42 protein-coding genes and 3 pseudogenes (1 of these 45 running past the window's edge) are annotated in these 53148 nt (G+C 66.0%); 27 read left to right on the top strand and 18 right to left on the bottom strand.

Going from position 1 to position 53148, the window contains the following annotated elements; translation table 11 throughout:
- A partial coding sequence (locus ABWW33_RS27765; protein ID WP_353404676.1) for a diguanylate cyclase domain-containing protein occupies window positions 1-1531 on the top strand: 1531 nt, incomplete at its 5' end.
- A gap of 25 nt (window positions 1532-1556) precedes the next feature.
- On the opposite strand, the gene ABWW33_RS27760 is transcribed toward ABWW33_RS27765, so the two are convergent.
- Both ABWW33_RS27760 and ABWW33_RS27755 read right to left on the bottom strand, forming a co-directional pair.
- Window positions 1557-2765, bottom strand: a complete 1209-nt coding sequence (locus tag ABWW33_RS27760; protein WP_353404674.1) for an acetate/propionate family kinase — start codon at window positions 2763-2765, stop codon at window positions 1557-1559.
- Entirely contained in the window at window positions 2762-4165 is a 1404-nt protein-coding gene (locus ABWW33_RS27755) for a bifunctional enoyl-CoA hydratase/phosphate acetyltransferase (protein ID WP_353404673.1), read from the bottom strand. The genes ABWW33_RS27760 and ABWW33_RS27755 overlap by 4 nt, the downstream gene beginning before the upstream one ends.
- Window positions 4166-4323: 158 nt before the next feature.
- Here ABWW33_RS27755 and ABWW33_RS27750 point away from each other — a divergent pair, with 158 nt between their 5' ends.
- From ABWW33_RS27750 to ABWW33_RS27715, 8 genes are all read left to right on the top strand, one after another.
- A complete protein-coding gene (locus ABWW33_RS27750) occupies window positions 4324-4725 on the top strand; it encodes a bacteriohemerythrin (protein WP_176651539.1) in 402 nt (133 codons plus the stop codon).
- 23 nt (window positions 4726-4748) lie between these two features.
- Window positions 4749-5576, top strand: a complete 828-nt coding sequence (locus ABWW33_RS27745; RefSeq protein WP_353404672.1) for a universal stress protein — start codon at window positions 4749-4751, stop codon at window positions 5574-5576.
- A gap of 245 nt (window positions 5577-5821) precedes the next feature.
- Entirely contained in the window at window positions 5822-8320 is a 2499-nt protein-coding gene (locus tag ABWW33_RS27740; protein ID WP_353404671.1) for a PAS domain S-box protein, read from the top strand.
- 155 nt (window positions 8321-8475) lie between these two features.
- Window positions 8476-9249, top strand: a complete 774-nt coding sequence (locus tag ABWW33_RS27735; protein WP_353404670.1) for a COG4705 family protein — start codon at window positions 8476-8478, stop codon at window positions 9247-9249.
- A gap of 30 nt (window positions 9250-9279) precedes the next feature.
- A complete protein-coding gene (locus ABWW33_RS27730; RefSeq protein ID WP_176652111.1) occupies window positions 9280-9942 on the top strand; it encodes a response regulator in 663 nt (220 codons plus the stop codon).
- Window positions 9939-11255 carry an ATP-binding protein gene (locus tag ABWW33_RS27725; protein WP_353404669.1) on the top strand — a complete coding sequence of 439 codons (1317 nt, stop codon included), beginning with the start codon at window positions 9939-9941 and terminating at the stop codon, window positions 11253-11255. Before ABWW33_RS27730 ends, ABWW33_RS27725 begins: the two co-directional genes overlap by 4 nt.
- 158 nt (window positions 11256-11413) lie before the next feature.
- A complete protein-coding gene (locus ABWW33_RS27720) occupies window positions 11414-13621 on the top strand; it encodes a TonB-dependent receptor (RefSeq protein ID WP_353404667.1) in 2208 nt (735 codons plus the stop codon).
- 9 nt (window positions 13622-13630) lie between these two features.
- The gene (locus ABWW33_RS27715) at window positions 13631-14740 is read left to right on the top strand and encodes a metallophosphoesterase family protein (protein ID WP_353404666.1); all 1110 of its coding nucleotides are present in this window, start codon (window positions 13631-13633) and stop codon (window positions 14738-14740) included.
- Between the two features lie 4 nt (window positions 14741-14744).
- On the opposite strand, the gene ABWW33_RS27710 is transcribed toward ABWW33_RS27715, so the two are convergent.
- The gene (locus ABWW33_RS27710; protein WP_353404665.1) at window positions 14745-15296 is read right to left on the bottom strand and encodes a TetR/AcrR family transcriptional regulator; all 552 of its coding nucleotides are present in this window, start codon (window positions 15294-15296) and stop codon (window positions 14745-14747) included.
- A 130-nt stretch (window positions 15297-15426) separates the two neighbouring features.
- Between ABWW33_RS27710 and ABWW33_RS27705 the strand changes: the two genes are divergently transcribed.
- Both ABWW33_RS27705 and ABWW33_RS27700 read left to right on the top strand, forming a co-directional pair.
- A complete protein-coding gene (locus ABWW33_RS27705) occupies window positions 15427-16146 on the top strand; it encodes a hypothetical protein (RefSeq protein ID WP_353404663.1) in 720 nt (239 codons plus the stop codon).
- Between the two features lie 59 nt (window positions 16147-16205).
- Window positions 16206-16373, top strand: a pseudogene (locus tag ABWW33_RS27700) (chemotaxis protein CheB); the annotation flags it as partial.
- Between the two features lie 135 nt (window positions 16374-16508).
- Here ABWW33_RS27700 and ABWW33_RS27695 read toward each other — a convergent pair.
- On the bottom strand, window positions 16509-18740 hold the full coding sequence (locus tag ABWW33_RS27695; RefSeq protein WP_176651530.1) for an NADP-dependent isocitrate dehydrogenase: 2232 nt from the start codon (window positions 18738-18740) through the stop codon (window positions 16509-16511).
- Between the two features lie 234 nt (window positions 18741-18974).
- On the opposite strand from ABWW33_RS27695, the gene ABWW33_RS27690 reads away from it, so the two are divergent.
- Window positions 18975-19307, top strand: coding sequence for a hypothetical protein (locus tag ABWW33_RS27690; RefSeq protein ID WP_353404662.1), 333 nt, complete (start codon window positions 18975-18977; stop codon window positions 19305-19307).
- A gap of 9 nt (window positions 19308-19316) precedes the next feature.
- Here the strand turns inward: ABWW33_RS27690 and ABWW33_RS27685 are convergent, their stop codons facing one another.
- Window positions 19317-21245, bottom strand: a complete 1929-nt coding sequence (locus tag ABWW33_RS27685; protein ID WP_353404661.1) for a TOL_0244 family TonB-dependent receptor — start codon at window positions 21243-21245, stop codon at window positions 19317-19319.
- A 216-nt stretch (window positions 21246-21461) separates the two neighbouring features.
- Between ABWW33_RS27685 and ABWW33_RS27680 the strand changes: the two genes are divergently transcribed.
- The 3 genes from ABWW33_RS27680 (at window position 21462) to ABWW33_RS27670 (ending at window position 26064) form a co-directional block, all read left to right on the top strand.
- Window positions 21462-22997 carry a PAS domain-containing hybrid sensor histidine kinase/response regulator family protein gene (locus ABWW33_RS27680; RefSeq protein WP_353404660.1) on the top strand — a complete coding sequence of 512 codons (1536 nt, stop codon included), beginning with the start codon at window positions 21462-21464 and terminating at the stop codon, window positions 22995-22997.
- Between the two features lie 74 nt (window positions 22998-23071).
- Complete coding sequence (locus ABWW33_RS27675; protein WP_353404659.1) at window positions 23072-23590, top strand: CPBP family intramembrane glutamic endopeptidase; 519 nt, start codon at window positions 23072-23074, stop codon at window positions 23588-23590.
- A 125-nt stretch (window positions 23591-23715) separates the two neighbouring features.
- Window positions 23716-26064 (top strand): glycoside hydrolase family 31 protein, encoded by a 2349-nt coding sequence (locus ABWW33_RS27670; protein WP_176651525.1) that lies wholly within the window; start codon window positions 23716-23718, stop codon window positions 26062-26064.
- Window positions 26065-26069: 5 nt separating this feature from the next.
- Here the strand turns inward: ABWW33_RS27670 and ABWW33_RS27665 are convergent, their stop codons facing one another.
- A complete protein-coding gene (locus ABWW33_RS27665; protein ID WP_353404658.1) occupies window positions 26070-26702 on the bottom strand; it encodes a response regulator in 633 nt (210 codons plus the stop codon).
- A gap of 109 nt (window positions 26703-26811) precedes the next feature.
- Here ABWW33_RS27665 and ABWW33_RS27660 point away from each other — a divergent pair, with 109 nt between their 5' ends.
- On the top strand, window positions 26812-27498 hold the full coding sequence (locus ABWW33_RS27660) for a hydrolase (RefSeq protein WP_176651523.1): 687 nt from the start codon (window positions 26812-26814) through the stop codon (window positions 27496-27498).
- Window positions 27499-27503: 5 nt separating this feature from the next.
- On the opposite strand, the gene ABWW33_RS27655 is transcribed toward ABWW33_RS27660, so the two are convergent.
- The 4 genes from ABWW33_RS27655 to ABWW33_RS27640 all read right to left on the bottom strand — a co-directional run bounded on the left by ABWW33_RS27655 (window position 27504) and on the right by ABWW33_RS27640 (window position 30946).
- Entirely contained in the window at window positions 27504-28127 is a 624-nt protein-coding gene (locus ABWW33_RS27655; RefSeq protein ID WP_353404656.1) for a response regulator, read from the bottom strand.
- Entirely contained in the window at window positions 28069-28923 is an 855-nt protein-coding gene (locus tag ABWW33_RS27650) for a sensor histidine kinase (RefSeq protein ID WP_353404655.1), read from the bottom strand. The genes ABWW33_RS27655 and ABWW33_RS27650 overlap by 59 nt, the downstream gene beginning before the upstream one ends.
- Window positions 28924-29041: 118 nt before the next feature.
- The gene (locus ABWW33_RS27645) at window positions 29042-29905 is read right to left on the bottom strand and encodes an alpha/beta fold hydrolase (protein ID WP_218087772.1); all 864 of its coding nucleotides are present in this window, start codon (window positions 29903-29905) and stop codon (window positions 29042-29044) included.
- 72 nt (window positions 29906-29977) lie between these two features.
- The gene (locus tag ABWW33_RS27640) at window positions 29978-30946 is read right to left on the bottom strand and encodes an MBL fold metallo-hydrolase (protein ID WP_353404654.1); all 969 of its coding nucleotides are present in this window, start codon (window positions 30944-30946) and stop codon (window positions 29978-29980) included.
- Between the two features lie 306 nt (window positions 30947-31252).
- On the opposite strand from ABWW33_RS27640, the gene ABWW33_RS27635 reads away from it, so the two are divergent.
- The 5 genes from ABWW33_RS27635 to ABWW33_RS27615 all read left to right on the top strand — a co-directional run bounded on the left by ABWW33_RS27635 (window position 31253) and on the right by ABWW33_RS27615 (window position 40190).
- A complete protein-coding gene (locus tag ABWW33_RS27635) occupies window positions 31253-31759 on the top strand; it encodes a gluconokinase (RefSeq protein ID WP_353404653.1) in 507 nt (168 codons plus the stop codon).
- A gap of 120 nt (window positions 31760-31879) precedes the next feature.
- A complete protein-coding gene (locus tag ABWW33_RS27630; protein WP_353404652.1) occupies window positions 31880-34867 on the top strand; it encodes a TonB-dependent receptor domain-containing protein in 2988 nt (995 codons plus the stop codon).
- Between the two features lie 12 nt (window positions 34868-34879).
- Window positions 34880-36250, top strand: coding sequence for a gluconate:H+ symporter (locus tag ABWW33_RS27625; RefSeq protein WP_353404651.1), 1371 nt, complete (start codon window positions 34880-34882; stop codon window positions 36248-36250).
- A 3-nt stretch (window positions 36251-36253) separates the two neighbouring features.
- On the top strand, window positions 36254-39316 hold the full coding sequence (locus ABWW33_RS27620; protein ID WP_353404649.1) for a glycosyl hydrolase family 28-related protein: 3063 nt from the start codon (window positions 36254-36256) through the stop codon (window positions 39314-39316).
- On the top strand, window positions 39306-40190 hold the full coding sequence (locus ABWW33_RS27615; protein WP_353404648.1) for an alpha/beta hydrolase: 885 nt from the start codon (window positions 39306-39308) through the stop codon (window positions 40188-40190). Before ABWW33_RS27620 ends, ABWW33_RS27615 begins: the two co-directional genes overlap by 11 nt.
- Here ABWW33_RS27615 and ABWW33_RS27610 read toward each other — a convergent pair whose 3' ends face one another.
- The gene (locus tag ABWW33_RS27610) at window positions 40191-40367 is read right to left on the bottom strand and encodes a DUF3606 domain-containing protein (protein ID WP_176651518.1); all 177 of its coding nucleotides are present in this window, start codon (window positions 40365-40367) and stop codon (window positions 40191-40193) included.
- 177 nt (window positions 40368-40544) lie between these two features.
- On the opposite strand from ABWW33_RS27610, the gene ABWW33_RS27605 reads away from it, so the two are divergent.
- Complete coding sequence (locus tag ABWW33_RS27605; protein WP_176651517.1) at window positions 40545-40787, top strand: hypothetical protein; 243 nt, start codon at window positions 40545-40547, stop codon at window positions 40785-40787.
- Here ABWW33_RS27605 and ABWW33_RS27600 read toward each other — a convergent pair.
- Together ABWW33_RS27600 and ABWW33_RS27595 are read right to left on the bottom strand one after the other, a co-directional pair.
- Window positions 40777-41664 carry an amidohydrolase family protein gene (locus tag ABWW33_RS27600; RefSeq protein ID WP_353404647.1) on the bottom strand — a complete coding sequence of 296 codons (888 nt, stop codon included), beginning with the start codon at window positions 41662-41664 and terminating at the stop codon, window positions 40777-40779. The two genes, ABWW33_RS27605 and ABWW33_RS27600, sit on opposite strands and share 11 nt — an antisense overlap.
- Before the next feature lie 10 nt (window positions 41665-41674).
- On the bottom strand, window positions 41675-42907 hold the full coding sequence (locus tag ABWW33_RS27595) for an MFS transporter (protein WP_176651516.1): 1233 nt from the start codon (window positions 42905-42907) through the stop codon (window positions 41675-41677).
- 133 nt (window positions 42908-43040) lie between these two features.
- On the opposite strand from ABWW33_RS27595, the gene ABWW33_RS27590 reads away from it, so the two are divergent.
- Window positions 43041-43778, top strand: coding sequence for a GntR family transcriptional regulator (locus tag ABWW33_RS27590; protein ID WP_353404646.1), 738 nt, complete (start codon window positions 43041-43043; stop codon window positions 43776-43778).
- Window positions 43779-43979: 201 nt separating this feature from the next.
- Window positions 43980-44681, top strand: coding sequence for a Crp/Fnr family transcriptional regulator (locus ABWW33_RS27585; protein WP_353404678.1), 702 nt, complete (start codon window positions 43980-43982; stop codon window positions 44679-44681).
- Here ABWW33_RS27585 and ABWW33_RS27580 read toward each other — a convergent pair.
- Window positions 44678-44875, bottom strand: coding sequence for a hypothetical protein (locus ABWW33_RS27580; protein ID WP_353404645.1), 198 nt, complete (start codon window positions 44873-44875; stop codon window positions 44678-44680). The two genes, ABWW33_RS27585 and ABWW33_RS27580, sit on opposite strands and share 4 nt — an antisense overlap.
- 81 nt (window positions 44876-44956) lie before the next feature.
- Window positions 44957-45133: pseudogene (locus tag ABWW33_RS27575) on the bottom strand (aliphatic sulfonate ABC transporter substrate-binding protein); the annotation flags it as partial.
- Window positions 45134-45137: 4 nt separating this feature from the next.
- Here ABWW33_RS27575 and ABWW33_RS27570 point away from each other — a divergent pair.
- From ABWW33_RS27570 to ABWW33_RS27560, 3 genes and pseudogenes are all read left to right on the top strand, one after another.
- Window positions 45138-45303, top strand: a pseudogene (locus ABWW33_RS27570) (rhodanese-like domain-containing protein); the annotation flags it as partial.
- Window positions 45304-45463: 160 nt separating this feature from the next.
- Window positions 45464-47176: a methyl-accepting chemotaxis protein gene (locus ABWW33_RS27565; RefSeq protein WP_353404644.1), complete on the top strand. Its 1713-nt coding sequence runs from the start codon at window positions 45464-45466 to the stop codon at window positions 47174-47176.
- A gap of 105 nt (window positions 47177-47281) precedes the next feature.
- A complete protein-coding gene (locus tag ABWW33_RS27560; protein WP_353404643.1) occupies window positions 47282-48304 on the top strand; it encodes an aldo/keto reductase in 1023 nt (340 codons plus the stop codon).
- Here ABWW33_RS27560 and ABWW33_RS27555 read toward each other — a convergent pair.
- The 3 genes in view from ABWW33_RS27555 to ABWW33_RS27545 are tightly spaced (at most 11 nt apart) and all read right to left on the bottom strand, a layout consistent with a single transcriptional unit that may run on beyond the window.
- Complete coding sequence (locus tag ABWW33_RS27555) at window positions 48301-50379, bottom strand: TonB-dependent receptor (RefSeq protein ID WP_353404642.1); 2079 nt, start codon at window positions 50377-50379, stop codon at window positions 48301-48303. The two genes, ABWW33_RS27560 and ABWW33_RS27555, sit on opposite strands and share 4 nt — an antisense overlap.
- Window positions 50321-50800, bottom strand: coding sequence for a DUF6702 family protein (locus tag ABWW33_RS27550; RefSeq protein ID WP_353404641.1), 480 nt, complete (start codon window positions 50798-50800; stop codon window positions 50321-50323). The genes ABWW33_RS27555 and ABWW33_RS27550 overlap by 59 nt, the downstream gene beginning before the upstream one ends.
- An 11-nt stretch (window positions 50801-50811) precedes the next feature.
- Window positions 50812-53148, bottom strand: the 3' portion of a protein-coding gene (locus ABWW33_RS27545) for a M1 family metallopeptidase (protein WP_353404639.1). It continues 45 nt past the right edge of the window; only the last 2337 of its 2382 coding nucleotides appear in the window; its start codon lies beyond the right edge, outside the window — the gene reads right to left on this strand; it ends in the stop codon at window positions 50812-50814.

Here is a 53148-nt window from a genome sequence, read left to right as displayed (position 1 = left end):
GCTGGGCCCCGGCGCCGCGCCGGCCAGCGCCTGCGTGCCGGCGGCCGTGCCGCAGGTGGCGGTCGCGGTGGCGCTGACGACGACCGGCGGCGGTCCGGCCGGCGTGCTGGTGTACCAGGAGGCGGCGGCGCCGCTGTTTGCCGCCGCCGTGCGCGACCAGCTGGCCGACGGCTGGATCGGCGCCTGGATCGCGCCCGGCGGCGTGCTGGTGGGACGCTCGACGGCCGCCGCGCGCTATGTCGGCCACCCCGCCATCGCCGACCTGCTCACCGCCATGCAGACCAGCGCCGAAGGCATGTTCGTCAGCGCGACGCTGGAGGGAACGCCGTCGTTCGTCGGCTACAGCCGTTCGGCCGTCAGCGGCTGCACGGTGGCCGTGTTCATTCCACGCGATCTGCTGCGCCAGAAAGTGGGCGAGCGCCTGCGCCTGATCGGCGGCCAGATCGCCGCCGCCATGTTGCTGGCCTGCCTGCTGGCGTGGGCGCTGCTGCATCGCGCGCTGGCGTCGCTGCGCAGCCTGCGCCGGGCCACCGCGCTGGCGGCGGCGGGCGCGCCGGGCGCCCGCGCCACGCCGGAGGGACCGGCGGAGATCCGGCTGCTGGCGCGCCAGTTCAACCGGCTGCAGCAGGCGCGCGAAAGGGCCGACGCTAGGGTGGCGCTGGCGGCCAGCGTGTTCGGCGCCATCGCCGACGGCATCCTCATCGTCGGCCCCGACCACGCCATCATCGAGGTCAACCGGGCGTTCGAGACCATGAGCGGCTATACGCGGGAGCAGCTGATCGGCCAGAATCCGCGGCTGCTCAAGTCCGGCAAGCACGATGCCGCGTTCTACCAGGGCATCTGGCGCAGCCTGGACGCGCGCGGCCACTGGCACGGCCAGATCTGGGACCGGCGCCGCGACGGCAGCCTGTTCGCCGCGCAGTTGTCGCTCAGCGCGGTGACCGGCGCGGACGGCACGCTGCTCCACTACATCGCCTTCTTCAGCGACATCACCGAGCAGCGGCTGCGCCAGGACCAGGTCGAGCAGCTGGCCTACCTGGATCCGCTGACCCATTTGCCGAACCGGCGCCTGCTGCGCGACCGCCTGACCCAGGGGCTGGCCGTCGCCGCGCGCAGCGGTCATCTGCTGGCGGTCTGCTCGATCGACCTCGACGGTTTCAAGGCCGTCAACGACAGTTGCGGCCATGAGGCCGGCGACGCCGTGCTGGTCGCGGTGGCGGCCCGGCTGCTGCAGGCGGTGCGCGCCAACGACACGGTGGCGCGGCTGGGTGGCGACGAGTTCGTGCTGGTGCTGGCCGAGCTGGGCGCCGAGCACGAGGCGGTGGCCGTGGTCGAGCGCGCGCTGGATTCGGTGCGCGCGCCGATCCGGCTGGCCAGCGGCCGTCACGTGGGAGTGTCGGCCAGCATCGGACTGGCCTTCTTCCCGCGCGACGGCGCCACCCCCGAGCAATTGCTGGGGCTTAGCGACGACGCCATGTATGCGGCCAAGCACGCCGGCCGCGACTGCTACCGCGAGGCCGGCGTCGGCTAGGCCGCCGGCGTGCGCCGTGCGCGCGTCAACGGCCGCCGTCCACCAGCGCGGCCGCGTCGGCCGCGGCGACGCGGCCTTCGTCGGTGGGCACCACCCACACCTCGACCGCGCTGCCGGCCGCATGGATGGGCAGGGCGGCGCGGCCGTCGGCCGCCAGGTTGCGGGCCGGATCGAGCACCACGCCCAGGTGGCGCAAACGGGCGCAGGCGTCCCGGCGCAGGGCGGCGTCGTGCTCGCCGATGCCGCCGGTGAAGGCCAGCAGGTCGAGGCCTTCCAGCGACGCCGTCAGCGCGCCGCAGGCCTGCACCAGCCGGTGTTCGAACAGCGCGATGGCCTGGCGCGCGGCCGCCGTGCCGCTGGCGCGCAGCGTGCGCATGTCGGCCGACAGGCCGGACACGCCCAGCAGACCGGACTCGCGGTACAGCAGGTTCTCGATGCGTTGCGGCGTCCAGCCCTGGCGCAGCAGGTACAGCAGCACGCCGGGATCGACGGCGCCGCTGCGGGTGCCCATCATCAGGCCGTCCAGCGCGGAAAAGCCCATGCTGGTGGCGATGCTGCGGCCGGCGCGCATCGCGCACACGCTGGCGCCGTTGCCCAGGTGCGCCATCAGCACGCGTCCGCCGGCGCGCCGCGTCAGCGTCGCCAGGCGGGCGGCCAGGTAGCGGTAGGACAGGCCGTGAAAGCCGTAGCGGCGGATGCCCTCGGCGCGCAACGCCTGCGGCAGCGCGAACAGCTGTTCCTCGGCCGGCAGGCTGGCGTGGAAGCCGGTGTCGAAGCAGCCGATCTGCGGCACGTCGGGATAGGCGCGGCGGCAGGCCCGCACCGCCGCCAGGTTGTGCGGCTGGTGCAGCGGCGCCAGCGGCGCCAGCGTGTCGAGGTAGGCCAGCGCGTCGTCGTCGAGGCGGATCGAGGCGGCGTGGCGCTCGCCGCCGTGCACGATGCGGTGCGCCACCGCCGCCAGCCGCGCCGGCCCGGCGTGCTCGTCGAGCAGCGTGCGCAGCCGCCGCAGCGCCCGTTCGAACGGGTCGCCGTCGCCGGACGCCAGCGGCGCCGGCTGCGCGTCCGAGGCCGGCGCGTGCAGGCTGACCTGCGGCTGGCCGCCGGGCTCCAGGCCTTCCGCCACGCCGCTCAGGATGGCCGCCTGGGTGTGCCCGCCACGGCAAGGGTAGAGCGCGAACTTGAGCGAAGAGGAGCCGGCGTTGACCGCCAGCACCACGCGGCGGTAGTCGCTCATGGCCGCTGCTGCCGGTAACTGTGCGCCAGCAGCAGCGCCAGCGCGGCCGAGGCGGTGCGGGCGGCGGCGCCGTCGGCGCGGCTGGTCAGGGCGATCGGCACGCGCGCCCCCAGCACCACGCCGCAGACGGCGGCGCCGGCCAGGTATTCGAGCTGCTTGGCCAGCAGGTTGCCGGCCTCCAGGTCGGGCGCGATCAGGATGTCGGCGTGGCCGGCCACCGTCGAGACGATGCCCTTGGCGCGCGCGGCCGCCGGCGAGATGGCGTTGTCGAAGGCCAGCGGGCCGTCGAGCAGCGCGCCGTGGATCTGGCCGCGCTCGGCCATCTTGCACAGGGCGGCCGCGTCCAATGTCGACGGCATCTTCGGCGTCACCGTCTCGACCGCCGACAGGATGGCGACCCGCGGCTCGGCGATGCCCAGCACGTGCGCCAGGTCGACGGCGTTCTGCACGATGTCGACCTTGTCGAGCAGCGTAGGCTGGATGTTCAGCGCGCCGTCGGAAATGAGCAGCACCTTGTCGTACAGCGGCACCTCGGTATGGAACACATGGGTCAGCCGGCGCGCGGTGCGCAGCGCCGGCTCGGCCAGCACGGCGGCGATCAGCTCGTCGGTATGCAGGCTGCCCTTCATCATCATGTCGACCTCGCCGGCGGCGGCCATCGCGGCCCCGCGCGCGGCGGCCGCGTGGCTGTGCGGAACGTCGACCAGCGTGACGCCTTCCAGCGAACGGCCGGCGGCCTCGGCCACTGAGCGCAGCCGCTCCCGCGGCCCGATCAGCAGCGGCACGATCAGGCCGTGCTGCGCCGCGTCCAGCGCGCCGCACAGCGATGGGCCGTCGCACGGGTGGACCACGGCGCAGCGCAGCGGCGCCAGCGGGGCGGCCCTGGCCAGCAGGCCGGCGTAGTGGGTGTGCGCCTGCGACAGGTTCAGCTGGGGCAGCTGGGCGCGCGGCCGGCGCACCTTCTCGCCGGGGGCGATGACGGTGGCCACGCCGGTCAGCACCACCGCGCCGGTCTGGTTCTTGATTTCGCAATCGAGCAGCACATGCTTGTTGACGTCATCCTTGGCCGTCACCGTGGCGGTGATGCGCAGCTCGTCGCCGATGCGCACCGGCTTCAGGAACTGCAGCGTCTGCGCCAGGTAGATCGTGCCGGGGCCGGGCAGGGCCGTGCCCAGCAGGCGCGAGATCAGCGCCGCGCCCCACATGCCGTGCGCGATGACGCCATGGAACAGCGTGTGATCGGCGTATTCCGGATCGACGTGGGCGGGGTTGACGTCGCCCGAGACCGCGGCGAAGGCGAGGATGTCTTCCTTGGTCAGGCGGCGGCTCAGGCGGGCGTTCTGGCCGACGCTTAACTCGTCGTAGGTGATGTTTTGTATGGTGTCGTCGGATTCATTCATGGGATGCCCGCAAAGGTGCGCTGCCGGAACGGAAGGCTTGCGAGGCAGTGTAGTGAGCGGGATAGCCGAAGTATTTGATCTGGATCAAATACAGCCGGAACCCCGGCCAACCATAATCGTTGCATCGACCACCAAGGATCGCGATTGTGGAGGACATCATGGAAACGACAGGCTGGAGCGCCGACATGGCGCTGGGGATCCCGCTGTTCGACGAGGCGCACCAGGCCCTGGCCGAGCAGGTCAAGCAGCTGCTGGACGGGCCGGACGAGCAATTCGAGGCCGGCATGGCGCGGCTGACCGACGCGCTGGAGGAGGATTTCCGGCTGGAGGAGTCGCTGATGGAGGCGATCGATTATCCGGCGATCTGCTCGCACCGCGAACAGCACGCCCGGGTGCTGGCCACGCTGCACGGGCTGGAGCCGGGCGACATCGCCGCCGGACGCAAGGCCGCCGGCCTGATCCTGCCGTGGTTCGAACTGCACCTGGCCACCGCCGATACCGCGCTGGCCATCGCGCTGCAGGCGATGGGGCAGGCCGCGCCGGCGGGCGCCGCGTCGTAGCGATCACACACCGAGGAGCAAATATGTCATACAAGACGATATTGGTGCACGCCGGAGCGTCGGCGCGCGCCGGCCACATAGCCGCTTGCGCCAGCCGCATCGCCATCGCCGAACAGGCCCATCTGGTCGGCCTGGCCAGCACGGGCATCAACCCGCTGATGTATGAGTGCAATGCGGCGGCGGCCGGCATCCCGCTGCTGCCGCAAGACTTGAGCGGGCTGATCGAGCCGGCCCGGCAGGCGCTGGACCAGTTCACCGCCACGGCCAGCGGGCTGGGCGTGGCGTCGTCTGAAGTGCGCCTGAGCGACGACAGCATGATCGACAGCCTGGTGCTGCAGTCGCGCTATTGCGATCTGGTCGTCGTCGGCCAGGCCGGCCACGGCTACCCTGCGGACGATACCTTGCCGCAGGAGCTGATCCTGCATTGCCCGCGGCCGGTGCTGGTGATCCCCCGCGAGGGCAGCTTCGAGCGCCTCGGCGAGCGGCCGCTGCTGGCCTGGGACGGCGGCATGGCGGCCAGCCGCGCCATCGCCGCCGCGCTGCCGCTGCTGCGGAAGGCGGCGCTGGTGACGCTGGCGGTGTTCAATCCGCAACAGGTGTACGGCGCGCACGGCCAGCAGCCCGGGGCCGACCTGGCCGCTTATCTGGCGCGTCACGGCGTCAAGCTCGACGTGGTGGTGCGCCAGGCCGACGACGTCGGCGAGGGCCTGCTGTCGCTGGCGGCCGAGGTCGATGCCGACCTGCTGGTGATGGGCTGCTACGGGCACACGCGCTTCCGCGAACTGCTGCTGGGCGGCGCCACGCGCAGCATACTGAACCGCATGACGCTGCCGGTGCTGATGACGCGCTGACTGTCGGCGGCAAACCACTTCACGACTCGGAGCCCACACTGTGCTATTGTGGGCACAAGTTACAGGTTTTATCTCCATACTTCGCGACGTCCCATCATTCAGCCCGCATGCGCACTGCGGGTTGCCTCGGCCTCCACCGCCTAGTTGTTGCTCATAACGCACTTCTTTCACGACCTCCGCCCCGCGCCGCCATGCGCAACGGATGCTCGTGCCAATTCCATTATGTGACACCGGGGAGAAATATCTTGATCGTCGACCGCTCGCTGTACGATGGGCAACTGCTATTGAAGGCGGGGGCGCTGCAGGACGCCATTTTCAACAGCGCCAATTTCTCCAGCATCGCCACCGACGCCCAGGGCGTGATCCAGATTTTCAATGTCGGCGCCGAGCGCATGCTGGGCTACAAGGCCGCCGACGTGATGGACAAGATCACCCCGGCCGACATTTCCGATCCGCGCGAGCTGATCGCGCGCGCCGCCGCGCTCAGCCTGGAACTGGGCACGCGGATCACGCCGGGCTTCGAGGCGCTGGTGTTCAAGGCCTCGCGCGGCATCGAGGATATCTACGAACTGACCTATATCCGCCAGGACGGCAGCCGCTTCCCGGCCATGGTGTCGGTGACGGCGCTGCGCGACGACCAGGAAACCATCATCGGCTATCTGCTGATCGGCACCGACAACACCGCGCGCAAGCGCGCCGAGGAGGCGTTGCAGAAGGCCGGCGCGCTGCAAAACGCGATCTTCAACAGCGCCAACTTCTCCAGCATCGCCACCGATGCGCAGGGCGTGATCCAGATTTTCAACGTCGGCGCCGAGCGCATGCTGGGCTACAAGGCCGCCGACGTGATGAACAAGATCACCCCGGCCGATATTTCCGATCCGCTGGAGGTGATCGCGCGCGCCCATACGCTGAGCATCGAGCTGGGCACGCCGATCACGCCGGGCTTCGAGGCGCTGGTGTTCAAGGCATCGCGCGGCATCGAGGATATCTACGAGCTGACCTATATCCGCCAGGATGGCAGCCGCTTCCCGGCCATGGTGTCGGTGACGGCGCTGCGCGACGACCAGGGCGACATTATCGGCTACCTGCTGATCGGCACCGACAACACCGTGCGCAAGCAGGTCGAAGCCGAGCAGGCGCTGCTCGACCAGCGGCTGCGCGACCAGCAGTTCTACACCCGCTCGCTGATCGAGTCGAACATCGACGCGCTGATGGCGACCGACCCGCGCGGCATCATCACCGACGTCAACCAGCAGATGGAGTCGCTGACCGGCTGCACCCGCGATGAACTGATCGGCGCGCCGTTCAAGAACTACTTCACCGATCCGGCACTGGCCCAGGCGGGCATCTCGCGCGTGCTGCGCGAGGGCAAGCTGACCAATTACGAGCTGACCGCGCTGTCGCGCGAAGGCCTGGAAACGGTGGTGTCGTTCAACGCCTCCACCTTCCACGACCGCGACCGCAAGCTGCAGGGCGTGTTCGCGGCGGCGCGCGACGTCACCGACCGCAAGCATTTCGAGCACAAGCTGCAGGAAAACAATGTCGAACTGGCAAGCGCGAAGGCGGCGGCGGAAAAAGCCAACCTGGCCAAGTCCGAGTTCCTGTCGAGCATGAGCCATGAGTTGCGCACGCCGCTCAACGCCGTGCTCGGCTTTGCGCAGCTGATGGCCTCCGATACGCCGCCGCCGTCCATCGAGCAGAAAATCTCGATCGACCAGATATTGCAGGCCGGCTGGTATTTGCTGCGCCTGATTAACGAAATCCTCGACCTGGCGATGATCGAATCGGGCAAGGTCGGCCTGTCCAAGGAGGCGATGTCGCTGACCGAGGTGCTGCTCGACTGCAAGGCCATGATGGCGCCGCAGGCCGAGCAGCGTGGCATCGAGCTGCGCTTCCCGAGCTTCGAGAGCCTGTTCTTCGTGCACGCGGACCGGACCCGGGTCAAGCAGGTGATCGTCAACCTGCTGTCGAACGCCATCAAATACAACCGCGCCGGCGGCACCGTGACCGTGGGCTGCGAGCACGACGCCGACGGCCACATCCGCGTCAGCGTGACGGATACCGGCGCCGGCCTGCAGCCGGACAAGCTGGCGCACCTGTTCCAGCCGTTTAACCGGCTTGGCCAGGAAGCCGGCGCCGAGGAGGGCACCGGCATAGGCCTGGTGGTGACCAAGAAGCTGATCGAGCTGATGGGCGGCACCATCGGCGTCGACAGCACCGTCGGCGTGGGCAGCGAATTCTGGTTCGAACTGCTGGCGTCGGAGCTGCCCGGACTGGAAGCGGAAATCCCGGGCGTCGCGCCGGCCCACGGCGACGGCCTGGCCACCGAGGGGGAAAGCGACCGCCCCCGCACGCTGCTGTACGTGGAGGACAACCCGGCCAACCTGGCGCTGGTGGAGCAGTTGATCGCGCGGCGCGACGATCTGCTGCTGCTGACCGCGGTGACGGGACATCTCGGCATCTTGCTGGCCAAGCAAAACCGGCCGGACGTGATCCTGATGGATATCAACCTGCCGGGCCTGAGCGGCTACGGCGCGCTGCAAATGCTGCGCGACGATCCGGCCACCTCGCACATCCCGGTGATCGCCTTGTCAGCCAACGCCATGCCGCGCGACATAGAAAAAGGCATCGACGCCGGCTTCTTCAATTACCTGACCAAGCCCATCATGGTGCGCGAGTTCATGGATGCGCTGGACGTGGCGCTGCAACACGCCGCCCGGCTGAGCGTTGTCCAGCCAGGATGAAGTCGACGAAGGCGCGCAGCGGCGCCGGCAGGTGGCGCTGCATGCAATGTAGTGCGGCCGATAGCGTTGTATTTTTAACGTTGTCTCGTTGTTAACTCAGCTTTAACTGTCGCTGCGGTGTAATGGCGCCTTTGCACCGACCCCGGAGCCACCGCATGCATCCCGTTCCTGACAGCCCCAGCCGGCAACTGCTCAACAAGGTGCCGCGCGTAAGCCTGGTTTTCTGGCTGATCCAGATCCTGTCGACCACGGTGGGCGAGACCGGCGCCGACTATCTGGCCGTGCCCGCGGGGCTGGGCACGGCGCCTGCCGCCGCGCTGATGATTGCGCTGCTGGCGGCGGCATTGCTGTATCAATTGCGCCAGCCGCGCTACGTGCCGTGGGCGTACTGGCTGACCGTGGTCCTGCTCAGCGTGGTCGGCACGCAGATCACCGATGCGCTCACCGATGGCCTCGGCGTCAGCCTGTACGCCAGCACGGCGGGCTTCAGCATCATGCTCGGCGTCGTGTTCAACCTGTGGCATGGCAGCGAGCACACGCTGGCGATCCAGACCATCGTCACGCGGCGCCGGGAATTGTTTTACTGGGCCGCGATCCTGTTGACCTTTGCGCTCGGCACGGCCGCCGGCAATCTGGCGACCCAGGCGCTGGGCCTGGACTTCCGCCTGGGCGTGGTGACCTTCGGCGCGCTGATCCTGGTCATTTTTGGGGCGGGCAAGCAGGGCATCCATCCATTGCTGACGTTCTGGCTGGCGTATATCCTCACCCGTCCGCTCGGGGCATCGCTGGGCGACTTGCTGTCGCAGTCGCCCGATTACGGCGGCGCGGGCTGGGGCACGGTGAACACCAGCATGGCGTTCCTGGCGATCATCGCAACGCTGGTGGCCACTTCAGGAAATCGATCCGCCGCATCGCACAAGGTAAGATGACGGTATTTTCGATGGCATGGGAGTGGCGTGGTGCGTTTGCTGCTGGTGGAAGACGATCCGATGATCGGTGAGAGCATCGAGGACGGCCTGCGCGGCGAAAGCTACGCCGTGGACTGGGTGCGCGACGGCCGCGATGCCGAGCTGGCGCTGGCCGGCATGGCCTACGACCTGATGCTGCTCGACCTGGGCTTGCCGGGCAAGCGGGGCATGGACGTGCTGCGCGCCGCCCGTGCGCGCGGCGCCGACTTGCCGGTGCTGATCATCACCGCGCGCGACGGCACGCCGGCCCGCGTCGAGGGACTGGACGCCGGCGCCGACGACTACCTGGTCAAGCCCTTCGACCTGGACGAGCTGCTGGCGCGCGTCCGCGCGCTGCTGCGCCGGCGCGTCAGCCGCACCCGTTCCGTCGTCGAGCACGGCGCGCTGACGCTGAACCTGGCCAGCCATGAGGCGACCTTCGAAGGCCAGCAGGTCAAGCTGTCGGCGCGCGAGTTTTCCGTGCTGCGCGCCTTGCTGGACAATCCCGGCAGCGTGGTCTCCAAGGCCCAGCTGGAGGACAAGCTGTACGGCTGGAACGCCGAGGTGGAAAGCAACACCGTCGATGTCTACGTCCATCACCTGCGCAAGAAGTTCGGCGCGGACTTCATCAAGAACGTCCGCGGCGTCGGCTACAAGATCCCGGCGACGCCGTGACGACCATCCGCCGCCAGTTGCTGATAGGCCTGCTGGGCGCCACGCTGCTGTGCGTGGCGGGCGCCGGCGCGTCGCTGTACCGCTCGCTGCTGCAGGAAACCAACGAGCTGGCCGACCTGCAGCTGCGCCAGCTGGCTACCGCCCTGCCGCACGAGTTCGCGCCGGATACCGGCCTGCCGGCGCCGGAAGATCCTGAAGAAGAGTTTGTGCTGCAAGGCTGGGACCGGGACGGCAGGCTGCTGCACGTATCGCCGGGCATGCGGCAGCTGCCGCGCTATGCGATCCAGGGCTTTTCGGCTGCCACGGTGGATGGCCAGCGCTGGCGCCTGTACGGCGACAGCCGGCACGACCGCTACGTGCAGGTGGCGCAGCCGATGGCGGCGCGCGACCGGCTGGCGGCGCACATGGCCTTGCGCGCCGGCGCGCCGCTGCTGGCGTTTGCGCTGGTCCTCGCGCTGCTGATCGTGGCGGTGGTGGGGCGGGCGCTGAAGCCCATGCACCGGCTGGCGCACGCGGTGGCGGTGCGTTCCCCGGCCACGCTGACGCCGCTGATGGTGGACGACATGCCGCCCGAGCTGCGTCCGGTGGTGCTGGCGCTGAATGGCTTGATGCACAAGTTCGACCAGGCGCTGACGGCGCAGCGCACCTTTGTCGCCGATGCGGCGCACGAACTGCGTTCGCCGCTGACGGCGCTCAAGCTGCAGCTGCAACTGGCGGAGCGTGCCGACAGCGACGAGGCGCGCGACGCGGCGCTGGCCAGGCTGCACGAGCGGCTGGACCGCGGCACCCATCTGGTGCGCCAGCTGCTGAGCCTTGCCCGCCACGAGACGGCGCTGGCGGCGACCCAATTGCTGCCGGTCGACCTGGGACGATTGCTGGAAGCGGCGGTGGCCGATCATTCCGCGCTGGCCGACAGCCGCGGCATCGACCTGGGCGTGGAGACGCCGGCGCAGGTGCTGATCGAGGCCGATGCCGACGGCCTGCGGGTGCTGCTGAATAACCTGGTCGACAACGCGCTGCGCTATACCCAGCAGGGCGGCCGGGTGGACCTGCAGGCGGTGCATGAAGACGGCTTGCCGCTGCTGCGGGTGCGCGACAACGGTCCCGGCGTGCCGGAGCAATATCGCGCGCGGCTGTTCGACCGCTTCTTCCGCCCGGACGGCCAGGACGCCTGGGGCTGCGGCCTTGGCCTGTCCATCGTGCGCAACATCGCCGACCACCACAAGGCCGAGATCCGGCTGGCCGACAGTTCGGCCGGACGCGGCCTCAGCGTGACGGTGCTGTTCCCGCGACAGGCTTTAATTCAGCGTTAACAATCGCTCTGCTAGGCTGGCCGCCACCGCGTTTTTGATTGCTGAAAATCGAGGGAAGCCTGTTGTATCAAGGTGTATATTGTTTAAACGATTCATCAGCTTGTCATATTCACTTTTTAGACTTGCCGGTTTTTACCCCACCAAAACTGGAAAGTCACATGAAGAACAACAAGCAGCAGCTGGTCCTCTCCGCGATGTCCGCGCACGTGTTGATGGCGCTGGCCTTGATGTCCGGCGACGCCGACGCGCAAAACTCCACCGATATCGTGCCCGAATCGAATACCGCGCTGGACGCGGAGGCGATCAAAAGCCGCGTGGTGGTTACCGGTTCGAATATCGCCAACCGCGCGCCGGTGCAGGCCTCGCTGCAGGCCACGCAACCGCAGTCGGTCATCACCGCGACCTTCATCGAGCAGGCGGTGACGCCGCTGGCCGACTTCAACGCGGTCGCGCGCATCGCGCCGAGCATCGGTTCCGGGATTTCCGCCAACGGCCCGGGCCTGGGCGAATCGAAGGTCACGCTGCGCGGCTTCCAGGACGGCGAATACAACATCACCTACGACGGCATTCCGTTCGGCGACACCAACAACCCCACCCACCACTCGACGTCCTACTTCCCGGCCCGCATCATCGGCGGCATGGTGATCGAGCGCGGCCCGGGCAACGCCAGCAACCTGGGGCAGGCCACCTTCGGCGGCTCGATCAACCTGTACTCCAAGGAGCTGGCGCAGGACTTCCGCTTCAGCCCTTACGCCACCTACGGTTCCTGGAACACCAGGATCCTGGGCGCGGAAGTCGACAGCGGCGCGCTGGCCGGCTTCCACGATGCGCGCATGATGTTCAACGCGTCGCGCCTGACCAGCGACGGCTACCAGACCTACAGCGGCGTCACGGAGGACAATTACCAGTTCAAGTTCCAGGTGCCGCTGGCGCCGGAAACCACGCTGACGCTGTTCTCGACCTATAACAAGATCCACAGCTACGTGCCGGACAAGGCCGGCGTGACGCTCAGCCAGGTGGCGCAGTTCGGCAAGAACTATTCGCTGAATAACGATCCGGCCAGCCAGAACTACTACGCCTACAACTACAACGACAAGCGTACCGACTTTGAATACATCCGCCTGCAGTCCAAGCTGGGCGGCGGCTGGGCGCTGGACAACACGCTCTACACCTACGCCTACGACAACAACACCTTCTCCGGCCAGGACGCCAGCGGCGCCACGGCCAACGGCACCAAGGCCGCCGCCGCTGGCAACAAGGACGTCCCCGGCTACAACAAGCTCAATTCCTACCGCGTCAACGGCGACATCGTCAAGCTCACCAACCGCCTGCAGGCCGGCCTGCTGCGCGCCGGCCTGTGGCTGGAAACCTCCAACACCAACCGCCATATCTATGACCTGGACTGGACGCTGAACGCGCCCAACCCCAAGGAGGCGAGCGCGCCGAAGAACGTTTCGTACGAACAGAAGTCGTCGTGGACGCAGTACCAGCCGTTCGTCGAGTTTGAATGGGCGGTGGCGCCCGCGTGGACCGTCACGCCCGGCGTCAAGTACGTCAACTTCAAGCGCTCGCTGGACGCCGCCGTCAACCAGGGCACGCGCATCGCGACCAACGCCGACCAGACCTACAACACCACGCTGCCTTTCCTGACCGCGAACTACGCCATCAACGGCAACTGGTCCGCGTACGCCCAGACCGCGCGCGGCTTCCTGGTGCCGGACCTGTCGATGTTCTATGTGAATAACCCGAACCTGAGCACGCCCAAGCCGCAGACCTCGACCAACTACCAGCTGGGCACCGTGCACCAGTCGCAGAACCTGACGCTGGACGCCGACATCTACTACATCGACTTCAACAACAAGATCGCCTCCACCGGCACCGGCAATGACCTGGTCTATTACAACCAGGGCGGCGTGGTGTACAAGGGAATCGAAGCGTCGGCCACCTGGTACCTGGGCCACGGCTACTCGCTGCACGCCAACGGCTCGCTCAACAAGGCCGAGGCCAAGGACACCGGCCTGCAGATTTCCAAGGTGCCGAAGTCGACTTCCGCCCTCGGCCTGCTGTACAAGGATCACGGCCTGTATGGCTCGCTGATCGCCAAGAACGTCGGCAGCCAGTACGCCAAGGACGGCGAGCCGGCCGCCTACCAGCTCGGCGCCTACACGGTGGCCGACTTCACGCTGGGCTACCGCTGGCGCCTGAACGGCCCGGTCAAGGCGGTCAAGGCGCAGGTCGGCGTCAACAACCTGTTCGACAAGCAGGATGCGACCTCGATCTCGCCGAACAGCAAGGGCGCGGCGTTCGACCAGTACACCTTTGTGCCGGAGCGCAGCTGGACGCTGTCGCTGAGCGCCGATTTCTAAGGCGCCGGCATGAGACCCCGTATCTCCCGCTACCTCCCTCTGTACCGCCTGCCGGCAGGCGCCGCGCTGCTGTTGGCGCTGGGCCTGGCGCAGGCGGCCAGGCCTGCCGATCCGGTCGTGATGTCGTTCGCCACGGTGGGCGACTCGCGCGCCGATCCCGACAGCGCGGCAACCCGCCAGGACCAGGCCTACCTGCAGAACACCCGGGCCCTGGCGCGCATCCTGCGCGAGATCCAGGCCGCCAGGCCCAAGGCGCTGTTCTTCAACGGCGACATGATCATGGGTTACACCGACGACAAGCCGACCTTGTACCGCCAGTACGCCTACTGGCGCGGCATGGTGGCCGGCCTGATGGAGGCCGGCACCTACGTGGTGCCGGTCAGCGGCAACCACGAGATGCAGCACAAGGGCAAGGATGGCGGCGGCAAGACCGTCAAGATCGCCCGTCCCGAAAACGAGCAGCTGTGGCGCGAGAACATGGGCGACCTGATACTCGATACCGCGCGCTGGAAGGAAGTCACCGGCATCGAGGCCACGGCCTTCGATCCGGCCAACGCGCCCGCCGTCGGCGGCCCGGACCAGATCCAAAGCAGCCAGTCGCAGCTCAGCTATTCCTTCGACGCCGGCGGCAGCCACTTCGCCGTCATCAACACGGACCCGGTCGGCAACGACGGCCACGGCCCGGCCAACTGGCTGGCGGAGGACTTCCGCCAGGCCAGGGCGCGCGGCGCCAGGCGCTTCTTCGCCTTCGGCCACAAGCCGGCCTACACCTACTTCTTCAAGGACGGCGTGAAGGCGGACGGCATGGATATCTATCCCGACAACGCCAAGGCGTTCTGGGATGTGATGGAGCAGTTCGGCGCGACGTATTTCTGCGGCCACCAGCACATCTTCAACGCGCAGCAGCCGGCCAGGGCCGGCGGCGGCAGCGCATGGCAGGTGATGGTCGGCTCGGGCGGTTCGCCGTTCAGCGCCAAGCCGGGCGACGGCGCTCCCCGGGACCGGATGTACGCCTGGGCCGTGGCGCGCATCCACGCCAGCGGCAAGGTGCATGTCGACGTCTATGGCTTCGACGAGCACTACGGCAAGACCGCCCGCCTGAAGTCGCTGGATTTTTGAACCGTCAGCGGCCGCCGGCGAAAACGCCGACCAGCGCGTCGCTGCCGCGCTTCAGCGCCTGCGCGACGCCGTCGATCTCGCATGCGGGGCGGCCCAGCACCCAACTCTCCAGCAGCGCCAGCTGAGCGTCGGCGATCTGCCGGGCCGCCACCTCCATCGGGATCAACGGCTCGCTGCAGGGCATGCGCGCCAGCCGCGTCGCGATCAGGCCGGACAGCGTCTGGCTCAGCATGGGCCTGACCGGCCAGCCCAACAGCACCCGGCCCACGCCGTGGTTTTCCCGAAAGTGCCGCAACAGCGCGGGCAGCCGTCCGCTGGCCGGGCCGGGTTCGACCAGGTCGGCCAGGATGGAAAACGGCTGCCTTATGCTCGCCAGCAGAAGGTCGTGCTTGGTCCGGTAGTGCTCATAGAAAGTCGAACGGCCGACGTTCGCGCGTTGCGTGACATGGCCGATTTTCAGCGTCTCGTAACCTTGTTCCAGCAACAAGCTCAGAAAGGCGGCGCGCAGCGCGGAGCGGGTTTTTTGCTGGCGGCGGTCGAGGTCTTGCGCGTTCATATGGTCTCTCTGCCGGACAAAGGCGTGGTTTTGTCCGCTAGCGGATGGAAGGGGGCAGGTGGCGGCCAAATGCGGCGGCGCAGCTGATATTAATGTGGCTCCACGATAAAAGTAAAGGAATCACATGAACTTGCAGAAAAATCCACCGCTCTCCCTGCCGCGCCGCCGCGCCGCGCTGGCCATCGCCGCGACCACGGGGCTGGCGCTGGTGGCGCTGTCCCACCATCCGGTCGCCATCCAGCAGAATTCGGTCCAGGAAACCCTGGCCCAGATCGTTGCCCTGCAGGGCATGGATGGCCTCGTCCATGGCATGCTCATCGCGATGCTGGCCATCTTGACCGCGGGCTTCGCCGTGTTCGGCGCGCTGCTGGGCAGCCGCCGGCCGCCGGTGTTGTTCGCCCTCTGCGCGTACGGGCTGGGCTGCTGTATCGTGGTGGCGGCGATGCTGCTCGACGGTTTCGCCATCCCGCAACTGGCGCGGCAATTTGTCACGGCGCCGCAGGCCGATGCCGACAGCGCGCGGGTGCTTATCCGCGCCGTGGGCGTGGTGATCCAGGTGCTGACCAAGGCCGGCTTGCTGGCCATGTGCGCGGCGCTGCCGGCCTGGTCGTATGCCTTGTGTTCCGGCGTGAAGGTCTCGCGCTGGGCATTCGGCTGCGCCGCCGTGGGCGTCGTCGCCGGCTTGCTGCCTGCGGTGTTCATCCTGTTTGCCGATGTGAGGCTGGCGCCGGCCAGCCTCATGGCCATCTTCGCCTTTCATGCCGTCTGGAACCTTGCGGTAGCCGCCGTGCTCTACGATGGACAGGGCGCGCAACCGTCTGCGGCCTCTGCTGAATGTGGAGTAGAGTAGGGCTGCGCATCTTCAGCGAGCTTGTATGACATCCACGTCCGCAGCCGGGCCCGGCAAGAAAAAAACGACCGCCCAGGCCGGCCATCGATCCGCTGTTCCGATCTGCCGCGGTGGCTTATGGAAACCGGGTGATCGCGGTCGTGCTGAGCGGCTATCTGGACGACGGCACGGCCGGCATGGAGGCGCTGGGAACGCTGGTGCCGTTCAATTGCCCGGGCTGCGGCGGCGTGTTGTGGAGCAAGATGCCGGGCCGGCCGCCAGGCCGCGCACCAGGAAAAAATAAGCAGATCCCTTCCCCGGCGATGAAAAAAAGGGCGGCCAGTTGGCCGCCCTTCCGCTGACGAGAACGCCAGGCGTCTGCGTTAGATGGTGTCCAGCGCCGCGTTGAAGCTGCTGCTTGGACGCATGACCGCCGCGGTTTTCGCCGGATCAGGGTAGTAGTAGCCGCCGATGTCCATCGGCTTGCCCTGCACATCCTTGAGCTCGCCGATGATCTTGCCTTCGTTCTCGGCCAGCGCCTTGGCCAGCGGCGCGAAGTGCGCCTTCAGCTCGGCGTCGTCGTTTTGCGCGGCCAGCGCCTGCGCCCAGTACAGCGACAGGTAGAAGTGGCTGCCACGGTTGTCCAGCTCGCCCGTGCGCGGCGATGGCGACTGGTTGTTGTCCAGCAGCTTGCCGGTGGCTTCGTCCAGCGTCTTGGCCAGGATCTTGGCCTTGGCGTTGCCGGTCTTGATGCCCATGTCTTCCAGCGACACGGCCAAGGCCAGGAACTCGCCCAGCGAATCCCAGCGCAGGTGGTTTTCTTCCACCAGCTGCTTGACGTGCTTGGGTGCCGAACCGCCGGCGCCGGTCTCGTACATGCCGCCGCCGGCCATCAGCGGCACGATCGACAGCATCTTGGCGCTGGTGCCCAGCTCCAGGATCGGGAACAGGTCGGTCAGGTAGTCGCGCAGGATGTTGCCGGTCACCGAGATGGTGTCCAGGCCGCGGAAGGCGCGTTCCAGCGTGTAGCGCATGGCGCGGGTCTGCGACATGATCTGGATGTCCAGGCCCTTGGTGTCGTGGTCCTTCAGGTAGACCTGGACCTTCTTGATCACTTCGTTCTCGTGCGGACGATAGCTGTCCAGCCAGAACACGGCAGGCATGCCGGAGTTGCGGGCGCGGGTGACGGCCAGCTTGACCCAGTCGCGGATAGGCGCGTCCTTGACCTGGCACATGCGCCAGATATCGCCTTCTTCAACCGTCTGCGTCAGCAGCACTTCGCCGGTGGCCAGGTCGGTGATGTTGGCGATGCCGCCTTCGGACACTTCGAAGGTCTTGTCGTGCGAGCCGTATTCCTCGGCTTGCTGGGCCATCAGGCCGACGTTGGGCACGGTGCCCATGGTCTTCGGATCGAAGTTGCCATGCCATTTGCAGAAGCCGATCATCTCCTGGTAAATGCGGGCGAAGGTCGATTCAGGCATGACCGCCTTGACGTCCTTCGGACGGCCGTCGGCGCCCCACATCTTGCCGCCGATGCGGATCATGGCCGGCATCGACGCGTCGACGATGATGTCGTTCGGCGAGTGGAAGTTGGTGATGCCTTTGGCCGAGTCGACCATGGCCAGTTCCGGACGGTTGGCGTGGCAGGCGTGCAGGTCCTTCAGGATTTCTTCCTTCTGCGACGCCGGCAGCTTTTCGATCTTCTCGTACAGGTTGGCCATGCCGTTGTTGACGTTGACGCCCAGTTCATCGAACAGCGCGGCGTGCTTGGCGAACGCTTCCTTGTAGAAGATGCGCACGCAGTGGCCGAACACGATAGGGTGGGACACCTTCATCATGGTCGCCTTGACGTGCAGCGAGAACATCACGCCGGTCTTGAACGCGTCGTCGATTTCCTTCTCGTAGAACTCCAGCAGCGCCTTCTTGCTCATGAACATGCTGTCGATGATCTCGCCGGCCTGCAGCGAAACCTTCGGCTTCAGCACGATGGTCTTGCCGGACGTGGTCAGCAGTTCCATCTTGACGTCGCGGGCCTGGGTCAAGGTCAGCGATTTTTCGCCGTGGTAGAAGTCGCCATGGTGCATGTGCGAGACGTGGGTGCGCGAAGCCTGGCTCCATTCGCCCATCGAGTGCGGGTTCTTGCGGGCGAACTCTTTGACCGCCTTCGGTGCGCGGCGGTCGGAGTTACCTTCGCGCAGCACCGGATTGACCGAGCTGCCGATGCACTTGCCGTAGCGGGCTTTGAGCGCCTTGTCGGCGTCGGTCTTGGCATCTTCCGGATAGTCCGGCAGCTTGTAGCCGCGGCTTTGCAGCTCGCGCACGCAGGCCACCAGCTGGGAAACGGAGGCGCTGATGTTCGGCAGCTTGATGATGTTGGTGTCCGCCAGCTGGGTCAGTGCGCCCAGTTCGGCCAGGGTGTTCGGTACTTTTTGTTCGTCGGTCAGGAATTCCGGGAATTCGGCCAGCACGCGGGCCGCCACGGAAATATCGCTGGCAACCACGTCGACGCCTGCCGGCGCGGTGAACTTTTTGATAATTGGTAGCAGGGAATAAGTCGCCAGCAGGGGCGCCTCATCAGTCAGTGTGTAGATGATTTTTGATTTCTGTGTTGCCATGCTGATTCCCTCTTATGCGGTCGTTGCCTGATGGTTAACTGGTGTGTGTCGGCGTTGCCGCCTTCTTTGCCCAAGTGCATATTTTAGACTGTTCCGCCTAATTGTGGTGGAATCCGCTACACCTAGGGCCGTTTGCACCGCTTTGGCGCGCGGCGCAGGCGCTGTCACACGCTTGTAATTTCTCGGTGGCAATATAGTTGCATCGATGTCAAAGAGTTTTACAGGGGAAAGAGTATGCAGACCGCAGAAGTGGTGTTTTCGCGTCGTGACGGCGTGTTGCACATGACGCTCAGCGCCGGCGGCAACGTGCTTGCCGAGAGTTCAAGCCAGGAGTCCATCGCGCGCGAACTGCAAATCCGCGGCCTGCGGATGCTGGCGATAGACGGCCTGTTCACCACCGAACTGCCGACCCGGGAAAAGACCCTGGCCCAGGCCATGGAGGTGGGGTTCGCCGAGAAGATGGCGGCGCTCAAGCTGATTGCCGCCTGCGCGGCGTGGGGCGAAGTGGTGGCGTTCCCGTTCCCCGAACGCCGCTCGCGGCCGCGCACGCCGGTCCCGGAGCAATAGCGGCGGCGCTCAGAAGCGCTTGCTCAGCTTGAGCAGCACGGTACGCTCGAAGACACTGCGGTTGACGTCGCCATATTCCACATGGCTGGGATGCAGCAGGTCCTGGCCGATCAGCGCGACGTCGATGTCGGCGCGCGGACGCCACAGCAGCTGCATGTTCAGCTCGGTATAGGCGGGCACCGACGGTTTCGGCAGGCTGCTGTTGTGGCGCAGGTGCAGGTCCAGCGTCAGGCGCTCGCTCAGGTCGAGCGACGACCCCAGCAGCCAATGGCGGGCCGGATCGGTGGTGGCCAGGCCATCGTTGCCGCCGGCGTCCTTGCTGCCGGGCAGCAGGCTGGTGTGCACACGCTGCAGCACCAGGCCGGCGTTGGCGCGCCAGGTGGGCAGCGGTTGCCAGACGCCCCAGGCTTCCACGCCGCTGACGGTGCCCTGGCCCATGTTGCTGAACCGCGCCCCCGCGCCGCTGCCGGCCGGCTGCGGCTCCATCGTGCGCAGGCGCGTGTAGTCGGTGTGGTAGGCGGTCGCCGAGTACGACCATTCGGGGCTCGGCTGCGCCCGGTAGCCCAGCTCGGCCGTCCTGGCCACTTCCGACTGGAAGGCGGGGCCGCCGCCGAGGATGAAGAAGGGCTTGCCGGCGACGATCAGCGGCGTGCTCGGTATGTACAGGTCGCGGTCGAAGCGCGACGGCGCCCGCACGCTGCGCGTCAGGCCGCTCCACAGCAGGCTGTCCGGCGCCGGATTCCAGGCCAGCCGCAGGCTGGGCAGGTAGTCGCCGCCGCTGTAGCTGTCATGCTCGTACTTGACGCCGCCGGTCAGCTTGAGCCCCGGCGCCAACGTGACTTCATCCTGGACGAACACATTGCCCCAGTGCAGATTGAGGTTGCCCGGCAGGAAGCCGTACTTGAAGTTGGCCACCGTGTCCCACGCATAGCGGTAGCCGCCGCCCCACACCAGCATGTGGCTGTCGCCGATGCGGGTGCCGTGCTGCAGCTCCAGGTCCACCGTGTCGAGGTGATCCTCGTAGGCGTTCGGCTGGTTGCGTTCGGTATGGTCGAGGGTCAGCGTCAGGCGCAGGTTGGCGTCGCCGTCGAGCTTGCGGGTGACGCTGCCCTGCAGGTTGGCGCCGGCGATCCGTATGTTCGGCGTGCCGAGCTGGCCCAGCTGGCCGTGGTAGACGTCGCCCGAGGCGGTCGCGCCGGTGTCGCCGCGCTGCCAGTCGGCGCGGAAGCCGGCCTGCGCGCGATGCCAGCCGGTGACGGTGTTGACGCCCTTGGCGTTGTAGGTGTCGTCGGCCTGCATGCTCTTGCCGTAGACACGGTAGTGGCCGTCCTCGCCCAGTGCGCCGCCGTAGCGCAGCGCGCCGTCGCGCTGGTGCTCGCCGGCGGCGGCGCTGGCCAGTCCGCCGGTGGTGTCGCGCGCGCCGCGGGTGATGATGTTGATGACGCCGTTGACGGCGTTGGCGCCCCAGATGGTGGCGCCCGGTCCGCTGATGACCTCGATGCGTTCGATGTCTTCCATCACCACGTCCTGGGCATCCCAGAACACGCCGGAGAACAGCGGGCTGTAGATGCTGCGGCCGTCGATCAGCACCAGCAGCTTGTTCTCGAGCACATTGTTGAAGCCGCGCGCCGTGATCGCATAGTTGCGGGCGTCGGTTTTGGCCACTTGCAGGTTGGGCGCCAGGCGCAGCGCTTCGGGTATCGAGCGCACGCCGCTGCGGCGGATGTCGGCGGCGCTGATCACGTACACCGAGGCCGGGGTGTCGCCGAGCCGCTCGGCCTGGCGCGATACCGACGTGATGATCACGTTGCCCAGTTGCTCCAGCGACAGATTAGCCAGTTCGGCCACCGTCGGCATGGCATCCCCCGGGGCGGCGGTGGCCGGGCTCACGGCCACCGCTGTCATCGCAAATACCAGACCGATGCAGTTATCGCGCATACTTTTCCTTGGTAGCAACCCTGAAAAAATTATACTGTCAGGCATCGCGGGGACTGCATAGTTGTGTAGCATAAACAACGGTAATGAAAAGTATTTGGACGTTCAGCGCGCTTTGTCCAGGACGAACGATTGAGGCCGCGCTTTTCCGGGCCGTGATGGCTTCTCACGTAGAATCTATCGCAGAGAACACCGCTTTACCCGGGATTAAGGATCGTCATGCAGCAAAACAGCTTGTCCGTTGTGGATGTCGAAGCCGAGCGTTTCCGCCACTTCATCGTCAGCGTCACCGATTACGCCATCTACACGCTGTCGCCGGAAGGCGTCGTCGTCACCTGGAACGCCGGCGCGCAGCGCTTCAAGGGCTACCATCCCGAGGAAATCATCGGCCGCCACTTTTCCGTGTTTTACACCGACGAGGAGCAGGCACGGGGCCGCCCCGCGCGGGCGCTCGAACTGGCGCGCACGTCGGGCAAGTTCGAGGACGAAGGCTGGCGCGTGCGCAAGGACGGCACGCGGTTCTGGGCCAGCGTGGTGCTCGATCCGATCCGGGACGACGCGGGCGAACTGCTCGGCTTTACCAAGATCACGCGCGACATCACCGAGCGGCGCAACGCCGCCGAGGAGCTGGAGCGCGCGCGCGAGGTGCTGTTTCAATCCCAGAAACTGGAGGCGGTCGGCAAGCTCACCGGCGGCATCGCGCACGATTTCAACAATCTGCTCAATGTCGTCATGAACGGCCTCGATCTGCTGCGGGTGGCGCCCGATCCGGCGATCCGCGCCAAGACGCTGGACACGATGGAGCGGGCGGCGCAACGCGGCGCCTCGCTGATACAGCAGCTGCTGACGTTCGCGCGGCAGCAGCCGCTGCTGCAGGAGACGCATGACATCGGCCGCATCATCCGCTCGTTCGAGGCTGTGCTGCGGCGCGCTGTGCCGAGCGGCATGCGGCTGCAACTGCGGTTGCAGCCGGAAGTACTGCCGGCCATGATCGATGTCACCCAGTTCGAAGCGGCGTTGCTGAACCTGGTGGTCAACGCGCGCGACGCCATGCCCGACGGTGGCGTGGTGCAGGTCGACGCGGCGGCCGTGCAGCTGGAGGCCGGCGAGGTCGAGCAGCTGCCGGCGGGAGCCTACGTGCGGGTCGTGGTCAGGGATACCGGCGAAGGCATGTCGCCCGAAACGCAGCTGCGCGCGGTCGAGCCGTTCTTCACCACCAAGGAGGTGGGCAAGGGCACCGGGCTGGGGCTGAGCCAGGTATATGGACTGGCGCAGCAAAGCCAGGGCGGCCTGAAGATCGATTCACGCGTGGGCGAAGGCACGGCCATCGAGCTGTACTTCCCGGCCGTCGAACTGCCGGTGGACAGGCTCGCTGCCAGCCACGAGTTTGCGGCGGAAAAGGTGCTGCTGGTGGACGATCAGCCGGATGTGCTGGAGACGGCGATCGGCCTGTTCAGCCATCTGGGCTACGACGTGTTGTCGGCCAACGATGGCCTCCAGGCGTTGGAGACGCTGCGCCGCCATGCCGACATCGCCATCCTGTTCAGCGACGTGGTGATGCCCGGCATGAGCGGCGTCGACCTGGCGCACATCGTGCGCCAGGAATTCCCCGCCATCCGGGTGATCCTGGCGTCGGGCTATAACCAGTCCGCGCTGGAGGGCGGCAAAGCGTCCGCCGATAACTTCGACCTGATCGCCAAGCCTTACCGGCTTAGCGACCTCATCAAGACACTCGGCGCGGCGCAGCCCGGCTAAAGGGCTTTTTTCGATGGACTGGTGCCGAACCATGGGTATATGGTTTATATTTCGGCATGCATCCATATTTCCTCATGGCTATTACACCGGTGGCGCTCATCGGCTTCACCGCGCTGGGCGCGCGCCGCATGCACTTGCGGGCGGACGCCGACCTCGGCCTGCAGCCGCCCGCGGCCCGGCCCGCGCTGTTGTGGCTGCTCGGTTTTGCCGCGCTGAGCGTGCTGATGGAATATGCCGGCCCGCTGCTGGGCGTGCCCGACGAAACGGGCGCCTGGCGCGGCAAGTACGACGGCGCCGCGCTGCTGGCGCGCATCGCCTTCATCGCGGCGATCTATCCCGTCGCCGAGGAATTGTTTTTCCGCGGGCTGGTGTTTGGCCGGGTCCGGCGCGCCAGGGGACCGTCTGCGGCGATCGCGGTGTCGGCGCTGGTGTTCGCTCTGCTCCATTTCCAGTACGACTGGCGCGGCATGCTGCTGATCGGCATCGACGCGCTGTTCTACGGCGTCTGCCGCTGGCGCACCGGCTCGCTCTATCCGACGATGCTGATGCACATCGCCGGCAACAGCTTCGCCGTCTGGCAGCGCCTGCAGTAGGACCTGTACAGAAACATGTCTGGCCTTGGTGATTTTCACAATTGCCGGCCCGGCGGCAAGACAGCACAATGCATGCTCGACAAAATGCGGCCGCGGCGCGGTCGCGTCATTCCAAGAGAGACATCATGAGACTGCTTCATTCCACGCCTCGCCAGGCGCTGACGCTGGCCCTGGCTTCAGCCCTGCCTGCCATCGCCGCCCCGCTTGCCACGCTCGACCGCAACGGCGCCTATGTATCCATCGAAGCCTACGGCCCCAACGTCATCCACGTGACCATCGCGGCCGACAAGGCCGAGGTATTGAAAGGGCCGGGCTTCGGCATCCTCCCCAAGAATAGCGACAACGGCGCCTTCCGCCACAGCGCGGCCGCCGGCGGCGACACCTTCACCTCGGCCGGCATGACGCTGCGCGTCAATCCGGCGCCGCCGCCGCGCGTGCCCAGCCAGGGCGAAAAGTATTTCGCGTCGTCGCTGGCGCCGGTCGGCCTGCAGGTCAGCAATGCCAAGGGCGAGCAAGTGCTCAGCATGACCGGCTGGGAAATGTCGCCGCACACCGTCAACACCGAGAAAACCTATCAGGTGGGCGCATCGTTCGCCGCGCCGCGCGACGAGCACTACTACGGCATGGGCCAGAACCAGGAATCGCTGGGACCGCTGGACCTGCGCGGCCGCGTGCTCGATTGCCAGCACTGGTACGACGCGCCGGCGGGGGAGGCCGTCTGCGTGCCGTTCATGGTCTCGTCCAAGGGCTACGGCATCGTCTGGGACAATCCGTCCGCCACCCGCTTCGTCGCCGGCGTCAACGGCCGCACCGGCTTCCAGTCCAACGTGGGCGAACGCGTCAGCTTCTTCGTGATCACCGGCGCCACGCCGGAGGAACTGTATGCCGGCTACGCGCGCCTGACCGGCAAGACGCCGATCCCGCCCAAGGCCGCGTTCGGCCTGATCCAGTCGAAGGCGCGCTACGACAGCCAGCAGGAAGTGCTGCGCGTGGCCAATACCTATCGCCAGAAAAAATATCCGCTCGACGTCATGGTGGTGGACTGGTTCTACTGGACCCGCATGGGCCAGATGGACATCGACCCGGCGCAGTTCCCCGATCCGGTGGCGATGAACAAGCAGCTGCACGACATGGGCATGCAATCGATCATCTCGATCTGGCCGCGCTATGAAACCTCCGGCCGCTACTTCAACGAGCTCGACAGCAAGGGCTATCTGCTGAAGGACACGCAGGGCAAGAGCGTCGACGGCCTGCCGTTCCGCTCCGACCGCACCGGCGGCCTGATCGACGCCACCAATCCGGCCGCGCGCCAGTGGTTCTGGGAAAAGGCGCGCGACAACATCCTGTCCAAGGGCTTCGATTACCCATGGCTGGACGAGACCGAGCCGGACCTGGTGCCGGACGGCGCCTTCTACGCGATCGGCTCCGGCGACCGCTACCACAACCTGTTTCCGCTGATGCACGTCGAAGGCATGGCCGACAACATGCGCGCGTGGAAGCCGAACAAGCGCGTGCTGATCCTGTCGCGCGCCGCCTACCTCGGCTCGCAGCGCACCGGCGCGCTGTTCTGGTCGTCGGACGTCGATCCGAGCTGGGAAGCGCTGGCGCGCCAGATCCCGACCGGCCTCAACATGACCGCCTCCGGCATCGCCTACTGGGGCAACGACATCGGCGGCTGGCACGGCCTGCCGTCGACGACCGAAGCCACCAAGGCGCCGTTGCTTGATCCGTCCGACGCGCGCGACGTGGTCGGCCAGTTCCACGACTATCCGGAGCTGCTGACCCGCTGGTTCCAGTACGGCACCTTCCTGCCGACCTTGCGCCTGCACGGCGAGCGCAAGCAAACCGACATCTGGTCGGTGGGCAAGCAGGCCGAGGCCGTCATGGCGCGCTACGATACCTTGCGCTACCAGCTGATCCCGTACATCTACAGCCAGGCCAAGGCCACCTACGACACCGGCGCGCCGTTCATGCGTCCGCTGTGGATGGACTTCCCGAACGACGCCAACGTCGCCAACATCGGCACCCAGTACATGTTCGGGCCCGCCTTCCTGGTGGCGCCGGTGACGGAGCAGGGCCAGACCGAGAAGGACGTCTACCTGCCGGCCGGCAGCGACTGGTACAACTACTGGACCAACGAAAAGGTCAGCGGCGGACGCTGGATCAAGGTGGCCGCGCCGATCGAGCAGATTCCGGTGTTCGTCAAGGCCGGCTCCATCGTGCCGGTCGGCGCCGACATCCAGTCGACCGCCAGCAAGCAGGCGATCGCGCAGATCAAGGTCTATCCGGGCAAGGATGGCCAGTTCCGCCTGTACGACGACGACGGCGTCAGCTACGACTACGAGCACGGCAAGTCCAGCGTGACGCTGCTGAAGTGGGACGACGCCGCAGGCAAGCTGAGCGCCAGCGGCGGCGACGCCGCGCTGGTCAAGGCGGCCCCGGGCCTGGTAAAACTTGCCGCGCCGGCGAAGTAGGGGATTCAGACCTCGAGCATGCCGCGCTTGATGGCGATGGTGACCGCATGCGTGCGGTCACGCGCGCCCAGCTTGGCCAGCACCGCGCTGACGTGGGCCTTGACGGTTTCTTCCTTGATCGCCAGCCGCGCGGCGGCCTCCTTGTTGGAGTGGCCCGACGCCACCAGGCGCAGCACGGCCAGCTCGCGCGCCGACAGCGTTTCCGAGCCGAACCAGGCGTCGAGCTCGCGCGCGACCTCGTCCGGGATGTATTTCTGGCCGGCGTGCACGGCGCGGATCGCCTCCACCAGGCTGACGCGCAGCGCGCCCTTGAGCAGGTAGCCCATCGCGCCGGCGTCCAGCGCGCGGGCGATATGGGCGTCGCCGCTGAAGGTGGTCAGCATGATGACGCGCGCCGCGCCGTCTGCCGCGCGGATCGCGGCCAGCGCGTCGAAGCCGTTCAGCAGCGGCATTTGCAGATCCATCAAGGTCACGTCCGGACGGTGGCGCGCGTACAGCTCCAGCGCCTCGCGGCCGTCGGCGGCCTGGGCCACCACTTCGATGCCGGCGCTCGCGCCCAGCAAGCCGGCTATGCCTTCGCGCAGCAGGGCATGGTCGTCGGCGATCAGGACGCGGATGGGGAGGGATTCGGTGGGCACGGGACGTACTATAGCAAGCCGGCTATATATTTAGATAGTGGTTTTCATCGCGGGCAGGGCCTACCATGGATGCAGCAGTCCTCACCCTTAACCAAGAATGGAAGCCATCATGATGAACCCGAAATTAGAAGTATTGACGCCCACCAATTGCCAGCTGATCTTCATCGACCAGCAGCCGCAAATGGCGTTCGGCGTGCAATCGATGGACCGCCAGGCGTTGAAAAACAATACCGTGGCGCTGGCCAAGGCCGCCAAGGTGTTCAATATCCCGACCACCATCACCACCGTCGAGACGGAAGCGTTCTCCGGCCACACCTATCCGGAACTGCTGGACGTATTCCCTGGCAAGCCCATCCTGGAACGCTCGTCGATGAACTCGTGGGACGACCAGAAAGTGCGCGACGCGCTGGCCGCCAACGGCAAGAAGAAAGTCATCGTCTCCGGCCTGTGGACCGAAGTCTGCAACAACAGCTTCGCACTGTGCGCGATGCTCGAAGGCGGCTATGAAATCTACATGGTGGCCGACGCTTCCGGCGGCACCTCGAAGGAAGCCCACGACTACGCGATGCAGCGCATGATCCAGGCCGGCGTGGTGCCGGTGACCTGGCAGCAGGTGATGCTGGAATGGCAGCGCGACTGGGCCCACCGCGACAGCTATGATGCCGTGATGGCCATCGTGCGCGAGCACTCCGGCGCCTACGGCATGGGTGTCGATTATGCGTACACGATGGTGCACAAGGCGCCGCAGCGCATCACCGGCAGCCACGAGACGCTGGCGCCCGTGCCCGCCAAGTAAGCTCGCTAGAACACGCCAAGCAAACCGCGCCTGGCCGCCACCGTGGCGGCCTCGGTGCGGCTTGCCACGTTGAGCTTGGCCAAAATATTATTGACGTGGAATTTCACCGTACCCACCTCGATGTCGGCGCTGCGGGCGATCATCTTGTTGCTCTTGCCGGTGGCCATGTGGGCCAGGATCTCCAGCTCGCGCCTGGACAGGCGGCTGGTTTCGCGCCGTTGCGCCAGCTTGGCGGCCACGTCCGGCGGCAGGAAGGTGCGGCCGCCCGCCACGGTGCGTATGCAGGCCGACAACTGCGCGAAGCCGCTGTCCTTGAGCAGATAGGCGCGGGCGCCGGCGCGCAGGCCGCGATGCACATCCTCGTCGCCCTGGTAGGTGGTGAGGATGATGATGTTGGCGTCGGCGTCGATCCGGCGCATCCGCTCTATGGCCTCGACGCCGTTCATTTCCGGCATGCCCAGGTCCATGACGACCACTTGCGGCCGCTGCTGTTCGAACAGCGCCACGGCCTGCACGCCGTTGGCGGCACGGCCGACCAGCCGGCATTCCGGCATGGTGTTGATGAGCGTCTCAAGGCCGGCAAGTATCAGCGGATGATCGTCGGCGATCAGGATGGAGATGGTGTCCATGGTGGAGTTCCTTGTGGTGGGGCGGCAGGCTGACATGGAAGGCGGTGCCGTGCGGCTGGCGCGAAGCGCTCCAGATACGGCCGCCGTGCGCGCCGACAATGGCGCGGCAGATGCCCAGGCCGATGCCGATGCCGCCGGGCTTGGTGGAAAACATCGGCTCGAACAGCCGCCCGGCGATATGGGCGGGGATGCCGGCGCCGTTGTCCTCGACGCTGAGGCGCACGGTGCCCGAGTCGTCGGCCAGCGCGGTGCGCACCAGCAGCAGGCGCGCGCGCTCGACGCCGCTCATGGCGTGGATCGCGTTGAGGATCAGGTTCATCATCACCTGCTGCAGCTGCACGCGGTCGGCATGCAGCTGCAAGGCGTGGCCATGGCCGAGGCCGAACTGCGTGCGGACCTCGACGCGGTGCTTGTGCAGCTCGCCGCGCAGCAGCCGCAGCACCTCAAGCACGGCCTCGTCCAGCGCGAACAGCGAGGGGGATGCGGGAGCGTTGGCGGCCATGCCGCGTATGCTGCGCAGCACGCCGCCGGCGGCGGCGCCGGCGTGCATCACCATCTTGAAGGCGTCGCAGGCGCTTTCCGTCCGCTGTTGTTCCAGGTGGTGCAGGCCGGCTTCGGCGTTCAGCATCATGGCGGCCAGCGGCTGGCTGACCTCGTGCGCCAGCGAGGCGGCAAATTCGCCCATCGCGGTGATGCGCGCCAGCCGCGCCAGCTCCTGCTCGGCCATCCGCAGCCTGTGTTCCAGTTGCGCGTTGCGCCGCGCCAGGACATCGATGAGCGGTAATTCGGAGGACATGTCGCATCTTGGTGTAGAGAGGATGCAGCTATTATGCTGCGCCGCGACACCCGCGCGCTTATACGAAAGGGGCCGGACGGCTCTGGCTTAGCGGCCGGTTCCGGCACCCCCGAAAGAGTTACGCCTTCAGGAAAGCCAGCAGGTCGGCGTTCAGCTTGTCCTTGTGGGTGGTCGGCAGGCCGTGCGGCGCGCCTTCATACACCAGCAGCGTGGCGTTCTTGACCAGCTTGGCCGAGGCCCTGGCCGACGCGTCGATCGGCACGATCTGGTCGTCGTCGCCGTGCACGATCAGGGTCGGCACGTCGATCTTTTTCAGGTCTTCGGTGAAGTCGGTTTCCGAGAACTGCTTGATGCAGTCGTAGGCGTTCTTGATGCCGCACTGCATGCCCTGGGCCCAGAACGTGTCGCGCACGCCTTGCGATTCCTTGGCGCCCGGGCGGTTGTAGCCGTAAAACGGCGTGGTCAGGTCCTTGAAGAATTGCGAGCGGTCGGCCAGCACGGCGGAGCGGATGCCGTCAAACACCGACATCGGCAGGCCGTTCGGGTTGGATGCGGACTTGACCATCTGCGGCGGCACGGCGCCGACCAGCACCGCCTTGGCCACGCGCGAGGTGCCGTGGCGGCCGATGTAGCGCGCCACCTCGCCGCCGCCGGTCGAATGGCCGACCAGCGTGGCGCCTTGCAGGTCCAGCGCTTCGATCAGCGTGGCCAGGTCGTCGGCGTAGGTGTCCATGTCGTTGCCGTTCCATGGCTGGCTCGACAGGCCGTGGCCGCGGCGGTCGTGGGCGATGACGCGGTAGCCCTGGCTGGCCAGGAACATCATCTGGTCTTCCCAGGCGTCGCCCTGCAGCGGCCAGCCGTGGCTGAACACGACCGGGGCGCCGCTGCCCCAGTCCTTGAAGTGGATGCGGGTGCCGTCGCTGGTGATGACGCTGTCGATCGACAGTTGCGGTTTGCTTTGGTTGAGGCTGGTATCCGGCATGGCGGTGCTCCTTGCGTTGGTTGGGAGAGACCAGTGTAGGCAGCGGCGCAATCGTGCGCTCCTGCCAAAAGATCAGGGCGGGCTAAAGGGAGAGGGCGCGCCGTCGTAGTTTAGCGGCAGCCACTGGTAGCCGGCGCCCGCGTGAGCAATGTGGCCGAGTCCGGGGAAGGCGATGTGCGCCGCGCCGACCAGCATGTGCTTGCCGGCCGCCATCTCCAGCAATTGCCGGCGGGTGGCGCTTGCGTCGGCTTCGCTGCTGTCGTATTTGACGGTGGCCTGCGGATGCGGCAACTGGATCGCCGACACGTGGACGATGTCGCCCCAGACCAGCAACTGTTGTCCGCGGCTGCTCACCAGGTACATTGCGTGGCCCGGCGTGTGGCCCGGACCGGCCAGCGCTTCGATGCCCGGCTCCAGCGGGCCGTAGGCCTTGAACGGCTGGAAGCGCCGGCTGGCCTGGTAGGGCGCCGCCGCCGCGACCGCGCTGTCGAAAAAGCTGGCCAGGAAGGCCGGCGCGGACGCCTTGCCGGCCGGCGCCAGCCAGTAGTCGGCCTCGGCCTGCGACAGCCGCACCACGGCATTGGCAAACACCGGCGCGCCTTGTGCCGCGATGCCGCCCGCGTGGTCCTTGTGCAGATGGGTGATCAGCACTTCGTCGACCTGCTCGGGCCGGTAGCCCGCCGCGCGCAGGTGGTCCACCAGCTTGCCGCAGCAATCGCCATACAGCTGGCCGGCGCCGGCATCGATCAGGATCAGCTTGCTGCCGGTGTTGACCAGGAAGGCATTGATCGAGCCTTGCACCGGCTGGCGCAGTTCGGCCTGGTCCAGGTCCGAGGCGATTTGCGCCGGCGCAATATGGGTCATCACGCTGTCGATGGGGAAGGCGTGCGTGCCGTCGGACAGCGCGGTGATTTCAAAGTCGCCCAGCATCATGCGGTAAAAGCCGGGCGCCTGCGTGCGCACCCGCGGCGCGGCGGCGTGCGCCAGTGTCGATGCGGCCAGCAGCAGGATGGCCGGCAGGCGGGACAGAAGTAAGGTCATGGCAGTGCTCCGGTAGCGATTGCCGATGCTATCGCAGTGGCGGCCCCGCAACACCTGTCTTTAGTCCAGTCGGCCCCATGCTGCGCCGCCATAGCCCGCCGCCAGCCGGATATGGATCTGGTGGCCGGCCTTCTTATGCTGCATCGCAGTATCAATACTTCTTTACAAATTTTCCCATTAGTCTAAAGTCACTAAGAATGATAACGCTATCTTTGCGTTGTGACCATCGCGTAGAAGTCGGGCGCGATTTATTTAAAACAATAATGTTAGCGCTAACTTAACGTTGGCCATGCCTTGGAGAGCTGGATGGAAAGTACCCGCTGGGTAGTGATGGGTGTCAGTGGCTGCGGCAAGAGCACCGTAGGGCAGGCGCTGGCCGGCGCACTTGGCGTACCCTATATCGAGGGCGACCAGTTCCACCCGCCGGCCAACGTGGCCAAGATGTCCGCCGGCGTCGCCCTGGACGATGCCGACCGCCACGATTGGCTGCAGGCCCTGGCCGGGCAGATCCACAGCGCGCGGCTGCTGAACACCGGGCTGGTGCTGGGCTGCTCGGCGCTGAAGCGCAAATACCGCGACCAGCTGCGCGCGGCCGACCCGGCGCTGCGCTTCGCCCACCTGAGCGGCGCGCGCGAACTGATCGCCGACCGCATGCAGGCGCGTGTCGGTCATTACATGCCGCTGTCGCTGCTGGACAGCCAGTTGCATGTCCTGGAACCGCTGCAGCAGGACGAGGCCGGCATCACGCTGGACATCGCCGATGCGCCGGAAACGCTGGTGCGTCATATCCTCGCCGGCAAGATCGGTAGTTGAAAGTGCCCGAATACCGTCTGGCTTGACGGGGCCGGGCAGCGTTGCAAGCAGTGCGTAGCGGAGCCGTCAGAAATTCCGCACGTTGACCCTTACCTCATAAAAATATAGCAGGAGACTACAATGCGTAAACGTAACACAATCATGAGCCTGGCCGTGGCCAGCGCTTGCTGCTGGATCGCCATGCCGGCCCACGCGCAGCAAGCCGCTGCCGCTGCCCCTGCCGCCCCGGGCGACCAGACCCCGCCCAACGCGGACGCCAATGCCGCCCCAGATGCCAACGCCGCGCCGGTGCAGACCGTGGTGACCGTATCCGGCTCCCGGATCGCCTCGCGCGGCTTCACCCAGCCGACGCCGACCACCGTGCTGAACGCCGACGACCTGGCCAAGAACGCCCAGCCCAACATCTTCAACACCATCGCCGAGCTGCCGGCGCTGCAGGGCAGCACCGGCCGCACCACCAGCACCAACAGCACCTCCAGCGGCATCCAGGGCCTGAGCTCGCTGAGCCTGCGCGGCCTGGGCCCGATCCGCACGCTGACCCTGCTGGACGGCCAGCGTGTGGTGGGCGCCAACGTCACCGGCGTGACCGACGTCAGCCAGTTCCCGCAACTGCTGGTCAAGCGCGTCGACGTGGTCACCGGCGGTGCCTCGGCGTCCTACGGTTCGGACGCGATCGGCGGCGTGGTCAACTTCGTCACCGACAAGAAATTCGAAGGCTTCAAGGCCAACGTCGAAGGCGGCCAGACCACCTACCACGACGACCGCAACGGCACCGTGCAGGCGGCCTGGGGCAAGGCCTTCATGGACGACCGCCTGCACGTCGCAGTCAGCGGCGAGTTCGGCCGCGAGAAGGGCATCGATTCGCCGGGCTTCGGCGAAGTCGGCCCGAACGGCCGCACCTGGTACAAGAACACCGCCTACCAGATCCGTCCGCTGGCCCAGACCAACGACGGCAAGCCGCAATACACCGTCATCGATCACGCCCAGCAATATCAGTACGCCAAGTACGGCCTGATCACCAACGGCCCGCTGCAGGGCACGGCCTTCGGTCCCGGCGGCGTGCCGTACCAGTTCAACTACGGTGGCGGCGGCAAGCCGACCGGCACCGGCGCGGTGACCGGCTGCGTCAACCCGTTCTGCGTCGGTGGCGACCTGAGCGGCAGCGTGGGCGCCGGCACCAACCTGGCGATGGACCTGAAGCGCCAGGTGGCGTACACCCGCGTCGGCTTCGACATCAATCCCGACCACGAGATCTACCTGACCACCAACTTCGGCAAGGTCGAATCGGTGTTCTCGCCGAACCCGGGCGCGGCCAAGAACGCCAACCTGACGATACAGTGCGACAACCCGTTCCTGCCGGCGTCCATCGTGGCCGCCTGCGCCGCCAACAAGATCACCAGCTTCCAGTACGGTACGGCCAACGCCGAATTCCCGCGCAACATCAACGTCCATCCGACCCGCCAGATGGAACGCGTGGTGGTGGGCGCCGACGGCCGCTTCCAGCTGGCCGGCAAGGAATGGTCGTATGACGCCTACGCCGAATATGGCCAGAACAAGACCGACATCATCGTCCACGACATCTCGCTCAATGCGCGCTACAACGCCGCCATCGACGCGGTGCGCGGCCCGAACGGCACCATCGTCTGCCGCAACCCGGTGGCGGCGGCTTCCGGCTGCGTGCCGCTGAACATCATCGGCGACGTGCCGGCCGATCCGGCGGCAATGGCCTACATCGAACCAGCCAACGGTCCGCAGCAGCACACCAAGCAAACGCAGCAGGTCGCCAGCTTCAACTTGCACGGCGAACCGTTTGAATCGTGGGCCGGCCCGATCGCCGTGGCGACCGGCGCCGAGTACCGCCGCGAACACTACAGCGTGACCGGCGACCCATACGGCAACGGCGTCTCCGCCGACAGCCCGAACACGGCGGCCTATCCGGCCGACCCGCTGCTGAACACGGCGGTTGGCAACAACTGGTACGCCGGCAACTACCACAATGCCTCGGGCACCTACGACGTCAAGGAAGCCTACGTCGAGCTGAACGTTCCGATGCTGAAGTCCGCCACCTTCGGCGAGGCCAACCTGAACGTGGCCGACCGCCGCACCAAGTACAGCACCTCCGGCAGCGTGGAAAGCTGGAAGATCGGCGGCAGCTGGAAGACCCCGGTCGACGGCCTGAGCTTCCGCGCCGTGACCTCGAAAGACGTGCGCGCACCGAACTTGAGCGAACTGTATGCGGCCGCCGTGGTGGTCAACAACGTGGTCAGCTACCAGGGCAACACCATCACGGTCCAGCAGCGCACGGTCGGCAACACCAATCTGCGCCCCGAGATCGCCCGCAACACCGTGTTCGGCGCGGTGCTGAACCAGCCGAAGTGGCTGCCCGGCTTCAGCGCCTCGGTCGACTACTTCGACATCAAGGTCAACGGCGTGATCTCGACCTTGTCGGCGCAGCAGGAAGTCGACCTGTGCGTGGCCGGCAACAAGGAAATCTGCTCGGCGATGGTGCTCAACAGTGCCAGCACCACCAACAACTACGTGACGGTGCAGGCGTTCAACCTGGCGTCGCTGCGCAACAAGGGCTACGACATCGAGGCGGCCTACCGCATGAACCTGAAGGACTTCGGCCTGCCTGGCCGCCTGACCTTCCGCGCGCTGGCCACCCGCACCATCAGCTTCCTGACCGATCCCGGCGTGGTGGGCACGATCCCGTCCGAAGGCGCGGGCAACAACCTGGGCGGCACGCCTAAGTGGAAGGGCCTGGCCTCGCAAGCGTGGGACACCGACAAGTACGGGCTGATGCTGACCGAACGCTGGATCAGCAAAGGCGTCTACAGCAACGAGTTCATCGAGTGCCAGACCAACTGCCCGGTCTCGACCACGATCCACCCGACCATCTTCAACAACCAGATGAAGGGCGCCTTCTACGTCGACCTCGGCGGCACCTACAAGGTCAATGCGAAGACCACCGCCTACTTCAAGATCGACAACATCGGCAACGTCGATCCGGCCGCGGCGCCCCAGGCCAACCTGAGCTTCGCCATCAACCCGACGCTGTACGACGTGCTCGGCCGCGTGTACCGCGCCGGCGTGCGTTACAGCTTCTAAGCCGTCCGGGTGATGACTACTATGATTAGTCCGTTGGCGTCGTTCTTCGGAATGACGCCCGCCGCGTGGAGCATGCTGGCCGTGGCCTTGTCGGTCGGACTGCTGACCTTGATGATCGCCTGGGGCAAGGTACAGCCGCTGCTGGCGTTCGTGGTGGCGGCGCTGGTCGCGGCGCTGCTGCTGGGCATGCCGCTGGACGCCATTCCCAAGTCCATCGACAAGGGCATAGGCGATCTGCTCGGTTCGCTGATCGTGATCGTCTGCCTGGGCGCCGTGTTCGGCAAGCTGATCGCCGACAGCGGCGCGGCCCAGCGCATCGCCAGCTATCTGATCGGCGTGTTCGGCTCGGCCCGCATGCCGGTGGCGCTGACCTTGACCGGCTTCGTGGCCGGCATACCGCTGTACTACAACGTCGGCTTCGTGCTGCTGGTGCCGCTGGTGTTCTCGCTGGTGTACCAGAGCGGACGGCCGGCGGTGGCGCTGGCCATTCCGCTGCTGGCCGGGCTGTCGATCGCCCACGGCTTCCTGCCGCCGCACCCGTCGCCGACGGCGCTGGTGGCGCAGTTCCATGCCGACATGGGACGCACGCTGTTCTACGGCCTGATCGTCGCCGTGCCGACCCTGATCATCGCCGGGCCGGTGTTCGCGATGAGCCTGAAACGCATCCATAGCGAGCCGGCGCCGCTGTTCCGCACCGGCCTGCGCGACGAGGCCGAACTGCCTGGCGTGTTCAACAGCTTCGCCACCGCGCTGCTGCCGGTGTGGCTGCTGGCCGCCGCCACCGCGCTGACGCTGGTGCCGGTGGACAGCCCGCTGCTGAAATCGCTGATCGCCTTCCTGGCCAATCCGATGATCGTCATGCTGATCGCGCTGGCCGCCGCCGTGGTCACGCTGGGGCTGGCGCGCGGCCAGAGTTTGCCCAAGCTGATGGCCGGCGCCCAGGATGCGCTGCGCGACATCGCGCCCATCCTGCTGGTGATCGCCGGCGCCGGCGCGCTGAAGCAGGTGCTGGTCGATTCCGGCGTCAGCACCGAACTGGGCAAGCAGCTCGGCAGCCTGCCGGTGCCGCCGCTGGTGCTGGGCTGGCTGGTGGCGACGCTGATCCGCGTGTGTCTGGGCTCGGCCACCGTGGCCGGCCTGACGGCGGCCGGCATCGTCGCGCCGGTGGTGCAGTCGTCCGGCATCGATCCGAGTTTGATGGTGCTGGCGATCGGCGCCGGCAGCTTGATGTGCAGCCACGTGAACGATTCCGGCTTCTGGATGTTCAAGGAATACTTCGGCCTGTCGCTGAAGGACACCTTCCGCTCGTGGACTTTGATGGAGACGCTGGTCGGCGTCTTCGGACTGATTTTCGTGTTGCTCCTCTCCGCCTTGATTGGATAACAAATGATGAAACTCCCAATGACCCGCGCTCTCGTTGCCGCGGTCGCCGTTCTGTGCGCGCCGCTTGCCGTGCAAGCCGCGTCGATCTCCGCCTACCAGACCATGCCGGACGACCCGCGCGCCGTGAAAGTACAGGCCAAGGGCGACGGCGTGGCCGACGACACCGACGCCATCCAGCAGGCCGTCACCAGCGCCGCCAACAAAGGCGAGGGTGGCGTGGTGTTCCTGCCATCGGGCCGGTACCGCATTTCTCGCTCAATTTTGGTACCGCTATCAGTGCGCCTGTACGGCGTCGGCCCGACGCGGCCGGTGTTCGTGCTCGGCGCGCGCACGCCGGGTTTCCAGAAGGGCGTCGGCAACATGATCGTGTTCACCGGCGGCGACCAGTACACGGTGGGCAAGGTGCCGGTGCCGGTGGCCAGCGCCGTGCCGTTCAGCGACAAGGTGCGCGACGCCAACTCGTCGACGTTTTATTCGGCGCTGAGCAACGTCGATTTCGAGATCGGCGACGGCAATCCGGCTGCTGCGGCGGTGCGCCTGCGCACGGCGCAGCACTCCTACCTGAGCCATATCGACTTCCATATCGGCTCCGGCCTGGCCGGCATCTACCAGGTCGGCAACGAGAGCTTCGACCTGAAATTCTACGGCGGCCGTTACGGCATCCTGTCCGAGAAGACGTCGCCGGCGTGGCAGTACACGCTGATGGACTCGACCTTCGAAGGCCAGCGCGACGCCGCCATCCGCGAGCATGAGGCGGGACTCACGCTGATCAACACCAGCATCCGCAACACGCCGGTCGGCATCGAGATCGACCGCGGCTACGGCGACTGGTTGTGGGGCAAGGACGTGCGCTTCGAGAATGTGTCGAAGGCGGCGGTGGTCATCAGCAACGAGGGCAACGTCTACACGCAGGTCGGCTTCGACCACGCCATGGCCCGCAACACGCCGGTGTTCGCGCGCTTCCGCGACAGCGGCAAGACCATCGCCGGCACGGGTTCTACCTACGCGGTCAGGGAATTCAGCTACGGCCTGGCGCTGCCCGGCCTGGGCAGCACCGGGCAGTTCGCCACCAGCATCAAGATGGAACCGTTGAAAGCCTTGCCGGCCGCGCCGCGCCAGGTCATGCGCACGCTGCCGCCAAGTACCGAATGGGCCAACGTGCACAGCTTCGGCGCCATCGGCGACGGCGTGGCCGACGACACGGCGGCGATCCAGAAGGCCATCGACAGCAAGCGCGTGGTGTATCTGCCGCTGGGCTTCTACGTCGTCAACGACACCATCCGCATGAAGCCGGACACGGTGCTCATCGGCCTGCATCCGGGCCTGACGCAGCTGGTGCTGCCGAACGGCTCGCCGCTGTACGCCGGCGTCGACGGCCCGAAAGCGCTGCTGGAAAGCGCCAAGGGCGGCGACGCCATCGTCACCGGCTTCGGCCTGGCCACCGGCGAAGTCAACCCGCGCGCGACGGCGCTGCTGTGGAAGGCTGGCGCCGATTCGCTGGTCGACGACATCCGCGTCCAGGGCGGCCACGGCACGCGCCTGTATGACGGCACGCGCCGCGACCCTTACCAGAAGCGGGCCGACTTCGATCCGACCGCACACTGGGACCGCCAGTACCCGAGCATCTGGGTGACCGACGGCGGCGGCGGCACCTTCGTCGCCTGCTGGACGCCGAGCACCTTCGCGCAGGCGGGCTTCTACGTGTCGAACACCAAGACGCCGGGCAAGGTGTACGAACTGTCGGCCGAACACCACATCCGCGCCGAGATCGTGCTGGACGGCGTGGAGAACTGGGAATTCCTGGCGCCGCAAACCGAGGAGGAAGTGCGCGACGGGATGGACTCGGTCTCGCTGGAGATCCGCAATTCGAAGAATCTGCTGTTCGCCAACTACCATGCCTACCGCGTCACGCGTTCGATCAAGCCTGCGCCGTCGGCGGTCAAGCTGAGTAATTCCAGCGGCATCCGCTTCCGCAACGTGCACGTCAACGGCGAGAGCGGCTACGCCACCTGCGACGACAACGGCTGCGACACCTATCTGCGCGTCACCAAGTACCCGTATGAGAATGCGATGCAGGACGTCACGCACAAGCTGGAAGTGCGCGAGCGCGAGTTCGCTTCGCTGGATATCGGCGCCTCCGGTCCCGCTGCCGCAGCCGCGCCAGCCCTGGCTGGAGCAGGCGTCGGCGCCGGCGTCAAGGTCGACAAGCTCGAAGGCGATTTCTATTCGATCGCCGGCGCGGCGGTCGACGCCAAGGGCAAGCTCTATTTCGTGGACCGCCGCTTCCAGCGCATCTACAGCTGGTCCAAGGCCGACGGCATGGTGGTGGTGCGCGACGCGCCGCTGGATGCGATCAACCTGGCCTTCGATAAGAGCGGCGCGCTGATGGTGCTGTCCTCGCACGGTCCCGAAGGCACGGTCTACTCGTTCCACCCGGACCAGCCGGCCGGCCCGCTGACGCTGATCAAGCCGACGCCGGTCGCCGCCCACGCTGGCGCACGCACCGTGGTACCGGTCAACTTCTGGCAGAACGGCGAGTTCCGCGACCAGTTGAACCCCGACACCTACGAGTTCACCACGCTGGCCGAGATGTTCGCCCGCGACGTGGCGTTGCCGAAGAAGCGCGAGTACGTGTCGCCGGACGGCAGCCTGGTGATGCCGGCCTACCGCGTGTTCCAGCAAGGCCCGGCCAATCACCTCGGCTACCGCTTCTCCGACACGCTCGACACGCATGGCCTGGTGGCGGCCGGCGCCAACGGCCGCGTGGTGTTCACCAACGGCTCCGAGAACCGCACCTTCAGCGGTGTGATCGGGCAGGGCGGCGGCATCGGCGACTTGAAACAGGTCGCCAACCGGGGCGGCGAAAGCGTGGCCGTGGACAAGGCCGGCAACGTCTACGTGGCCAACGGCCAGGTATTCGTCTACGCGCCGGACGGCAAGGAGATCGGCCGCATCGATGTGCCGGAACGTCCGCTGCAATTGATCTTCGGCGGTGACGGCGATGGTACGCTGTTCATCCTGACTCACCATACCCTTTACGCCGCGGGAGGCTTCAATGGGCATTAACAAATTCGGCTTGGCGCTCTTGCTGTTGTGCGCGCAGGCGGGTGCGCAGCAGACCGTTCAACTGTGGCCCAACGGCGCGCCGGGGTCGGAGAAGCGCCACAACGAGCCGGAGACGGTGCAGAACACCTACGTCAGCAATATCCACGATCCGTCGCTGACCGTGGTCAAGGCCGATCCGCGCCACGCCAACGGCGCCGCCGTGATCGTGGTGCCGGGCGGCGGCCATCGCATGCTGGTGTGGAACAACGAAGGGCTGGTGGCGGCCAAGTCGCTGAACCGTTCCGGCGTCACCGCCTTCGTGCTGAAGTACCGGCTGGCGCGCGACCAGGGTTCGAGCTACAGCATCGAGAACGATGCGGCGGCCGACCTGCGGCGCGCCGTGCGCTGGGTGAGGGCGCATGCGGCGGAGTACAAGATCGATCCGAACCGGCTCGGCATCATGGGCTTCTCGGCCGGCGGCGAGCTGGTGTCGCTGGTGGCCGACAATCCGGCGCCGGCGCCGGCAGGAACGGCGGACGCCATCGACAAACTGAGCGCGCGGCCTGACTTCCAGGTGCTGGTCTATCCCGGTCCGCTGGGCGTGCCGGCCAAGGCCGTGCAGAACGCGCCGCCGGCCTTCATCGTCGCGGGATCGGTGGACAAGTGCTGCGCGCCGCCGGCCATAGCCTTGTATCAGCAGCTGGTGGCGGCGGGCGTGTCGGCCGAGCTGCATATGTATGCGGAGACCGACCACGCCTTCAACATGGGTCAGCGTTCGGAGCGGCTGTCCGACGTGCACTGGCCGGACCGCCTGGCCGACTGGCTGGCCGACGGCGGCTGGCTGATACCGCACGGCGGCCAGGCGCCGCAGGGCGTGCCGTCGCCGGCGCAGTAATTACTGTTCGAAGCGTTTGCGGATTTCGCCGACGTTGCGGCCCACCTCGCGCACCACTTCGATCAGCTTGGACGGCGGCACGTCGAACTCCCTTGCCCAGAAGCGGACTTCCGGCGCATGCTGCGGATTGATGGTGCGGAGGCTGCGGTAATCTGAGGTCTTGGTCTGGACTTGCATGATGGTATTTAAAAAAGAGTGCTTTAGTGCCATCATGTTGCCAGCTTGCGCCACGGCGCACCGTGCACTGGCGCACATGGGAACAGCTTTCTTTCCCAGAGTGCTACAACGCACGGTGCAGGCTGCTATACAATCGCAGTATGGTGTCTTACCATATCCACTGGCCCGGAGGCTGCGATGTCCACCACCCATACTTTCCGCCCTGATTACGTCGGCGCCGAAGTCGTCGAAGCCGGCATCGAAGTTGCCGACCGTAAAGGTGCCGACAGCGCCGCTGCCTACCTTAGCCATCGCGGCGTGCCCGAGGAAGTGATCCAGCGCGTGGTGGCCGAGCCGGAGCACCGGCGCAATCCCGGCCGCCTGCGCAGCCGCGACGAACGGCTGGTCGAGGAAGCGTCCCGCTTCAAATTCAAGGTGTAAATTCGAATAGTTGCGCCGGCGTATCCCACAGTACGCGCCGGCGCTCCTGCTCGTCCGGCAGCCACTGTGCCAGCAGCTGCCGTTGCCCGGCGTAGCTGGCGGTCTTCTCGAACAGCGTGTGGGGCCAGTCGCTGCCCCACATCATCCGCTCCAGGCCCAGGTGCTCGCGCAACAGCGGCATGGCCTGCAGCGCCACTACCTCGCCCCGGCCGTTGGCGCCATTGCGATATGCGCCCGAGAGCTTGACCCACAGCCGCCTGGATGCGCCCTGTGCCAGCAGGTAGCGGAATCCCGGATCGTCGATGCCGAGCGCCGGATCGGGACGGCCGAAATGGTCGACGACGACATTGAGTCCGGCGTCGAGCAAGGGCGCGATCAGCGGCGGCAGTTCGCGGGCGGTCTGATGCACCTCGACCTGCATGCCGCGCTGCTGCAGGCGTTGCAGCAGGCTGCGCCACGCGGGCGCGGCAAAGTCCGGCGCGGCCAAACCCACCTGATTCAAGCGTATGCCCATCACGCCGGCCTGATGCAGCGAGTCGAGCTCCTCGTCGGCGATGGAGGGCTTGACGACGGCGATGCCGCGCAGGCGCCGCGGATAGCGCCGCAATACGTCGACCAGATAGCTGTTGTCGGTGCCGAGAAAGCTGGGCTGGACGATGACGCCGTGGGTGACGGCGTTGGCGTCCTGCAGTGCGAGGAATTGTTCCGGCGGCGCGTCGTAGCCGGAGGGCGCGCGGCGCTTGTCGGGCATCGGCAGATTGTGCAGGAAGACATGCGCGTGGCAGTCGATGGCGTACATGGTGGTCGGTCTCTTGAAAATGGAGCAGGCGCTGAGTGTAGCCAGGAAGGCGGCTGATTGAAACTGGCGGCGGTTCATGCGGGCCTCCTCACGCTGGAATGGCGTCGAGCTTGCGGCCGCGGGTTTCCGGCAGCATCAGCACCGTCAGCACCACCAGGCCGTAGGCGATGGCGGCGTCGATGCCGATCGCCTCGCCCAGCGGCATGGATTTGCTCATGTAGCCCACCAGCACCGGGAAACCGGCCGAGGCGATACGCCCGAAGTTATAGCAGAATCCCACGCCGGCGCCGCGGATATGGGCGGGATACAGTTCGTTGAACAGCGCGCCCAGGCTGGCCGGTATGCCGGCCGCGAAGAAGCCCAGCGGGAAGCCGAGCACCAGCATCTCCATGTTGGTCAACGGTATCATCAAGTAGATCAGCACCGTCACCGTCGAGCAGAGGGCGAACAGGGCGACGTTGCGGCGCCGGCCTATGCGGTCCAGCAACTGGGCGCTGGTGATGCAGCCGAACCAGAAGGCGATGATGATGACCGCGAGATAGCCGCCGGTGCTCAGCACGGATAGATGGCGTTCGGTCTTCAGATAAGTGGGCAGCCAGGTCATCAGCGCGTAGTAGCCGCCGTGCGCGCCCATGCCCAGCAGGCTGCCCAGCAACGTCGTTTTCAGCAGGGCGGGGGAGAAGATGCCCACCAGCGGCACGCTGTCGCCGCTTGCCGGCGGGGCGGCGCGGCGTTCCGGTTCGGGTATCGAGCGGCGCACATAGACCACCAGCAGCGCCGGCAGCAGGCCGATGACGAACATCACGCGCCAGGCCATGTCCGGCGCCAGCCACGAGAACAGCACCGTATAGAGAATGACCGCGCCGCCCCAGCCGACCGCCCATGCGCTCTGCACGGTCCCCATGGCCTTGCCGCGGTGTTCGTTGCGCATGGTTTCGGCCATCAGCACCGCGCCTGCCGCCCATTCGCCGCCGAAGCCGAAGCCTTGCAGCGCCTTGAGCACCAGCAGTTGCGGGAAGGTCTGCGCGAACGAGCAGAGAAAGGTGAACACGGAGAACCACAGGATGGTCAGTTGCAGCGTGCGCACGCGGCCGATGCGGTCGGACACCGCGCCGCAGAACCAGCCACCCAACGCCGACGACACCAGCGTGACGCCGCTGATCAAGCCGGCCTGGGTTTTGTCGAGCCCGAACGCCGCGATCAGGGCGGGAATGGCGAGTGTAAACATCTGCACGTCCAGGGCATCCAGCCCCCAGCCGCTGAAACATGCCCAGAACGTCTTGCGTTCGAGTTTGGACACCTGGCGATACCAGCTAAACATGTGCGTCTCCTTGTTTTATTCATTTAAACATATATATGTTTAAATGAATCTTAGGCCCCGGATTAAAACCTGTCAACAAGAATCGGTATGCTAAAGTATGGATATCCATATCTATAGTCATACAGAGCAATCCATGAATGCCATCAAACTGGAATACGACGACCGCCTGCCCCTGTACCAGCGGCTGCGCGACGATATGGTGGCGAGGATCACGCGCCGCGAATGGCAGGTCGGCGTGGCGATACCCACCGAGACCGAGCTGACCAGGATGTACGGCGTGGCGATCGGCACTGTGCGCAAGGCGGTGGAAACGCTGGTGGCCGACGGCCTGCTGGAGCGTAATCAGGGGCGGGGGACCTTCGTGCGCAGGCCGACGTTCGACGCCTCGCTGTTTCGCTTCTTCCGTCATCAGATCAACGGCGATCCGCGGCAGGTACCGCAGGGACGCGTGCTGAAACGAGGCCTGGCGCCGCCGCCGGCCGCCGTTGCCGCCGCGCTGGGACTGCCAAAGACGGCGCAGGCGATACGCCTGGATCGCTTGCGGCTGGTGGATGGCAAGACTGTGTTGATCGAGGAGATCTGGCTGCCGCGCGCGCCTTTCGCGCCGCTGCTGAAAATCGAGCCGGAGCAGTTCGGCGATCTGCTGTACCCGATGTACGAGGAGCGCTGCGGCGTGGTGATCGCGTCTGCCCAGGAAACGCTGACCGTCGATGCGGCCGATGCCCGCGACGCGGCGGCGCTGTCGCTCAAGGCAGGCCAGCCGGTGGTGGTGATCGAGCGGCTGGCTTTCGGCTACGACCGCCAGCCGCTGGAGTGGCGCCGCTCGCGCGGCCCGGCCGAGGGCTTCCGCTACCAGATCGAGATCCGCTGACGCCGGCGCTCCATTCTCGTAGGACTGGGACCACATAGTGTTATGTTACTAACCTACATATGCCGCACACGGCGTCCTAGGGTACAGCGCACATAGCGGGCATATAGTGTGTTCATCAGGTCGGTAACGATCTGCAACCTATAGAGGCTCGCCATGTACCAAGCAACCCGTACTTCCGTATCCAGTAACGCCGTACCCAATATGCAGGCGGAGATCTGCGTCAACCCGGCCGTCAGCCTGATCGGCGCCCAGCAGAACGAGCTGCTGCGTGCCTTGTCGCGCGAGGAGTTGATCAGCCTGTTCGAGCACCTGGAACTGGTGCCGTTGGCCGCCGGCAAGCACCTGTTCGACTTCGGTGAAAAGATGGATTACGCGTACTTCCCCACCAACGCCATCGTCTCGCTGCAGTTTGTGACGGAAGACGGCGGCGCCAGCGAGATCGCCGTGGTCGGCCGCGAAGGCGTGGTCGGCGTATCGATGTACGAAACCGAACGCGCCAACTGCTCGGCGGTGGTGCAAAGCGCCGGCTACGGCTACCGCATCAAGGGGGCGGTGCTGCGCACGGCATTCTTCGGCGGCGGCGCGCTGGCCCAGCAATTGATGCGCCATACCAGCGCGCTGTTTGCGCAGCTGGCGCAAACCGTCGCCGGCGTGCGTCACGGCAGCATCGAACAGCGCCTGTGCCGCTGGCTGCTGGAACGCCTGGACCGCTCGCAGTCGAACGAATTGAAAGTAACCCAGGAAATGATCGCCAACATGCTCGGCGTGCGCCGCGAAAGCATCACCTGCTGCGCCGGCAAGCTGCAGGAAGAGGGCCTGATCGAATATCGCCGCGGTACCGTCATCGTGCTCGATCGCGGCGCCATGGAGCAGCGCGCCGGTGGCTGCTATGTCGCCGCCTAATGCAGATACCTGGGTGCCTGCTGGAGCTCATCCAGCTTGCGCTGCACCAGTTTGTACCAGGCGACCGCCCACCGGTTCGCCATCATCGATTCCTCGACCGTAGCGGCAGACATGCTGCGACTGACGGCCGCCATTTGCCGATGCAGGGCATAGGCTGGGGCGGGCGGTTTGCGGCGGAGGCGTGAGATATCCATGACCTCATTCTGACTTCCATACCCCTTGCCGGCTGTACGCTAGCCCACGTTTATCGCATACCTGCTCATCCGTACTGAAAACTATCTGCACCACAGCGGCACCGCCGTGGCGTCCAGCTTGCGCGGCAGCAGACCTTCGCCAAAGAAGGCGTCGGCGATGCGCTGTTGTTCTCCCAGCGCTTCCTTCAACACCGGACGCACATCGTAGCTGCGGCGGCTGTTGGCCAGTTCCACCGTTTTCGCATCCAGCCCCCAGACGCACGCCGGCCTGCCGCTGGCGTCCGGTACGATGAGGCTAGCCTCGCCGCTGATCGGAAGGCACCGACAACCGCGCCGAAGCGATGCAAGCCTACCTCGACTGGGAGTTCGGGCTGGTCGCGCAACTGGCGCGCGACGGCACGCACGGCTTCCGCGTGTATGCGGCTTAAGTCTGTGGCCTGAGTCGGATGCTTTATGCATGCGTTGCATTTTGGGTGCAATGCAGCGTAAATCTGTTCATAGTTATCTAGCGGTAACACTGTTCCGTTATACTGCGTTCAGGCTGCACAGATGGCCAGTTCCTCCATCACTTTCATGAGAAAAGTCACCATGACTATTACAAAGCGCTTGATTTTGACACTGTCGTTGGCGTTGCTAGCGCTGATATTCGTTGGCATCACCGGACTGACGCAGTTGTCGCGCGCGCAGCAGCGCCTGGATATGGTCCAGACCCGTTTGATCCCCAGCATCGCCGGCTTGAACCTGGCCAAGGGCTCGCTGGCCGACAGCCGCCTGGCCGGCTATCGCCTGTCGGTGTTCTCCAACCTGGCCGACAAGACCGCGCTGGACAAGGCATACAACGATGCCCACGCCAAGTTCGACGAGATTCTCAATAATTATGAAAAAAATAACATCTTCGACGAGACCGATCGCAAGATGCTGGACGCGGACCGCGCCAACATGGCCGCCTACCGCCAGGCGCTGATTCCATTCGTGGCCGGCGCCCATGCCGGCGACATGGACGCCGTGCGCGCCACGCTGCAGGCCGGCACGCCGCTGGCGCTGTCCGCCGCCGCCGTCAAGAAGGGCTTCGACGACCATATCGAATACAACAACAAGCTGATCGCCAATGTGCGCGACGAGAGTATCGCGGCCTACAACTTCGCCTTCCGCCTGATGGTGAGCGTGATCGTCCTGGGCCTGCTGGCCACCGGCGCGCTGGCCTGGCAGCTGTATGTCATCATCAAGGGCAGCCTGGCATCGATCCGCGACACGCTGGAAGACGTAAGCCAGTCGCTCGACCTGACCCGCCAGATCAAGATCGAACGCATGGACGAAGTCGGCCACACGGCGGTCGCCTTCAACAAGCTGCTGGAGCAGATCGCCGGCGTCATCGACACCGTGCGTGCCTCGACCACCGCCGTCGGCTCGGCTTCGCAGCAGATCGCGGCCGGTACCGGCGACCTGTCGCAGCGCACCTCGTCGCAGGCCGCGGCGCTGGAACAGACCGCCGCCAGCATGGAACAACTGACTTCGACCGTCGGCCAGAACGCCGACAACGCCCGCCAGGCCAACCAGCTGGCGCGTTCGGCGTCGGACGTGGCGGCGCAGGGCGGCACCGTGGTGGACCAGGTGGTGATCACCATGGGTTCGATCAATGAATCGTCGCGCAAGATCGTCGACATTATCTCGGTCATCGACGGCATCGCCTTCCAGACCAACATCCTGGCGCTGAACGCCGCCGTGGAAGCGGCGCGTGCCGGCGAACAGGGTCGCGGCTTCGCCGTGGTGGCGACCGAGGTGCGCAACCTTGCACAACGCTCGGCTGCGGCGGCCAAGGAAATCAAGGCGCTGATCGACGACTCGGTGGAGAAGGTCGGTTCCGGCACCAAGCTGGTGGAGCAGGCCGGTACCACGATGCAGGAAGTGGTCGCCAGCATCAAGCAGGTGACCGACATCGTCGGCGAGATCAGCGCCGCCACGCAGGAACAGAACGACGGCATCGCCCAGGTGCACTCGGCGGTGACGCAGATGGACGAAACCACGCAGCAGAACTCGGCGCTGGTGGAAGAAACCGCCGCCGCCGCGCAAGCCCTGCGCGACCAGGCCGATACGCTGGAACGCGCGGTCAGCGCGTTCAAGATCAATGCTTCGCATGCCGCCTACGTTGCGCCTGCGCCCGCACGTCCGGTGCGCACCGCCACCGTTGCCACGCTGCCCAAGCCGCGCGCCAAGCCGGCCGCCAAGCCGGCTCCCGCAGCGACGCAGAAACTCAAGTCCAGCGCCGCCGCCACCTCCAGCGGCGAGTGGGAAGAGTTCTGATCCGGGGATAGGAGCCAGACTGCGCGGCGGGATTTTCCAGCCCGCGCTACAATCCAGAACCAACGCGCCACCCCTGCCGTGGCGCGTTTCTTTTGGAGGGTGGTGATGGAGCATAATCGTCTCGGAAAATCCGGTCTGCGCGTGCCGGAACTTAGTTTTGGCACCGGCACTTTTGGAGGAGGCAACGACTTCTTCAAAGCCTGGGGCAGCACGGACGCCGGCGGCGCCTCTCGCCTGATCGACGTCTGCCTTGAACACGGCGTGTCGATGTTCGATACCGCCGACGTCTATTCGGACGGTCTGGCGGAGAAGATCCTGGGCCAGGCCATCAAGGGCAAGCGCAACCGCTTGCTGATCTCCACCAAAGTCACTTTCCCCAGCGGACAAGGCGCCAACGATTTCGGCTCCTCGCGCCAGCATTTGATCGATGCGGTCGACCAGTGCCTGCAGCGGTTGGAAGTCGATCACGTCGACCTGCTGCAATTGCACGGACAGGACAACAACACACCGGTCGAGGAAACGCTGGCCACGCTCGACCAACTGGTCCGCGACGGCAAGGTGCGCTACATCGGCGGTTCCAATTTCTCCGGCTGGCACATGATGAAGTCTCTGGCCGTGTCGGACCGCTACGGCTATCCGCGCCACGTCGCGCATCAAATCTACTACTCGCTGCTGAACCGCGACTACGAGTGGGAGCTGATGCCGCTGGCGGCCGACCAGGGCGTGGGCGCGATGGTCTGGAGTCCGCTGGGCTGGGGCAAGCTGACCGGCAAGATCCGTCGCGGCCAGCCGGCCAAGCCCGGCACCCGCGCGCACGACATCGCCGGCACCGGCCCGCATTTCGAGGAGGAGCGGCTGTTCAAAATCGTCGACGCGCTGGATGTGGTGGCGGAGCAGACCGGCAGGACGATACCGCAGGTGGCGCTGAACTGGCTGCTGGGGAAGAAGACCATTTCCAGCGTGATCATCGGCGCGCGCGACGAGCGGCAACTGATCGATAACATCGGCGCCACCGGCTGGCGCCTGACGGCCGAGCAGAACGCGCTGCTGGAAGCGGCCAGCGACGTATCGCCGGCTTACCCGGTGTGGCACCAGCGCGGTTTCCCGATGCTGAACGAGCCGCGTTAAAAGTTCTTGATCAGGGTCGCGCGCAGCGAGCGCGATTCGATGGGGTGGAAGTGGATGTCGTCGACCGGCGCCGCTTCGCCCTTCAGCTGCGACGCATAGTAGTAGTCGATGGCGGAGTCGCGGCGATTGGTCAGGTTGAAGGCTTCCAACTCCAGCGTCAATCCCTTTTTGATCTTCCAGCCCAGGCGGCCGTTCAGCGTCAGGCTTTGCTTCGAGCGCACGCTGTTGTCCTCGATGAGCGGACGCGGGCCGAAGAAGCGCAGCTTCAACGAGCCAGAATAGGGGCCGCCATCATCGACCGTGACCGCCAGCTGGCCGGTACCTTCGATGGCGCCGGGGATGTAGCTCCGCTCCGGCAGATCGCCGCGCGAGCGGGCGCGCGCATAGGCCAGGTCCAGGTCGATGGACAGCCATTTCAGCGGCTTGTAATAGTTCGAGAATTCCACGCCGTAGCGGCGGCTCGGCGGTCCCGCTTCGGTGGTGCCGGCATCGCCGGCATAGGTCAGCTCCGAATCGAAATCCAGGCGGTACACCGACAACGAGGTTTGCAGGCCCGGCAGCCATGTGCTGCGCGCGCCCAGCTCCATGCCGCGCGAACGCACCAGCGGCGAGACCTTGCCGGTGGCGTCACCGGTCTTCGGATCGACGCGGATGGTGGCGCCGCGCGCGTCGTTGCTGTGGAAGCCGTTGCCGATGTTGGCGTACAGTTCGGCCGTCTGCCACGGTCCGTAGATCAGGCTCAGGCTGGGGCTGACCAGATGGTCGCTGGCCTTGCCGGTGTTGGCGGCGAGGTCGCTGCGCACGTCGAAGCGGTAGCTGTCGACGCGGGCGCCGGCCACGGTGCGGAAGGCGTTGTTCCAGCGCGTGCTGTTCTCGACATACAAGCCGGCGCTGGATTCGACGATGTGGTCTTCGCGGGTGACCGACAGCGTCTTGCGCGCCTGTGTGCTGAGCAGGCCGTTGAAGATGTTATCGTTTTGCAGCTGCAGGCCGATGGTGGTCTCGCTGTTGCCGGTGTCCGTGTGACGGTGCCAGCTGTGGCTCGCATTCAGGCCGCTGGTGACGCGCTTGTCCGGCTGCGCGAACTGGTCGCCGTGCACCGGGTCGTCCATGAAGTAGGTGAAGTTGGAATACAGGTCCAGCTGGTTGGCGATGACGTAGGCGTTGACCCTGGACGCACTGTCGTCGGTGGTGCGGCGCCAGGCGCCGGACAGGCTGTAGCGATGCGATTTGCCGCCGTCGGTCGGGTCGATGGCGTCGTTGCGGCCTATCTGGCCGTCCTGCGCGGCGCGCAGCGGGATTTGGTCGGTCGAGTTCCAGTCGGCACGGTAGACCATCAGGCTGACGTTGAAGCCGTTGTTGGCGTAGCCTTCGCTGTAGCGCAGCACGGCGTTCAGCTTCTGATAGTCGTCCGGATGCGTGAACGGGCCGTCGTTGTGCAGCGCTTCGACCGCGTACAGCAGGCTGCCGTTGCCGGCTTCGATGGAATCGGCCAGCAGCGCGCGGCCGTAGCCGTGCTGGCCGGCGGACACCGTCGCCACGCCTTGCAGCAGGCGGTTCGCATACACCACGGACGCCGTGCCGGCCGAGGCGAAATCGCCTTCCTCGGCGGAGTAGGGGCCTTTCTTGTAGTCGAGCCGCACCGCCAGTTCCGGGATCAGGAAGTTCAGGTCGGTCCAGCCCTGGCCGTGCGCGTGGCTGCGCTGGTTGACGGGCATGTCGTCGACGGTGGTGCGCAGGTCGGTGCCGTGGTCCAGGTTGAAACCGCGCAGGTAGAACTGGTTGGCCTTGCCTTCGCCGCTGTGCTGGCTGACGATCAGGCCGGGCGCCGCTTCGAGGATTTCGCCGGGACGGTAGACGGTGCGCGCGGCCAGCTCCTGCTGAGACACGCTGCCGGCGCTGGCCGCGTCGGCCACGCCCAGCTGGCTGGCGCGCGAACCGTCGACGATCACCCTCTGCAGGATATCATCGGCATGCGCCACGCCTATCGCCAGCAACGCCAGCGGCAGCAGCCTTTTAACGGGTGGTTTGATCGATGCTGCCTTGATCGAAGATGAGAGTCTGGATAGGGCCATCGGCTTGCAGGTTGACTGTGTTCTTTTGCGATGGCTGGAAGTCTATCAGCAAGGCGTTGTGGATGCGAGCGGCCGGCGCCAGCTTTACGCCCTTGATTTCCTGGAAGATGACGACGCTGTCGGCGTCGGCCTTCATGCCTACCCATTGCAGCGGCAGGCGCTTGTGGTCCGGGCCTTCGATGTAAAACTGTTTTTCAACGTAGCGGCGCAGCGGCTGTTCGCTGTCCGGCTGGCCCAGGTCGAAGCTGCGGCCGTAGAGATTGGTCAGCAGCGTGGCGAGATCGTGCGCGGTGTAGGTGTGCACGATCTCGGTGCTGCCGGTGCGCTCGTTGTAGCTGATGTCGGCTATGCCCATGTGAAAATTATGGGCGCTTGCCGCCGTGCCGGCCAAGGCCAGCACGGTTGCTGCAATAAGTCGCATGGAACGAAACATCATTCAGCCGCCGGTTCCTTCGAGCCCTTGTCGGCGCCCTTGGAGTCCTTGCCCTTCAGCGGCGTGTTGAAGTCGCGCATCAGGTTGTTGCGATCGCGTTCGGTCTTGAACAGCTCGACGCGCGACTGCGTTACCTTGCGTGGCCAGGCGTTGTTGCTGGTGTCGATGTCGGCGGTCTCCCAGTACGGGTCCTGCACCAGGCCCACCATCGGCTCGTCGGTGACGATCAGCTTGGTGATCTTCTTCGGCGAGTAGCGCCATACTTCGGCCGGCACGCGTTCGATGTACTTCTTGCCGCTCTTCAGTTCAATCTCCAGCACCAGCGGCATCACCATGCCGCCCAGGTTGGAGAAGTCCACCAGGTACAGGTGCTTGCCCTGATCCAGCAGCTTCTTCTCCCAAGGCTCCAGCTTCTCGATCGCCTCGGCATAGGTGTTGCGGTCCTTGTTGGTGACGGTGAACTCGTCGTGCTCGTTGTAGAAGTCCTTCAGTTCAGGGTGCGCGTCCAGGCGTTTAGGCAGGGACTTGTTGCGCTGCTCGGACAGCGAAATCGGCTGCGCGTCCTTCTGCGCTTTCTTCCAGGCCTTTTCCTTTTCCGGATCCTTGGTATTCACGCCGTATTCGCTGATGCCGTCGATGCTGATGTCGACCGCGTCGGTGGTGTAGAACCAACCCCGCCAGAACCAGTCAAGGTCGGTGCCGGAAGCGTCTTCCATGGTGCGGAAGAAGTCGGCCGGGGTGGGGCGCTTGAACTTCCAGCGGCGCGCGTATTCCTTGAAGGCGTAGTCGAACAGGTCGCGGCCCAGGATGGTTTCACGCAGGATGTTCAAGCCGGTGGCCGGCTTGGCATAGGCGTTGTTGCCGAACTGGAGCAGCGACTCCGAGTTGGTCATGATCGGCACCTGGTTCTGGCTGCGCATGTAGTCGACGATGTTGCGCGGCTCGCCGCGGCGCGACGGGTAGCCGTCTTCCCATGCCTGCTCGGCCAGGTACTGCACGAAGGTGTTCAGGCCCTCATCCATCCAGGTCCACTGGCGCTCGTCCGAGTTGATGATCATCGGGTAGTAGTTGTGGCCCACCTCGTGGATGATCACGCCGATCAGGCCGTACTTGGTCTGCTGCGACCAGGTCACGGCGCCGGTCTTCTTGTCCTTGGCCGGACGCGGGCCGTTGAACGAGATCATCGGGTATTCCATGCCGCCGACCGGGCCGTTGACCGAGATCGCGGTTGGATACGGGAAGTCGAAGCTGTACTTGTTGTACTGGTCGATGGTGTGGATGATGGCCTGGGTGCTGTACTTGCCCCACAGCGGGTTGCCTTCCTTCGGATAGTAGGACATCGCCATCACGTTGGTGGCGTCCTTCTTAAAGCCCTGCGCATCCCAGATGAACTTGCGGCTGGAGGCCCAGGCGAAGTCGCGCACGTTGGAGGCCTTGAAATGCCAGGTCTTGGCGGCTGTGCTGACCGATTTCTCGGCCTTCTCGGCTTCTTCCTGCGTGACGATGACGACCGGCGCGGTGGCGGTGCGGGCCTTGGCCAGGCGGTCGCGCTGGGTCGCGGTCAATACGTCGTTGGCGTTCTGCAGTTCGCCGGTGGCGCCCACCACGTGGTCGGCCGGGACGGTCAGCTGCACATCATAGTCGCCGAATTCCAGCGTGAATTCGCCGGAGCCGAGGAACTGCTTGTGCTGCCAGCCCATCACGTCGTAGTAGGCCGCCATGCGCGGGTACCACTGGGCGATCTCGAACAGGTCGTTCTTGTCTTCTTCGAAGTGCTCGTAGCCGGAACGGCCGCCCAGCACCAGTTGTTCGTTGATGTTGTAGGACCAGTCGATATTGAAGGCGTAGCTCTGGCCAGGCTTCAACGGCGTCTGCAGGTCGATGCGCATCATCGTGCGGTTGATGGTGTACTTCAGCGGCTGGCCGCCGGCGGTGACGTTCTTGATATTGAAGCCGCCGTCGAATTCACGGCCGGCCAGGATGCCGCGCATGCCTTCGAACTTGTAGCCGTCTTCCGGATTGCGCGGCTTGGCCCACGCTTCGCGCGAGGGCTGGGTCAGCATCATGCGTGCGTCGGAATCCTTCTTGTAGATGTTCTGGTCCAGCTGCACCCACAGGTAGCTCAGCGTATCAGGCGAGTTGTTGTGGTAGTGGATCTCCTCGCTGCCGCTGATGGCGCGCTTGGCCTCGTCCAGCGTGGCGCGGATCTTGTAGTCCGCGCGTTGCTGCCAGTAGGCGGCGCCAGGGGCGCCGGAAGCGGTGCGGTAGGAGTTCGCGGTCGGCAGGATCTCGTCCAGTTGACGGAACTTGTCGTCGAAAGGTTCCGCCGCAAAAGC

The organism is Duganella hordei, from assembly GCF_040369125.1.
Taxonomy (GTDB): Bacteria; Pseudomonadota; Gammaproteobacteria; order Burkholderiales; family Burkholderiaceae_D; genus Rugamonas; species Rugamonas hordei.
Note: the sequence above shows the minus strand (reverse complement) of the source record. Positions and strands in the feature narration are given on the sequence as shown.

Coding starts and splice junctions, on each gene's coding strand:
- ABWW33_RS27760 (WP_353404674.1), bottom strand. CDS start 2,765: ATGAGCGACTACCGCCGCGTGGTGCTGGCGGTCAACGCCGGCTCCTCT.
- ABWW33_RS27755 (WP_353404673.1), bottom strand. CDS start 4,165: ATGAATGAATCCGACGACACCATACAAAACATCACCTACGACGAGTTA.
- ABWW33_RS27750 (WP_176651539.1), top strand. CDS start 4,324: ATGGAAACGACAGGCTGGAGCGCCGACATGGCGCTGGGGATCCCGCTG.
- ABWW33_RS27745 (WP_353404672.1), top strand. CDS start 4,749: ATGTCATACAAGACGATATTGGTGCACGCCGGAGCGTCGGCGCGCGCC.
- ABWW33_RS27735 (WP_353404670.1), top strand. CDS start 8,476: ATGCATCCCGTTCCTGACAGCCCCAGCCGGCAACTGCTCAACAAGGTG.
- ABWW33_RS27720 (WP_353404667.1), top strand. CDS start 11,414: ATGAAGAACAACAAGCAGCAGCTGGTCCTCTCCGCGATGTCCGCGCAC.
- ABWW33_RS27715 (WP_353404666.1), top strand. CDS start 13,631: ATGAGACCCCGTATCTCCCGCTACCTCCCTCTGTACCGCCTGCCGGCA.
- ABWW33_RS27710 (WP_353404665.1), bottom strand. CDS start 15,296: ATGAACGCGCAAGACCTCGACCGCCGCCAGCAAAAAACCCGCTCCGCG.
- ABWW33_RS27695 (WP_176651530.1), bottom strand. CDS start 18,740: ATGGCAACACAGAAATCAAAAATCATCTACACACTGACTGATGAGGCG.
- ABWW33_RS27690 (WP_353404662.1), top strand. CDS start 18,975: ATGCAGACCGCAGAAGTGGTGTTTTCGCGTCGTGACGGCGTGTTGCAC.
- ABWW33_RS27685 (WP_353404661.1), bottom strand. CDS start 21,245: ATGCGCGATAACTGCATCGGTCTGGTATTTGCGATGACAGCGGTGGCC.
- ABWW33_RS27680 (WP_353404660.1), top strand. CDS start 21,462: ATGCAGCAAAACAGCTTGTCCGTTGTGGATGTCGAAGCCGAGCGTTTC.
- ABWW33_RS27675 (WP_353404659.1), top strand. CDS start 23,072: ATGGCTATTACACCGGTGGCGCTCATCGGCTTCACCGCGCTGGGCGCG.
- ABWW33_RS27670 (WP_176651525.1), top strand. CDS start 23,716: ATGAGACTGCTTCATTCCACGCCTCGCCAGGCGCTGACGCTGGCCCTG.
- ABWW33_RS27660 (WP_176651523.1), top strand. CDS start 26,812: ATGATGAACCCGAAATTAGAAGTATTGACGCCCACCAATTGCCAGCTG.
- ABWW33_RS27655 (WP_353404656.1), bottom strand. CDS start 28,127: ATGGACACCATCTCCATCCTGATCGCCGACGATCATCCGCTGATACTT.
- ABWW33_RS27650 (WP_353404655.1), bottom strand. CDS start 28,923: ATGTCCTCCGAATTACCGCTCATCGATGTCCTGGCGCGGCGCAACGCG.
- ABWW33_RS27645 (WP_218087772.1), bottom strand. CDS start 29,905: ATGCCGGATACCAGCCTCAACCAAAGCAAACCGCAACTGTCGATCGAC.
- ABWW33_RS27640 (WP_353404654.1), bottom strand. CDS start 30,946: ATGACCTTACTTCTGTCCCGCCTGCCGGCCATCCTGCTGCTGGCCGCA.
- ABWW33_RS27635 (WP_353404653.1), top strand. CDS start 31,253: ATGGAAAGTACCCGCTGGGTAGTGATGGGTGTCAGTGGCTGCGGCAAG.
- ABWW33_RS27630 (WP_353404652.1), top strand. CDS start 31,880: ATGCGTAAACGTAACACAATCATGAGCCTGGCCGTGGCCAGCGCTTGC.
- ABWW33_RS27625 (WP_353404651.1), top strand. CDS start 34,880: ATGACTACTATGATTAGTCCGTTGGCGTCGTTCTTCGGAATGACGCCC.
- ABWW33_RS27620 (WP_353404649.1), top strand. CDS start 36,254: ATGATGAAACTCCCAATGACCCGCGCTCTCGTTGCCGCGGTCGCCGTT.
- ABWW33_RS27615 (WP_353404648.1), top strand. CDS start 39,306: ATGGGCATTAACAAATTCGGCTTGGCGCTCTTGCTGTTGTGCGCGCAG.
- ABWW33_RS27610 (WP_176651518.1), bottom strand. CDS start 40,367: ATGCAAGTCCAGACCAAGACCTCAGATTACCGCAGCCTCCGCACCATC.
- ABWW33_RS27605 (WP_176651517.1), top strand. CDS start 40,545: ATGTCCACCACCCATACTTTCCGCCCTGATTACGTCGGCGCCGAAGTC.
- ABWW33_RS27600 (WP_353404647.1), bottom strand. CDS start 41,664: ATGAACCGCCGCCAGTTTCAATCAGCCGCCTTCCTGGCTACACTCAGC.
- ABWW33_RS27595 (WP_176651516.1), bottom strand. CDS start 42,907: ATGTTTAGCTGGTATCGCCAGGTGTCCAAACTCGAACGCAAGACGTTC.
- ABWW33_RS27590 (WP_353404646.1), top strand. CDS start 43,041: ATGAATGCCATCAAACTGGAATACGACGACCGCCTGCCCCTGTACCAG.
- ABWW33_RS27585 (WP_353404678.1), top strand. CDS start 43,980: ATGCAGGCGGAGATCTGCGTCAACCCGGCCGTCAGCCTGATCGGCGCC.
- ABWW33_RS27580 (WP_353404645.1), bottom strand. CDS start 44,875: ATGGATATCTCACGCCTCCGCCGCAAACCGCCCGCCCCAGCCTATGCC.
- ABWW33_RS27565 (WP_353404644.1), top strand. CDS start 45,464: ATGACTATTACAAAGCGCTTGATTTTGACACTGTCGTTGGCGTTGCTA.
- ABWW33_RS27560 (WP_353404643.1), top strand. CDS start 47,282: ATGGAGCATAATCGTCTCGGAAAATCCGGTCTGCGCGTGCCGGAACTT.
- ABWW33_RS27555 (WP_353404642.1), bottom strand. CDS start 50,379: ATGGCCCTATCCAGACTCTCATCTTCGATCAAGGCAGCATCGATCAAA.
- ABWW33_RS27550 (WP_353404641.1), bottom strand. CDS start 50,800: ATGCGACTTATTGCAGCAACCGTGCTGGCCTTGGCCGGCACGGCGGCA.